Consider the following 55,388-nt stretch of genomic DNA (forward strand, 5'->3'; position numbering starts at 1 on the left):
GCGACGCCACCAAACGTGTGCTCGAACGGCGCCGTGACCTTGGCCACTTGCTTGCCCTTGTGCAAGATGCGTACTTGCAGCGGGTCGTGCAGTTTTACCTGCAATTCATCGAGCAGGGATTTCGGGATATTCGTCCATACATTCCCGTATTTCACATCCAGCACGGGCACGATGCCGCGAATCGTGTTGCCATCGCGTACAGGCTTTTGATACGCGATCTTCACCACGGATTCGCTCGGCAATTGAGGACCCACCTGTTCATAGCTGATGGCGCCCGACGCCAGGCGCGCACCCACGTACGCGTACACGTCGCGGCCATGGAAGGTGTACGACTCGCTTGATCCCGCCAGGCGGTTGACCTTTTCATCGATTTCGCGCAGTTCGGCCACGCCGTCGCGCTCGGCGATCAGGGTGAACAGGCCATTGTCCGGCCCCACGAAGTAGCGCCCGCCCTTGGTTTTCAGCACTACCGACTTGCGCGCCGTGCCCACGCCCGGATCGATGACGGAAACGAATACCGTGCCTTGCGGCCAGTAATTGGCCGTCTGGTACAAGCGGTAGGCGCCCAGCCAGATGTCGTAGTCGGGAATCTGGTGCGTCAGGTCCGAAATGGTCAGCTGCGGATCGACGCCATAGGCCACGCCATGCATGGCCGACACGGCGCCATCGGCCGTGCCGAAGTCCGTCATCAGCACCAGCGGCGCGCCGGCCTGGGCGGACGACAGCAGGAGGGCGCTCAGGCAGGTGCCGGCGACGAGGTGGGAGAGGCGTTTGATGATCATGATTTCCTTTGTATCCAGTGTCAGAACGTGTAGCTTAATTTAGCGTAAAAGTACGCGCCATTGACGCCAATGGGGTTGATGAAATTGTAGGGCAGGGCGCCGCCATACGTGGCGTTATTCGTTTCCCGCACGCGCTGCGGATAGCGGTCGAGGATGTTGTTGCCGCCTACGCTCAAGGTCAGTTGCTTGCTCAGTTTCAATTGGCCTTCCAGGTCCAGCGACCAGACGGCGCCGAAGCGCTGGGCGGGGATGCCGTCGATCAAGGGGGCATCGCTGTCGTACGAAAAATCTTTCAGCTCGCCAAAGCGCGTGGCGCGCGCCTGCACGCCCCAGCCGGCTGCCTGCCAGTCGGCGCCGAGGATTAATTTGCTGGACGGTGACGCATGTTTGATGCGGAACAAACTCGTCTCCGTCAGCAGGGTCAGACTGGGATCGATGTTGGCCAGCGCAGCGGAACTCTGGCGTACCTTGTCAAGGCTGGTCTTGTTCAGGTTCAGCGCCGCATTCAGGTTCAGCTTGCCTGAGGTGAACGCCAGGTCGTGGTTCAGCACCACGTCCAGGCCCTTGGTTCGGGTGTCGAGCAGGTTGGCCAGGTAGGCAACGGACTGGATGTCGCTGCGGTCATTCGCGGCCAGGTAGGCCGTGACGGCGTCGCTTTGCAAGTCGCTCGAACGCGTGATGCGGTCGCGGATGCGGATCACGTAGGCGTCTACCGTCACGCTGGTGGTGGCGGCCGGTTTCCAGGCCAGGCCCAGCGAGACGTTGGTCGATTTTTCAGGTTTCAGCTGTTGCGCGCCGAAGCTGCGTGCCAGCGGGTCGCTGGCCGGCAGCAGGGCCGCCGTTTGCAGGGCCGTGCCATCGGCGTTGAAGTTCAGGGTGGCGAAGCGGAAACCCGTCTGCACGAGGGCCGGCGCGCGGAAACTGTTCGACAGCGAACCGCGCAGGAGGAAGTTGTCCGTCACTTTATAACGCGTCGACAGCTTGCCCGTGCTGGCGCTGCCGAAGTCGCTGTAATCGGAATAGCGGGCGGCGGCGCCTACCAGCAGGCGCGGCGTGAGGTCGCTTTCCACGTCCGCATACACGGAGCGGATTTGCCGGCTGCCGTCGTAGGCGTCCGATGGGCGCAAGCCTGGCCCCGCCTGCGCGCCCGGCGGCGCATCGGTAAAGCTGCCGGCCGCATACGAGGCAGGGTCGCCAGCCGAGCTGGTGTAGGTTTCGCGCATCCATTCGGCGCCCACCGCCAGGTTCAAGGGGGCGGGCAAGCCGATGTCGATGCTGCGCGTGGCATCGAGATTCAAGGCCTTCTGGCGGAAGTCGAAGCCGGCCAGGTTGAAACGCGTGGGGCTGGCAGCGCCCAGCGAAGCGTTGACGGAGTGGTTCACGCCGTAGTCAAAGCGGTCGCTGCCGTGGCGCGCGCTGGCGTCCCAGTTCCACTCGCCCCAGCTGCCGCGCACGCCGGCCACGATGCTGAGGTCGCGCTTGTCGCCGTTGGTGACGGGGCGGTAGCCGTTCGGATACAGGGCCAGTACATTCGACGGGTCGCCCGGATAGCGGAAGTAGGCGCTGCCATCTGATGTGCGCTCGTTGAGGGTGGCAAACGAATACAGGTCCAGGCCGTTATCCAGGGTGAGCTGGGTGTTGTAGAACAGATAGTGGTTGCGCTGGCGCGAGTCGCCCGACTTGAACACCACCTTGCCGTCGAGGGCCTGGTCGGCTGGCGTGAAGTTGTAGGAAGTCCAGCCCGCGTCGCTGGGGCCGGCACGTTCCGTGGGCGAGCGGCGCCGCGTTTCCGCGCCGAAGCGGAAGAATCCCGCCTCGCCCAGCGGTACGCCATAGTCGGCGTTGACGATGACGGTCTGGCCATCCGTCAGGGTTTGATCGGTCGGGTCGAAATGCGTGTGGTTGGCGCCATAGCTGATGGACGCGGCGCCGCCCGTACGGGCTTTTTTTAGCACGATGTTGATCACGCCCGCCACGGCATCGCTGCCGTACTGGGCGCCGGCGCCGTCGCGCAGGATTTCGATATGGTCGATGGCGTTCGGCGGAATGGCGTTGATGTCCACCGGCACGGTGCCGGCAAAGCTGCTTTCCGTGTCGAGCACGGCGCTCGTGTGGCGGCGCTTGCCGTTGATCAGCACCAGCACCTGGTCCGGGGCCAGTCCCCGCAACTGGATGCCGCGCACGGAGTCCGACGCGCCGCTCGACTCGATGCGGGGGAAGTTGATCGAGGGCGACAGGTTTTGCAGGGCCGCGCCCACGTCGCCCGTCGCCAGCGCATTGCTCACTTCGCGCGCGCCGAAACGGTCGATGGGCACGCTGCTGTCGAACACCGTGCGGTTGCGCGCGCGCGAGCCGACGACAGTGACCTGGTCGATGCCGGCGCCCGCCGTTTCAGCGGTGGTGCCTGTGCCGGCGGTGGCTTGCGCGTCCTGGGCCCAGGCGGACGGTGCGGCCAGCATGGCGCAGGCCAGCACGATGGCGCGCAGCGGCGTGGCGGGAAGGGAGGCGGGGGCGGATGAATGGCGCGGATGCAAGGCGGTGTCCTTTGGGCTCGATTAGTGTCGGTGTGGAAACAGTTGCCATGAGCTTAAGGGAGGCGCCCGCCGGCGCTAACGATTCTTTCTGGATATGCTTATGCTGTTGTTTTTATGCCGTTATGACCTCGCGCTCAGGGTTTCGGCGCGGCCGGCATGTCGGGCTGGGTCGTGACTTGTGTGCCGGTCGCCTCCAGCGGTCGAGGATGCCGAACTCTTTTCACGCAGGCGCTCGTCGGCTACCACGCAGGGGAGGCTGTCCGCACTGATGCGCGCCAGCACGGCTTGTGCTGTCCGCCGGGCCCGCATGTAGGGCGAGTACAGCACGACGGTTGCCTGTTGTTCAGGGGGGAGGGTGGCGAACCAGTCACCCAGGGCTTGCGCCTGGCGCGCACCCAGTTTGGCGAGGGGGACGTCGGCATCGCGCGCCACGTTGCCGGTACTTTGGCTGTGACGCACGATGCAGATGTGCTGCGGCCATTTCTGTTTCATCGCCTTGCGCCTTCCTCCATGTTTATTGTCAATCAATACAGAGGGAGGTGGCAAGGCGCGGCGCGCCGCGCCGCTGGTGTGGCTGGACGCGCTTAAGAACGCCTAACAAAACCGTAGCGAGCGGAAGCGAGGCTCGGCGCCCCCGTTGGCTTGAGAAGCGGAACTGTGCGAATGTACGGGGGCGCAGAGCCAGTGAGCATCGGAAACCGCGACCCGCGACGCGCAGTAGGTTTGGTTATGCGTTCTAGGCGGCGTGTTCCGCTTCGTCCAGGTCGGGCGCGTCGTCGCTGTTGTAGACGGCCAGGTCGGTTTGTCCCATGACCCGGCTGGTGACGGTGCCGGCCGTGATCGAACCGCTCACGTTCAGGGCCGTGCGGCCCATGTCGATCAGCGGCTCGACGGAGATCAGCAAGCCGGCCAGCGCGACGGGCAAGTCCATCGCCGACAGCACGATCAGGGCGGCAAACGTGGCGCCGCCGCCCACGCCGGCCACGCCGACGGAACCGATGGTGATGATGGCCAGCAATGGCAGCAGGAAGCTGATCGTGAATGGATCGACGCCGACGGTGGGGGCGATCATGACGGCCAGCATGGCGGGATAGATGCCGGCGCAGCCGTTCTGGCCGATGGTCGAACCGAACGAGGCGGCGAAATTGGCGATGCCTTCCGGCGTGCCCAGACGCTGGGTTTGCGTCTGCACGCTCATCGGGATCGAACCGGCGCTGGTGCGCGAGGTGAACGCGAAGGCCAGCACGGGGAAGACTTTTTTCACGAAGCGCAGCGGGTTCAGGCCCACGCCGGCGATGATGGCCAGGTGCACGAGGAACATCAAGATCAGCGCGCTGTACGAGGCGACGACGAAGTTGATCAATTTCAAGATGTCCGTGTAGCTCGACGAGGCCACCACTTCAAACATCAGCGCGAACACGCCGTACGGCGTCAGGCGCAACACCAGGGTGACCATGCGCATGACGATGGCGTGCGCCACTTTCATGAAGCTTTCGAAGGATGCGAAAATTTCCGGCTTCTTGGCGGCGATGCCCGTGGCCGAGATGCCGATGAAGATGGAAAACACGACCACGGCGATGGTCGACGTCTTGCGTGCGCCCGTCATGTCGAGGAAGGGGTTGGTCGGCACGAAGCTGACCAGCAGTTTCGGCAGCGACAGGGCCTTCGCCGTTTCCAGCGAGCCTTGCAGCTGCACGCCGCGCGCCACTTCGGCGGCGCTCGACGTCAGGCCGACAGCCGTCAGGCCGAACAGCTTGGCCATCAAAATGCCCAACGCGGCAGCGACCGTGGTGGTGATGAGCAGGGTGCCGATGGTCAGCGCGCTGATCTTGCCCAGGGAACTCGCGTCCTTGAGTTTCAATATGGCGGAGATGATGGACACCATGATCAACGGCATGATGATCATTTGCAGCAATTTCACATAGCCGCTGCCGACGATGTCGATGTATTCATTGGTGCCTGCGATGATGGGCGAGCCGGCGCCGTACAGCCACTGCACGGCTGCACCGAGCAGCACGCCCAGACCTAGGCCCGTGAAGACGCGCACGGTAAACGTCGCGTGTTTGCGTTGCTGGTGGAACATGAAGGCGAAGACGATCAGCGCAACGAGCAGGTTCAGAATGATGTTAATTGCCATAAGTGGGCCTTATCTTGGTTTTATTCGAGACTGCGGAGAGCACGTGGAACTTTGCTACCAGTAACTTTCGCTCTTGCCCCGGGCGAAAGGGCAAGCACTGTACAGTACTATGGTGGCGTTTTGCGCAATACCGCTGCGAATATTACGCTATATGAATATGCTCCACAGGCATAAGTCTTCCGGCGGATTGTGAAAAACACGATTTCATGCCAGCATGTTTTGCCTATTTATTAATATCGTGCCAATTATTTCAAGGAAAAAGATGAATGCTTTAACGGAAGTGCAGGTACTCGATGCGGAAGAACGCTTGCGCCTGGCCATGATGGCCTCCGACGTGGCGGTACTGAAAGATTTGCTGGCCGATGACTTGTTGTTTACCAATCACCTGGGGCATTTGCTGAGCAAGCATGCGGACCTGGCCGCGCACGAGCAGCGCTTGCTGACCATCACGGACTTGCGTGCCTCCGAGCGCCATGTGCGCGTCAACGGCCACGTGGCCGTGGTTTCCGTGCGCATGCAACTGACGGGCAGCTATCACGACGTGGAAACGCATGGCGACTTCCGTTTTACGCGCGTCTGGGCGCAGGATGCGGCCGGCTCGCTGCAAGTGATCGCCGCCCATTCCGGCGTCGTGGCTTGAGGAGCAAGAGTTAGTGGATCATCGTTCCAAAGGGCAGCTGTTGGAAGCTGTCATCGCCGCCGGCCCGGCCACCCTGGCCATCACGGCCGGCTATCCCGTGCTGCTGTACAACCTGGTGCGCACCTGGTCCGACGCCCCCGGCGCCAATGCGCTGGCCGCGTTGCTGCTGACGGGCGGCCTGTGGGCCTTGCTGGAATTCTGGCGCATCGCCCTGGCGACGGTGGCGCGCAAGGCATACGCGTTCAACTGGCGCTTCTGGCTGGCCATCGCCAGTTTTCTCGCCTGCTTCGTGCGTTTCGTGCCGGATATGCCGGCCGGATTGATGTTGTTGTTGATGGTGCTGCCGGCGCTGGCGTGGACGCATTTCATCTTGTTGCAGATCAAGCGTCCGCGCAAGGCTTGATTGCTGGAAGTGCCGTAGCGGGAGCGATATAGCATGAGTGAAATCCAAAAACTGGGCGAGCAATTCCACGCGATAGCGTCGAAATCCGACTCTTTCATGGCGACGTATGTGGATGCCGTCAAACTGCGCGTGGCGCGAACGCAGATCAGCAAAGGGCCGTTATGTAACGTCAGGCCATTCGATGCCCAAAGGGCCGGCGTCAAGCCGGGAAAAGAGCTGAAGTCGCTGCCCGCGGCGCTGAAAGATACCCATGTCTACCATTTCGATGGGGAAGGCAGGGTCATCCTGGTGGAAAACTATGGCGGATCTGCTGCCATCATCAACAGGAGTTTCTATTTTCATGAGCGCGGCGAACTGAAAAGCGTGCATTTCAATGCGGGAGGGAGCTTGAGGAATGTCATGCTCAGTTTTCTTGACGGGGCACGCATCGCGCAGGACCTCAATTTCGGAAAATTTGGCGAAGGGAGTTACGATTATCTGTATGAGGATGATCGCCTCCATTCCATCATGGTCCGGCAAAGAGAGCATGGCCAGGAAAACCATACCGGATATCAGATTCTGTTCGGCTATGTGGACGGACAGATGGAGAATATTTCCCATGTGTTTACGAATGGATATCAGGAGCAGCGCTATCCATGACGATGGTGGTTTTCAAGGCAAGGCCATGAAAAAACACAGGTGGCATCTGTATTATTCTGGGACAGATGTGGTGGACGCCAATGCAGCGTGGGCGAGCGGGCATGCCGGTGCGGGCATCTGTACAGACTGCGGAAATTACATGCCCGGGAATGAAGGCGATTTCGCCGTGGTGGTGGATCAGCGTATTCCGGCAAAAGCGGATATGTCTTCCATGGGGCGCTTATCACCGTCCATCATGTCCGCCAGGCTGCACCAGTTGATTATGGCTGATCCTCGCCATCCTGCGCGTCCAGCCACTGTATCCGTCCATTCCCCGCCTCCAGCAGGTGGGCGAGCAGGGCGGTGGCCGCCGTTTCAGGCAGGCTGAAGTCGAACAGTACGTCTGCGCCATGTTCCACGTTCAGCAGGGTGGCACCGGCGCCGTCGAGCTCGCGGCGCAGCATGCCTTCCATCGCATACGGCACCGTGCAGCGCAGGGACCTTTGACGCACGATGGCCGTCTTTTCCGCCTGCAACAACGCTTGCGCCACGCTGTCCGTGTAGGCGCGCACGAGGCCGCCTGCACCCAGCTTGATCCCGCCAAAGTAGCGCACGACGGTCGCCAGCACGCCTTCCAGGTCCTGGTGGCGCAGCACGTCGAGCATGGGCCGCCCGGCCGTGCCGCTCGGCTCGCCATCGTCGACGGCCGCCGATTGCCCGCCCGCCAGCAGCGCCCAGCACACATGGCAGGCGCCCGGATGCTGGGCCTTCAAATCGTTGACCACCTGCTGCGCGCTGGCGCGGTCCGTCATCGGTTGCACGCAACCGATGAAACGGCTTTTCTTGATGATCAGTTCGCTGTGGACGGGGGCGGCAATGGTAAACGGCATGGCGAGTGCGGAGGCGGGCAAAGCAGCATGATAGAGGAAATGCGCGCCCGCGACGAGCCAGTGCCGCCTACGTGGCCGATGGCGATACCAGTTCGCGCAGCGCAGCATCGCGCACTTGCACGATGTCGAACAGCCCCAGCGCGTGCAGGGCGGGGAGGGCGTCGCGGATGTCGCGTTCGGCGATGGCTTTTTCGGCGCTGCTGCTCGTGTCGTCCAGCCATAGCCGGGCATTCGCGAGGAAGGCGCCCACCGTGCCCTTGCGCACGGTGATGCCATTGAACTGGCCCTCGTTTTGTTGATCCGGTAACACGTCTTCTGCACGCATGCTGCACTCCTGAATGTCGAAAGACTCCACTGTATGATGGTGGAATTGTCTTGCCTGCGTTGTTTATGACTATCGATACGTCAAATCCGCCAATCTTGCCGCCGACGCTGCTGGCGCCGCTGCGCGCCATGCGCATGTCCCAGCCGCAGGAACGGGTGACGGCGGCGCACCGCCATGCCAGCGGCCAGCTGTTCGGCGCCGAGCGGGGCCTGCTCTCCGTGGCTGCCGACCGCGGGCAGTGGGTGGTGCCGGCCAGCCATTGCGTGTGGATGCCGCCCCATCACGTCCATGCGCTGCGTTCGCATGGACCGTTTGCGGGCTGGAGCGTGTATGTGGACGAGGCCAGTTGCGACGGTCTGCCCGCCGCACCGTGCGTGATGCGCGTCTCGGGCTTGCTGCGCGAAGCGGTGGATCGCGCCAGCAGCTGGGGCGATGGCGTACTCGATGCGCGGCAGGCCCGGGTGGCAGGCGTGATCCTCGACGAGATCGCCGCGGCGCCGCACGAGCCGTTCGGTTTGCCGCTACCCACGGACCCGCGCCTGGTGCGCGTGGCGCGCGCCGTGCTCGATGACCTGGCCGACGAACGGGGCGTGGAAGCGCTGGCCGCCTGGGCCGGCGTCTCGCCGCGCACCCTGGCGCGCCGTTTTACGCTGGAGACGGGTTTTACGCCAACAGCCTGGCGCCAGCGCGCCCGCATCCTGCGCGCCCTGGAACTGCTGGCCGCCGGCCAGCCCGTCACGACGATTGCGCTGGACCTGGGCTACGACACCGTCAGCGCCTTTATCGCCATGTTCAGGCGTTTGATGGGGGTGACGCCGGGCAGGTATGGGGCCATGGCCAGGTGAAGGGCGGCGCGCCAGCGTGTTGAAGACTGCAAGCATGCAATCGGCGTAAAATCGCTGAATTCATTCTCTCGATTCCATAATATATGCACAACGACGACCGCTTCGATGGCATCAACGATTTCGTCATGACCGTCAAGCTGGGCAGTTTTGCCGCCGCTGCCGCCGCACAAGGTGTGACGGCGTCGGGCGTGGGCAAGAGCGTGTCGCGGCTGGAAGCGCGCCTGGGCACCAAGCTGCTGCACCGTACCACGCGCCGCCTGACCTTGACGCCGGAAGGGCGCACGTATTACGACATGTGCGTGCAGATGCTGGAAGACCTGGAGGCGACGGAGCATGGCCTGATCGTCGGCCAGCAAGTGCCCACGGGACGCCTGCGCGTCGATGTGCCGGCCGCGTTCGGCCGCCGCCACATCCTGCCCACCTTGCTGGCACTGGCCGAACAGCACACAGGCATCGAACTGGCCGTGACCTTCACGGACCGCACCGTCAACCTGGTCGAGGAGGGCATCGACCTGGCCGTGCGCATCGGCGCATTGAACAACGATGCGGACCTGGTGGCGCGCCAGCTGGGCACGCAGCGGCTGCTGATCTGCGCCGCCCCGTCCTACCTGGCGCGCCACGGTACGCCGCAGGTGCGCGATGACCTGGCCCGCCACGATTGCATCGTGGGCTGGCGCCGGCAAGGGCCGGCAGTCTGGCTGCTGCGCGAGGCCGACGGCAGCTCCACCGAGCAGGCCATCCGCGTGCGGCATGCCTTGCGCGACGGCGAAGCGATGCTGGCGGCGACTCTGGCGGGCGCCGGCCTGTGCCAGCTGCCCACCTGGCTGATCGATGCGGACCTGGCGTCGGGCCGGCTGGTGCCCGTGCTGGAGCAGCATGCGGGCGGCGAAATGCCGATTCACGCCGTGTGGCCGGCCACGCGCTATGTGAAGCCGCGCCTGCGCGCAGCCATCGATGCGCTGGTGGCGCTGGCGGCCGCACCGAATCCCGTGTTTCACCCCGCCGCTTGAGCGGCCTCAGTCCGCGTGAAACAGGGGCAGTACATGCTCGGCCATCTCCGCGATGACGTCCTCGGCGGGGCGTTGCGACGGCTTCATGTTGAGCGCCACGTGGCGCACGCCCAGTTCGCGCTGCGCCTGCCAGTGTTCGATCAGGGCATGGCGGCCGATGCGCACCACATTGTAGTAGCGCCGGGGCGGCGCGTCCTGGTCCTTGTCCAGGTCGAAGAAGGTGGCGTAGCCATACGCGGGCGGCGGCTGCTCGCCCGCATGGTGGCGCAGGCTGGCCAGGATGTCCTGGATCGCTTGATCATCGTCGACGGACCAGATCCACGCATCGACATTGCGCGCCAGCCAGTCGATGGGCTGGCGCGAGCGGCCGATCGCCAGCATGGGCAGGTGCCGGCGCACGGGCTTGGGCAGCAGGTCCAAGGTGCCGTCCAGGGTGCCGTAATGCTGCGTCGTGGCGGCGGGGAAGTCTTGTTCGCCCAGCTGGCGCAGCAGCGCGAAGGCTTCGCGGTAGCGTTCGTCGCGATTGTCGAAATCGGCGCCGAAGGCCGGATATTCGGCCGGGCGGTCGCCCGTCGACAGGCCAAGCAGGAAGCGTCCGCCGCTCAATTGATCCACCGAGGCCGCCTGCTTGGCGACGATGACGGGATCGCGCAAGGGCAGCACGATGCCGGCCGTGCCAATGCTGATGCGTTTGGTGACCGAGGCCAGGAAGCCTGCATACACGAAGGGATCGAATACCTGCCCCGCGTCGCCGAAGGCCGGGTCGAGGAAGGGTACGTCGCGCAGCCAGATGCTGGCAAAGCCCGCATCGTCGACCAGCCTGGCCATGCGTTCATGGTCCTGCAGCGTGGGCACGGGCGTGCCGGGATACGCTTCCAGCGGCGCGATCAGGCCGAAGCTCAGCTTGCCCGGACTGAACACGCGCCGGAATGGGGCGTGCTGCGCCAGGTCCATGTTCGTTCCAGCCGCCGTCATGCGCCCTCCCGTGCGGGCAGTTCCAGATCGTCGCCGGGATGGCCGCCGCCGCCATTGCGCGCGGGCCAGAAGATGTCGAGCTGCGAGCGGCTGATCTGCCAGCGGCCGTCGATGCGGCGGTATTCGTCCGCATACGCACCCAGCAAAATCCACGGGTCGCGCTGCTCCGGCTGGCGCGTGTGCAGGTCGATCAGGTAGCAGCGCCCCTGCGCCGTGTCGGCGTCGAGCAGTTCCACCCAGTGGTTCGTCACGGCGTGCAGGAAAGGGTAGCTGCCGTGGCGCTCCTTGTCGTAGTCGTCGAAGGCCCGCTGCAGGCCGGCGCGGATGGCGTCGCGGCCCCGCCATGCGCCCAGTCCCGCGTTGCAGACGGCGTCCGGCGCGAACAGTTCGGCCGCCTGTGCGATGCGGTTGCCGTCCAATAAATGGCTGTAGCGGATGCGCAGGTTTTTGATGGCTTCCAGGTCCAGCAGTGTTTGCACGTTCATCGTGTGTCCTTTTATTTATTGCGCCGCAAAGGCGGGGTAGTCCGTATAGCCGTTCGCGCCGTGCGGGCCGTAGAAGGTGGCGCGCTCGGCCTGCGCCAGCGGCCAGCCATGGCGCAGGCGCTCGACCAGGTCGGGGTTGGCGATGAACGGGCGGCCAAAGGCGGCCAGGTCGATGCGGCCCTCCTGCAATGCCGCTTCCGCGCTGTCGCCGTCGAAGCCGCCCGCCGAGATCAGCGTGCCTCGGTAGGCGCGGCGGAAGTCGGCCGCGAAGCCAGCGGGAATCGGCGTCTGCCCCAGGGTCAGCTGGTCGCTCGTGTGCACGTAGGCGAGGCCGCGCGCGTTGAGCGCTTCGGCCAGGGCCAGCCAGGTGGCCGCCTCGTCGTCGAACGGCTGCATGTCGTACAGGCGGCCGAATGGCGAGATGCGCACGCCGACGCGCTGCGCGCCCACTTCCGCACTCAGGGCGTCGATGGTGTCGAGGATCAAACGCAGGCGCTTGGAAATCGTGCCGCCATACGCGTCGTCGCGCGTGTTGAGGGCGCCGTTGATGAATTGTTCGAACAGGTAGCCGTTCGCGCCATGCAGTTCGATGCCATCGAAACCGGCGGCCATGGCGCGCCGCGCGGCCAGCACGAAATCGTTGACGATGCGGGGGATGTCGGCGGCGTCCAGGGCGCGCGGCGCGCTGGCGGGGACTTGTCCAGCCACGCCAGGCGACGCCCAGGCAAACGCGGGCGAGTTGTCCGCGCGGCGCGCAACGGACGACACGGGCGCCGCGCCACCGGCTTGCAGCGACGTATGCGACAGGCGGCCCACATGCCACAGCTGGGCGAAGATGCGCCCGCCCCGTGCGTGCACGGCGTCGCACACCTGGCGCCAGCCGGCTTCCTGGGCATCCGTGTACAGGCCGGGCACGAACAGAAAGCCCGTGCCTTCGCGGCTGACGGGGATGCCTTCGCTGATGATCAGGCCAGCCGACGCGCGCTGGGCGTAGTACAGCGCCGTTTGTTCATCGGGCACGCCATCCCTGGCGCGCGAGCGCGTCATGGGCGCCATGACGATGCGGTTGGGCAGGGGTAATCCTGCGAGGTCATACGGAGTGAAGAGTTTTTTCATGGCCAGTCCTTTCGGTCAAATACGATGCGGTGATACGGGCGCAGGCATTGCCTGTGCCGCCATGCCGTCCATTGTATTTATGAACTGGAAAAAGATAATCTTGGTTTGATTCCATGGACTCGATCCTGTTAGGATTGAATCAGGGAGCGATGGGAGGGGAGGGCTGGAAAACAAAAAAGCCAACCGCGAACGGTTGGCTTCTCTGAAGTATTTGGTAGGCCGTGCGGGATTCGAACCTGCGACCAACGGATTAAAAGTCCGCTGCTCTACCAGCTGAGCTAACGACCCAAAAACTTTGACTACTTACTGCGGTAACGCTGTGCCGTATCAACATGCTTGCCATGCTGACGACTGAATCTTGGTAGGCCGTGCGGGATTCGAACCTGCGACCAACGGATTAAAAGTCCGCTGCTCTACCAGCTGAGCTAACGACCCAAGGGCGGCTATTATGACGGCCAACGGCGGTTTTGGGAAGGGCGGGGGTGGAAAAAACCTTGCGCAGCGCTCGAGGGCGGACTAATATGAGTAGATAGCCTACCTACTTATATATTTCCATGTCCACTACCGAAGACCTTCCTATCCCCGAACGCGCGCTGGTGCTGTCCGATGAATTGCGCACGGCGTTCAAGCGCCTGCTGCGCTCCATGCAGCGCGAAGGGGGCGAGCTGGAAGGCGGCGTGTCGATGATGCAGTACATGCTGCTGGCGCTGATCCACGAGCAGCCCGGCATCGGCGTGGCGGCGCTGGCGCGCCTGCAGAACGTGCGCGGGCCGACCGTCAGCGCGCAGGTCAAGTCGCTGGAAGAGGCGGGTCTCGTCGAGCGCAGCGCGCCCGATCCGCAGGACCGGCGCCGTTCGGGTCTGCACGTGTCCGCGCATGGCCTGGCCATCCTCGAGACCCTGCGCGCGCGACGCCGCGATGCGCTGGCGCGGCGTATCGCCCGCCTGACGCCGCAGCAGGTCGATGCGCTGGCCGCCGCCATGCAGCCTCTTCTTGAGATTGGCCAGGCATGAGCGGCCTTGGCATACCCGCAGGCGCAGAGGCGCCATTGACGGAGCGCGAAGTACGCGCCACCTACCTGGGCCTGATGGCCGTGCTGGGCCTGGGCGCGCTGGACCAGAGCATCGTCGCGACGGCCTTGCCGCGCATCGTCGATGACCTGGGCGGCATGGCGCACCTGTCGTGGGTGGTGACGGCGTACGTGCTGGCCTCGACGGCCACCATGCCCCTGTACGGCAAGCTGGCCGACCAGTACGGCCGCCGCCCCATGATTTTCACGGCCTTGCTGACTTTCCTGCTCGGTTCCGTGCTGTGCGGGCTGGCGCAGAACATGACGGAACTGATCATCTTCCGCGCCATCCAGGGCCTGGGCGCGGGCGGCTTCATGCCGCTGGCGCAGATCATCATCGGCGACATCGTGCCGCCCGCCGAGCGGGGCAAGCGGCAAGGCATGGTGCCCATCGTGTTTGCCGTCACCAGCGTGCTGGGCCCCGTGCTGGGCGGCGTGATCACGGATGCCTTGTCGTGGCACTGGATTTTCTTTGTCAACCTGCCCGTCGGCGCGGCCGCCTTCGTCATCATCGCGCGCGCCATGCGCAAACCCGCGCCCGCGCATGCGCACCGGATCGATTATCTGGGCTCTGCCTTGCTGACGGGCGCCGTCACGGCGGCGCTGCTGGTGCTGGCGCTGGGCGGCACCGAGTGGCCATGGGATGCGCTGGCCATCAAGGTGTGCGGCGGCGTGGCCGTGCTGCTGGGGATCTGGCTGGCCTTCCACGTGGGACGGGTGGATGAACCCGTGCTGCCGCCCGACCTGTTCGAGAACCGCACCTTCAATATCGCCAGCCTGGTGATGGCCATGACGTTCATGGGCCTGATGGGCGCCAGCGTCTTCTTTCCCCTGTTCTTCCAGTTGGTGATGGGCACCAGTCCCGCCGAATCGGGCGTCATGACGGTGGCGATGATGGTGGGGCTGGTGGCGTCGTCGATGTTCAACGGCCGGGTGCTGTCGCGTTCGGGCAAGTACAAGATGGTGCAGGTGGCGGGGCTGGCCGTGGCGGTCGTGGCGTTTGCCGTGCTGGCTTGGGCCATGGAAACGTCGCGCGGTTACTGGATCATCGAGCCGGCCATCTTCTTCCTCGGCACGGGGCTGGGACTGGTGATGCCGAACATGACGATCGCCGTGCAAAATGCCTTGCCGCTGGCACGCCGCGGCGTGGGTACGGCCATGCTGGCCTTTTTCCGCTCGCTGGGCGGCTTGCTGGGCGTGACGGCGTCCGGCGCCATCCTTGCGCGCCAGCTGCACCAGCATGGCGTGGAAGCCGTTTCGGCGCTGGGCGCGCAGGCGGCCGTGCAGACGGTGGAGGTGTACCGCCATGCGATTGCCAGCGTGTTCGGCGCCGGCGCCGTGCTGCTGCTGGTGGGACTGGTCTTCCTGCTGTTCCTGCCGGAACTGCCCCTGGAGGGGCATCCGGCGACGGTCAAGGATGATCAGTAGCGTTCCAGCCAGTGCGCGTAGGGCGCCGGCAGGGTCCACGAGGCGCGTTCCACGCCGAGTTCCTTGGCGGCAAAATATGCCCAGTGCGGATTGGCCAGGTGCGCCTTGCCCACCATCACCACGTCCAGCTGTTCTTCCTTGACGACGCGCTCGGCGATGGCCGGCGTGCCGAAGCCCCAGGCGGACGAGACGGGCACGCCTGCTTCGCGGCGCACGCGCTCGGCGATCGGGCCCATGAAGGCCGGACCCCACGGAATCGACACGTCGGGAATCGTGAAGCCCATGCTGACACTGATCATATCCATGCCGGCATCCTTGAACTGGCGCACGAGGGCTATCGATTCGAGCAGGGTTTGCTCGTCGCGGCCGTCGAATTCCAGCACGCCGAAGCGGATGGTCAGCGGCAGGTGCTCGGGCCACACTTCACGCACGGCTTTCAATGTTTCCAGCAGGAAGCGGCTGCGGTTTTCCAGGCTGCCGCCATAGATATCGTCGCGCCGGTTCGAGTGGGCGGAAAAGAAGCTTTGCGCCAGGTAGCCGTGGGCGAAGTGCAGCTCCAGCCATTCGAAGCCCACTTCGCGGGCGCGCACGGCCGCGTCGACGAAGTTCTGTTTCACTCGGGCAATATCGTCGAGGTCCATGGCGCGCGGCACTTTCGGCAGGCCGCCGCCAAAGGCGATGGCGGACGGGGCGATGGTTTGCCAGCCGCGCGCGTCGCCTTGCGCGATATGGTCGTCGCCTTCCCATGGGCGGTTGGCGCTGGCCTTGCGGCCCGCGTGGGCGATCTGGATGCCGGGAACGGAGCCGGCCGCCTTGATGGCCTTTACCACCGGCACGAAGGCTTGCGCCAAATCATCGTTCCAGATGCCCGTGCAGCCTGGCGTGATGCGGCCTTCGGGCGCCACGGCCGTCGCTTCGACGATCACCAGGCCCGCGCCGCCGCGCGCCATGCCCGCGTAGTGCGACAGATGCCAGTCGTTGGCCTGGCCATCGACGGCCATGTACTGGCACATGGGCGGCACGGCGATGCGGTTGCGCAGGGTGATGCCTTTGAGGGTGTAGGGCTGGAAGAGGGCGGACATGGTGGCCTTTGTGTTTGTTGGTGGAAATGTCGGACAATACTGATTCGGTAGTTCGTAAATATTCGAATAATGGAATTAGTATAGCGCATGCTGTATGATTCTGCTCATGCGCCCACACAAACATCCTCCCGCCAGCGAATTCGTCCTCGAGCGCGTGCTGTACGCCTTGAGTGATTCCATCCGCCTCGACATCGTGCGCCACCTGGCCCGCGTCGATGCGGCCGCTTGCGGCGACCTCGACGGCGGGCGGCCGAAATCGACCGTTTCCCACCATTTCAAGGTCTTGCGCGAAGCGGGCCTCGTCTACACGGAAAACGCGGGCACGACGCACATGAACACCTTGCGTCGCGCCGATATCGAGAGTCGCTTCCCCGGCTTGCTGGACGCGATTCTGGCGCAGCAGCCCTTGGCGCCCGAGCCGCCGCAGGCGGAAAAGCCGACAGTTTAGCCGCCTGCCGTGCCCCGCCATTTTTCAGGCTCGGCTATCATATCGGCCTTTCGGTAAATCCTCAGCCGCGCGCCTGTTGCGCGATGGGCTGGCGACACTGCCTGGCATGGCAAGGGATGGGAATGACGGCAGCAGCAGTGGTATCACAGGCGGACCTGGCATATCGTCCGCAGTTTGGCTGGATCAATGGTTTGAAGGCAGGCGCGGCGCAGTTGATCGTGTTGCATCACCTGGCGTTTTACGGCCCCATGTCCGACTACGTGCAACCCCTGTGGCCCGAGCTGCTAGGCTGGCTGGGCGGCAGCGCGCGTATCGCCGTGCAAGTGTTTCTCGTCATCGGCGGCTTTCTCGTCGCCAAATCCCTGTCACCCGCCGGCCGCCCCGGCATTGCCGCGCCGCTGCAGGCGATCTGGCGCCGCTACGCCAAGCTGGCGCCGCCTTTCCTGGCCGCCACCTTGCTCGCGGCCATCATCACGCCCGTGGCCGGCATCTGGATGCTGCACGATTCCATGTCGGCCGCCGTCACCCTGGGTCAGCTGAGCGCCCATGCCTTGCTGCTGCACGGCGTGCTCGGCTACGAGTCGCTGTCGGCCGGCGCCTGGTACGTGGCCATCGATTTCCAGCTGTACTTGCTGACGGTAGCGTTGCTGTGGCTGGGCGGCCGCCTGGCGGGCCTGCGGCGCGGGCATTGGCTGATGCCGCTGGCCGTCACCGCGGGCATCACCTTTTCCTTGCTGTATTTCAATCTTGACGCAGGCTGGGACAATTGGGCGCCGTATTTCTTCGGCAGCTACGGTCTCGGCATGCTGGCCTGGTGGGCCAGCGATCCGGCCCGCAAACCCTCCGCCATGACCGTGCTCATGGCCATGGCCGCCGTGCCCGTCCTGCTGGCCCTGACCGTCGACTACCGCAGCCGCATCGCCCTGGCGCTGATCGTCGCCTGCGCCCTGTTCCTGTTCGGCCGCGCCCGCACGCCGTCCCAGGGCGGCGCCTGGAATGTCATCAACACCCTCGGACGCATTTCGTATGCCGTGTTTCTCGTCCACTTTCCCGTCAGCCTGCTGGTCAATGCGCTGTTTATCAGCTATGTCCCGCTTGAGCCGGAGTGGCAGGCGCTGGGCATGCTGACGGCCTGGGGCGCCAGCCTGGCGGCCGGTGCCGCGTTTTACCGCTGGGTGGAGGTGCCGCTGGGGCGGGCGATGGGCAGCGTGGTGGCGCATCTGGCCGGGAGGCCGGCGCTGGTGTCGCGTTAAGGGCGATGTAGCCGTCCCGATGGCGCCCTTGTTCGCGAAACAGGGCTGGCTGTTTCTATTATTTGTTACTACAATAAATAATGAGAATCACTTTTGATGCTGTCAAGCGTGAAAAGACGCTCAGGGACCGTGGTCTCGACTTTGCGCGTGCGCATGTAGTGTTTGGCGGCCTCACCATTACGCTGCCGGACCAGCGCCAGGACTACGGCGAACCCCGCTTCATCACTGCAAGTTGGCTCGACGAGCGCCTGGTCGTATTGGTCTGGACGCCGCGTGGCCGGGCGCGCAGAATCATCAGCATGAGGAAGGCAAATGAACGCGAAATCGACAAATACAAGCAAAGCCTGGATTGATCCCGACGATGCGCCTGAATTGACGGACGGTTTTTTCGAGCAGGGTGTCTGGCAAGTGGGCGATAAGCCCGTTTCCCGTCCCGAGGCGCAGCAGGAGGCGGTACGCCGCCGCGGCAGACCCGCTGGCACTGGTGGCAAGGTCAGCACGACCATACGCTTCGATGCCGACATCCTCGAAGCCTTCAAGGCCACCGGAGATGGGTGGCAAACGCGCATGAATGATGCGTTGAAGGAGTGGCTGCGATCCAGGCAAGCCTAGAAAACAAAAAAGCCAACCGCGAACGGTTGGCTTCTTCATAGTATTTGGTAGGCCGTGCGGGATTCGAACCTGCGACCAACGGATTAAAAGTCCGCTGCTCTACCAGCTGAGCTAACGACCCAAAAACTTTTTACAACAACTTCGGTAACACTGTGCCGTAAAAAAATGCTTGCTATAACAACTCGCAAGCAGATCAGTACTGCGTATTCGTGGTAGGCCGTGCGGGATTCGAACCTGCGACCAACGGATTAAAAGTCCGCTGCTCTACCAGCTGAGCTAACGACCCGAAGAAGAAAGATTATAGGGGGTGCCCGGGATTCTGTCAAACCTAACGGGCAACTTTTTCCCCGCTTTTACTTTTTGCCGCCCCGTTCCTTGGCCGCCTGGGCCGCGCTGGAGTCCGGGTAGCGCGAGATCAGGGCGTTCAGCGTCTTGGTCGCGTTCGGCTTGTCTTTCAGCTCCGTGTAGCAGCTGGCGATGTTGAGCATGGCGTCGGGCGCTTTCGGGCTGTCCGGGTAGTGTTTCAGCACGGCCTGCTGGGCCGTGATGGCGCTCTTGCAGTCGCGCTGGGCGTAATAGGCGTTGCCCAGCCAGTATTGCGCGTTGGCCGCGTAGGCCGATTCCGGATAGCGTTTCACGAAGCCGTCCAGGGCCGTCACGGCGCCCTTGTAGTCGCCCGACTTGAACAGGCCGAACGCGGATTCGTATGCGCTTTGCTCGGACACGCCCACGGCCGCTTCCTGGCCGTCGATGGTGACCTGGCGCGGTTCGAGCTTGCGCAGGCGCGCATCGATATCGGTGTAGAAATCCTTCTGGCGCTTTTGCGTGTTTGCCAGGTCGTTGCCCAGTACTTCGATCTGGCCGCGCAGGCGGGCGATCTCTTGCATGGTCTGGTCGTGCTGGTTGAGCAGGCTCAAGGTGCTGGTCTTGTCCGCCTTGGCGTCGATGCGGCTGTTCAGGTCGCGCGCCATGGCGTCGACCTTGGCGCGCAGCTCGAGGATGGCCTTGCGTGCTTCGTCGTCATCGAACAGGGCGGCGTTGGCGTGCAGGGGCAGGTAGGCAAACGCGGCCATCAAGGCGGCGGCGACGCCGGCTTTCGAGAATGTCATCATGAGTCGGGCTTTCAAAAGTTACGCAAACATGCAAACGGGGCGCCGGGCGGTGAATCACCGCGCTGCGCCCCATTATTATGCCTATGACTGGCCAGTTAGGTAAGCGTCAATGCTGCCGCGCTCACCCCTGAACATCAATAAACGATGTCAGCGCGGCGGTTTTCTGCCCATGCTGCTTCGTTGCTGCCTTGAGCTTTAGGCTTTTCTTTGCCCAGCGACACGGCTTCCATTTGGCCTTCTGGCACGCCCAGGGCTGCCATCGACTTGCGCACGGCTTCAGCACGTTTCTGGCCCAGGGCCAGGTTGTACTCAGCGCCACCGCGTTCATCGGTGTTACCTTGGATCAGGATCTTGCGGCTAGGCGTTTTCACCAGGTAGCCAGCGTGGTTTTGCACAACTGGGGTGTCCGCTTCGCGCACGACGTATTTGTCGAAGTCGAAGTAGATGCTGCGGTTAGCCAGCACGCCTTTTGGATCGTCCAGTGGATCGACCGATGCGGTCGTTACTGGCTGAACTTGACGGGTGTCAACTGGAGCGACGACTTTTTCAGGAGCGCGCTCAACCACTGGGGTCTCTGCTACTTTGACTGGGGTGCTGCAGGCGGACAGCAGGGCTGCGGTAGCGGCGATGAAAGCCAAACTTTTAAAGTTACTCATTTTTATTCTCCGGGTCATGGTTAAAGGTGAAACTGTACAGCATTTACTTCATAAAAGGACCCCAGGTGGGCTCCTTGATATTGCCAGCTTGCGTAGTCAAACGCTGTTTGACGCGGCCATCCACCGATACCACTGCCAGCGACTTGCGTCGTCCGGATTCGGTCGCGTACATGATATATTTCCCGTTGGGCGAAAAGCTCGGTGATTCGTCGTTGGCGGTGTCCGACAGGCGCAGTTCCTGGCCACTAGCCAGGTCGAGCGCGTAGAGCTGGAAATTGCCGTCGCGACGGGAAATATAAGCGAGTGTCTTCCCGTCGGACGAAATCCGCGGGCTGATGTTGTAGGAGCCGCCAAACGTCACGCGCTTGGCTTCGCCACCGCTGGTCGACATGCGGTAGATTTGTGGTCCGCCGCTGCGATCGCTGGTGAAATAAATGCTTTGGCCATCGGCCGAGAATTGGGGTTCCGTATCGATGCCGCTGCTGGTGCTGACGCGGCGCAAGCCGCTGCCGTCGGCATTGACGGTGTAGACCTGGGTATGGCCGTCGCGCGACAGGGCCACGGCCAGGCGCGAGCCGTCCGGGCTCCAGCTCGGCGCCGAGTTGCTGCCTTTTTCATTCGATACGATGGTGCGCTGGCGCGTCACCAGGTTTTGCACGTAGACGATGGGCTTTTTCTTTTCAAACGACACATACGCGACCTTGGTGCCGTCCGGCGACCACGACGGCGAAATGATAGGCTCGTTCGAACGCAGGGCGACCTGGATGCCTTCGCCATCGGCGTCGGCCACTTCCAGGCGGTATTCGCGGCCCGATTGCGTGACGTAGGCGATGCGCGTGGCGAACGCGCCTTTGACGCCCGTCAACTTTTCATAGATGTCGTCGGCGATCTTGTGCGCCAGCAAGCGGTTGAATTGCGGCGCGGCCGCATTGTTCATGCTGGAGATCTGGGCGCCCTTGATGGTATCGAACAGCTTGTAGCGCACGTCCAGGCGGCCATCGGCCATGCTTTGCACGGTGCCGGCCGCCAGGGCGTCGGCGCCGCGCGATTTCCACTGCTCGTAGCTGACGGGCGCCGTTTCCGATACGGGCGCATCGGCGTCGATCAGCTTGAACACGCCGCTGCGCGCCAGGTCGGCCTTGATAATGCCCGACAGCGACTGCGGCGCCGCCGATTCATTGACGAAGCTGGCGACAGCCACCGGGATCTGGTTGCTGCCGATCCCCGTAATCTCCACGCGCAGCTGCGCCTGGGCGCCGGAGGCTCCCAGCATCAGGCCGGCGCAGAGCACGACATAGCTCATTTTTTTCATGGTCATCATTTAGGCAAATCCTTCATCTCGAATATGAGTTCAATCTCGCGTTCCACGGTGCCGTCTTTTTTCTTCGGCAGTGGCGACGATTTATTAATGGCGTTTTCCACCGAGCTGTCATACGCCGGCAGGCCGCTACTTTTAATCTTTCGGACCGAAATAATTTCCCCAGTTGGCAGTTGCTCGATCTTGAACACGGCGCGCGGGTTGCCCGGCACGTCCGTGCTACCGCTGTACGCGATATTGCTCTTGATCTTGCTCGTCAGGGCAGCGACATAGCCGCTGTCCTTGCGTGGCGCGGTCGCTTTCGCGGCCGTACCTGTTGTGCCATTGCCTGCCTGCGCCATCATCCGCTTCATGTCATCGGCACGCAATTTGTCGGCGGCCGCTTTTTCAGCCGCCGCTTTTTTCGCCTTGGCCGCTTTTTCGGCCGCCGCTTTTTTATCGGACAGTTCTTTCTCGGCTTTTTCTTCCGCCGCTTTTTCTTTCTCTTTCGCTTGCTTGGCTTTCTCCAGCTTGTCGGCCTTTTCTTTTTCCAGCTTTTCAGCCTTGTCTTTTTCTTTTTGCTTCTGTTTTTCCAGTTCGCGCTTTTCTTCCTCGCGTTCCTTCAATTCCTGCTTGCGGCGTTCTTCCGCTGCCGCTTTGTCTTTTTCTTCCTTCAGCTTGGCCTTCTTGCGCTCGAGGGCGATCTCCGCCTCGCGCAGGTCGACCTTCGGCTCGGGCGCGGCCACGGGCGGCGGTGGCGGCGGGGCCGGCTGTTCCACTTGCGGTTCCGGCGGCGGCGCCGGTGTCGGTTCCGGTTCCGTCGCCACTTCGGGCGGCGGCGCGGCCGTCTGCACTTTCAGGTCCCATACTTCCGCTTCGACGGCGACAGGTTCCGTATTTTGCCAGTGTACGCCCACCCACAGGAAAAACAGCAGGCCAAGGTGCATCGCCAGCGCCAGGCCCAGCGAGGGCCAGCGGCTGCGTTCGCGCGGCACGCTGTAGGGCTTGCCGAGTACATGGTCGATTTGTTTGGTCTGCAAAGTCTAGTCTATCTAAAAACGGTCAAGTCTGGAAACAGGGTGCTGCGCTTACTTGGTGGCCAGGCCGACGCGGGTAATGCCCATTTTTTTTGCTTCCGAAATGAGCTGGATCACATCGTCGTACTTGCTTTCCTTGTCGCCCGCGATCATCACGGGATAGTCGGGATTGCTTTCGTGCAAACCGCGCAGCTTGCGCAGCAGGGCGTCGCGGTTCGGTTCCGTTTCCGGCGACAGCTGTTCCTTGCCGATGACGCCGATCGACAGCGAACCATTCGGCTTCAGCACGATCTGAATATAGTCATCGGGCGGTTTCGCCGACTTTTCCGCGTTGGGCAAGTTCACCACGCTGGGATTGTTCGACGACGGCATCACCATGAAAATGATCAGCAGCACCAGCATCACGTCGATATACGGCACGACGTTGATCTCGGACTTGAATTTGCGGCCACGGCCACCGCGCATGCCGCCACTATTAAAGGAGGAACCCATGGACCTTGCCCCCTCTTAGCGCGACTGGCGCTGCAAGATGTTGGAGAATTCCTCGACGAAGCTCTCGAAGCGGATCGCCAGGCGGTCGATGTCATGCGAAAAACGGTTGTAGGCGACGACGGCGGGAATGGCCGCGAACAGGCCGATGGCGGTGGCGATCAGCGCTTCGGCAATGCCGGGCGCGACGGCGGCCAGCGTGGCTTGCTGCACGTTGGCCAAGCCGCGGAAGGCGTTCATGATGCCCCAGACGGTACCGAGCAGGCCGATGTACGGCGAGACGGAGCCGACGGACGCGAGGAAGGCCAGGTGCGATTCGAGCACGTCCATTTCACGCTGGAAGGCGGCGCGCATGGCGCGGCGTGCGCCGTCGAGCACGGCGCCGACGTCCAGCGCTTCGCGCGAACCGTAGGAAGCCTTGCCCTTGATGAATTCGCCCATGCCGGCGTCGAAGATGCGGGCCAGCGCGCCGCTCTGGTCGCGGTTGCCGCTGGCGTTCTGGTGCAGCGCATGCAGATTGCCGCCGGCCCAGAAGCTGCGTTCGAATTCGATGGTTTGCTTGCGCGCCTGGCGCACGGCAAACATCTTGCGGAAAATGTAGGTCCAGCTGGTCAGGGAAATCAGCAGCAGCAGGGCCATGATCAGTTGCACGATCAAATGGGCATTGGAGATGAGCGCGAGGAAAGAAAGATCTTGTGTAACGTTCATTGGCTGGCAGTCTGTTGGGTGAATTGTCCGGGGGTGGCGGGTAGGGCTCAGGCGGCGCGCATGCGGGCCGCGACTGCATCAGGCACGGCGCGCGGGCGCAGTGCCGAATCGACGCAGCCGATCTTGACGCGGGCCGTGTTGAGCAGGCGGTCGCCGCACCAGGCTTGTTGCAGGAAAACGATGGAGGCACGCCCCATTTTTTCTATGCTTAAGGTTAATCTTACCGTGTCATCGAGCCTGGCTGGCGCATGATAGTCGGCGTTGACGCTTTTGACAACGAACATCGCGTCATGCTGTTCCAGCAATTCCTGCTGGCCCACGTCGATGGCGCGCAGCCATTCGGTGCGCGCGCGCTCGAAGAATTTCAGGTAGTTAGCGTAATAGACGATGCCGCCGGCGTCGGTGTCTTCATAGTAGACACGTACGTTCCAGGTAAAGACTGAAGGCATGTTTATTGCGCCAGTAGTGAGATTGAGCAACATTTTACGCGATTTTTCTTCTTGTGACTGTGGGCGCTTGCTGGAAAGCCATGCAAAAGCTGCATATAAGTTGCACCGCAGCATTGTAAATCCGGCGTGTGCAATGGCAAGCTTCGTAACATACGCTTACATGCCATGGCCAGGTTTAAGCCCAGCTTAAAAGCGGCGGCCATCCCCGGGGCGGCCTGTGGCCGCGCCCGGGCTGCGATGGCGCGCGGCGATTATAGCCGCACGGTTGCATTCCTTGCTCAATTTGGGTACTTAACTTACAATTTGACTTCCATTACGTCTCACGTGACTGGCGAAAAGTCGGGCGATCTCCATGAATGGCGGTCGGCAAACCGGCGAAAGGTGGGCACCCACCGGGAAACGTGAGATTTTTCATCAGCCGTTCGCCTGGGTAGCCACTATGGAAAAGCACGAAGAGGCTGCCTGTCCAATGTTGTTATTCACTTAACGCCGGCTCCCCTCATTCGATCCAACCTGCCAGTACAAGCACCCTCATACTTGGAGTTTTTACATGTTTGCAAAAGATCACAACCTCGCCAACGTCGATCCTGAATTGTTCGCCGTCATTCAAAAAGAGAACACGCGCCAGCACGACCACATCGAACTGATCGCGTCGGAAAACTACACGTCGCCAGCCGTAATGGAAGCGCAAGGCTCGCAGCTGACGAACAAGTACGCCGAAGGCTACCCGGGCAAGCGCTACTACGGCGGCTGCGAATACGTCGACGTGGCCGAGCAACTGGCCATCGACCGCGTGAAACAGCTGTTCGGCGCCGAATGCGCGAACGTGCAGCCGAACTCCGGCTCGCAGGCGAACCAGGGCGTGTTCTTCGCCATGTTGAAACCGGGCGACCTGATCATGGGTATGTCGCTGGCCGAAGGCGGCCACCTGACCCACGGCATGCCGCTGAACATGTCCGGCAAATGGTTTGACGTCGTTTCCTACGGCTTGACGGCGGAAGAAGACATCGACTACGAGGCAATGGAGCGCCTGGCCCGCGAACGCAAGCCAAAGCTGATCATCGCCGGCGCGTCGGCATTCTCGAAAAAGATCGACTTCGAACGCTTCAGCAAGATCGCCAAGGAAGTGGGCGCCTACTTCATGGTCGACATGGCCCACTACGCGGGCTTGATCGCCGCCGGCCTGTACCCGAACCCGGTGCCGTTCGCCGACTTCGTCACCTCGACCACGCACAAATCGTTGCGCGGCCCGCGCGGCGGCATCATCCTGATGAAGGCCGAACACGAAAAAGCCATCAACTCGGCCATCTTCCCTGGTATCCAGGGCGGCCCGCTGATGCACGTGATCGCCGGCAAGGCCGTCGCCTTCAAGGAAGCGCTGAGCCCTGAATTCGTCGAATACCAGAAGCAAGTGATCAAGAACGCCGACGTGCTGGCGAAAACCCTGATCAAGCGCGGCCTGCGCATCGTGTCCGGCGGCACCGAATCGCACGTCATGCTGGTCGACCTGCGCGCCAAGAACCTGACGGGCAAGGAAGCCGAAGCCATCCTCGGTTCCGCGCACATCACCTGCAACAAGAACGGCATCCCGAACGACCCGCAAAAACCTTTCGTCACCTCGGGCATCCGCCTGGGCAGCCCGGCGATGACGACGCGCGGTTTCAAGGAAGCGCAAGCGGAAGAAGTGGGCAACCTGATCGCCGACGTGCTGGACAATCCGCATGACGCCGCCACCATCGAGCGCGTGAAAGCGGCCGTGAAAGTACTGGCCGACGCGCACCCTGTGTACGCAGCATAATTATTTGTCCAGAATGTGTCATACGGAGTAAGATTCTGTATGACACATTCCAGTCGTGCCCAAGGGCGCCCGGAGTGATTCGGGCGCCCTTTGTACAAGGGCGGCGATTTCCCGTAATTATTACTATAAAGTTGTAGCCAGCCCATGAAATGTCCATTTTGCCAGCACGGCGACACCCAGGTTCTCGATACGCGCGTATCGGAGGAAGGGGATGCCATTCGGCGCCGCCGCCGCTGCGGCAAATGCGACAAGCGTTTTACCACGTACGAACGCATTGAACTTATCATGCCGGCCGTCGTCAAAAAGAATGGCAGCCGGACGGAGTTCGCTGCGGATAAGTTGCGCGGCAGTTTGATGCTGGCCTTGCGTAAGCGTCCCGTCGCGGCCGCCTCTGTGGATACGGCCATCGCGTCCATCCAAGAGAAGCTGCTTACCAGCGGCTTGCGTGAAGTCGAATCCGGCTATATCGGCGAACTCGTCATGCAGGAACTCAAGCGCCTGGACAAGATCGCCTACATCCGCTTTGCCTCCGTCTACAAGAATTTCGAAGACCTGGCCGAGTTCCAGGACGCGATCGCCGAAGTGGGCCAGGCGCGCAAGCCCTGACGCTTACCCGGACATTCACTTTGCCGGCAATGGGGCCGCTCCTGCGCCCCGTGCTCACCATGCCAGCGCTTGCCTGGCAAGCGGTCTGATCAATCCCACCGCCGTTCTTCTCGACTTATCATCGTCCTGTTTGCGCTAGCGCAGACGCGGGTTTTTGCGCGCGCCTATCTTGTAGCTGGGCCGCCTGTTCCTGCGGCTCTTTCTGCGGAAGGGAGTAGCGCATGCGCAAGGGCGGTCGCACTATGTTTCCTGCGGGTGGCAGCAGCCTCGTCGAAGTGCTGGTGTCGCTGCTGCTGTTGGCGCTGGGCCTGCTGGGTGCCAGCATCCTGCAATTGAACGCCCTGCGCGCGCGCCACGAGTCGGCGCTGCTGTCGGCGGGCGTGCAACTGGCCGCCGGCATGGCCGAGCGCATGCGCGCGAACAACGTGCTCATGAATGGCCCCGATGCGGGTAATCCCTACCTGAACGTGGCATATGCGGCGGCGGACGGCGCCGAAGCTGGCGGTGGCGCGCCGGACTGTCTTGGCGCTGCCGCCTGCAGCGCGGCCGAGCTGGCGCAATTCGACATCGCCGAATGGAAGCAGGGGCTGCATGCGGCCTTGCCCGGCGCGCGCCTGCGCATCTGCCGCGACCTTGCCGCGTGGGATGCCGCCGCTCAGGGCTTGCAGTGGGCGTGCAGCGGCGGCAAGGGGGCGCCCATCGTCATCAAGCTGGGCTGGCGCGGCCGCCTGCCCGATGGCTCGCCCGCCGTGAATGCGGCAGGCGAGTCGCTGCCCAGGCTGGCATTCCAGCTGGGCGGGGGCGGCGCATGAGCGGCGGACATCGTGGCATGAGCCTGATCGAATTGCTGGTGGCCCTGTCGCTCGGTGCGCTGTTGATGCTGGCCGCCAGTAGCGTGCTGCTGGCGGCCAGCGGCAGCTATGGCGACCAGTCCGCCAGCGCTCGCCTGGATGACAACGCCCGCTATGCGCTCGACGCCATCGCCCGCGCCGTGCGCCAGACGGCGTATGTGAATTGGGATAGCAGCGCCGCACCCGTCGCCCATGCGGATTACGACAGCGCGAATATCGCCGGTCTCGACGCGCGCAGCCTGGGCAAGAATAGCGACGGCATCAGCGGCGCGCTGCCCGGCGCCCTGCATGGCAGCGACGTGCTGGCCCTGCGCTATTACGGCGCCGGCAAGGAAGAGGGCGGCGACGGTTCCGTCCTCAATTGCGCCGGCTTCGGCGTGGGCGCCGCGCAAACGGAGGCGCAGCGGGGCTGGAGCATTTTCTACGTGGCGCAGGGCGCCGATGGCGAAGGCGAGCTGCGCTGCAAATACCGGGGCACGAACGGCTGGGGCGCGGACGCCGTCATCCGTGGCGTCGATGCTTTCCAGGTGCTGTATGGCCTCGACACGGATACGCCGCCTGACGGCGTGGCGAACCGCTATGTCAATGCCAGCGCGCTCGACGCCTACGATGCGGCGCTGCTGCTGGAGGGGGCGGATGCGGCTGCGCGCCAGCGCGATTTTCAACGGCGCACGCACTGGAAACGCGTGGCCAGCGTGCGCGTGGCGCTGTTGCTGCATGACGAGGCGGGACAGGCCGACAAGATGGCGGAACTGGGGCCGGCGCAGTTCGACCTGTTCGGCAAGGCGTATGCCGAGGCGCATGGCGCCGGCGACACGGGCGTGCGCATCGCGCGCGCATCCTTGCCTGCCGCGACGCGTTCGCGGCTGCGGCAACTGGTGCAGACGAGCATCATGCTGCGCAACGGGCCGGCCTAGGCGGGCGGCGCGATGGCTGGCGCGGGCGTCCGCTGTTGCGTGCCTTGGCGCCCACCTCGTGCGCGATGCGGCGGCGCCACCCTCGTGTATGTGCTGTGCCTGCTGGTGATCATCTTGTTGCTGGGCATTTCGGCGGCGCAGATGGCCTTGCAGGGGGAGAAGGCGGCGCGCGGCGAGCGCGACCGGCAGATCGCGTTTCAGGCGGCGGAGGAGGCACTGGTGGATGCGCAAAACGATATCGAAGGCTTGCCCGGCGCGCCGGGACGCAGCAGCCTCTTCGCGCCAGGCAGTGCGGCAGGGTTTGCGGAGGGTTGTGGTGAGGGCGGCGCACTGGGCCTGTGCCTGCCCGCGGCCCCGGAGGCGCCGGCGCTCTGGTTGAGTACGGACCTCGATGGCGCCGAAGGCAGCAGCCGCGCCGTGCCGTATGGCCAGTTTACGGGTGCCGTCATGCAGACGGGGCAGGGCTTCCTGCCGTCGCGCCGGCCCCGCTACCTTATCGAACTGCTGCCGTTTCACCCGCCCGGCGCGCAGGCCACGGCAGTGGCTGGCGGCCTGGCCACGGAAAGCTATGTGTACCGCATCACGGCCATCGGTTTTGGCGCGCAGGAAAGCACGCAAGTCGTGCTGCAAACTTATTACCGCAAACAGGCGGCGGGAGCGGGGCCATGAGGGCGCCGCGGTTCATCTTGCCACCCACTTTGCCGTCCACTTTGTGGCCTGCTTTGCGGTCTACCCGGCGGCATGCCGGCTGCGTCTGGCTGATGCTGTTGGCCTGTCTGGCCAGCCTCTGTTGCGGCGGCGCCCTTGCCGCCGCCGTCCCGCCGGTGACGCTGGCGCGGGCCGACGCGGGCTTGCACGGCGCCAGGGTGCCGCCGAATCTGCTGCTCAACCTGTCCCTCACGCATGCGGCGGCCGCTGCCGCATATGGCGGCGAGTATGCGCCGCAGCGCGAGTACGCAGGGTATTTTCATGCGCGCATGTGCTACAGCTATCCGTATCGCAGCAAGGATGGCGTCATGCTGCCGGACTTGCGCGTAGCGACCGCTTACTTCTCCGTGCTGAAGCCGGCCGATGCGCTGCACGGTTGCGGCGGCGATAGTTTCAGCGGCAACTTTCTCAACTGGGCCAGCACCAGCATGCTCGACCTTGTCCGCTATGCGCTGACGGGCGGCGACCGCGTCATCGACGAAGTGCGCAAGACGGTGCTGCAGCGCGCCTATCTGCCTGACGCCGACAGCCCCATCGACTTTTTTGCCCACCCCGTCTTTTTCCCGCGCAAGGTCTTGCAGGCGGGCGTGGCGGCAGCGACGCCATTTGCGCTGGCGCAACTGGCCATCGTTTCTTGCCGCAACCGCCTGCTGTTCGGCGACGCCAGCCTTGGCCAGTCTGCGGGCAGCACTTGCGATGCGCCTGGCCTTGCTGCCACGCACGGGGTGTTCCTCGCGCGCGTGCGCGTGTGCGACGCTGACGAGGGGCCGCTGCGCGACGACTTGTGCCTGGCGTATGGCAAGAACTACAAGCCGGTGGGGGTCGTGCAGCGCCATGGCGGCCGGGTGCGCGTGGGCGTGTTTGGTCATTTGAACGGCATGCCCGCCAGCGCCGGCCCCGTGTATGGCGGCGTGCTGCGCGCGCCGCTGGCCCATGTGGGCAGGCAGCGCTGGACGGCGCCCGACTATTTGCCGCAAGACAATGCCGGCGCCGAGTGGCATCCCGCCACCGGCGTGTATGTGGCCGAAGCTGCGGCCCAGGGCGCGGGCCTTGGCGGCGGGGTGACCGCTTACATCAATGGCCTGGGCCGCGGCAATGCAGGGCATCCTGGCGCGTACGCCAGGGCGGCGCCGCTGGCCGAATTGCTGTACGAATCGCTGCGCTACCTGCAGGGACGGCAAGCGAGCGCCCCAGTGCCGCCTGCCACGGCCCCGCCTGCCATCGACGACGGCTTGCCGGTCGTGACCCAATGGAGCGACCCGCAAACGGCCAGTTGCCAGCGCCACATCGTCGTCAGCCTCGGCGATGCGGGCATGGCGGGCGACCGTTACGTGCCCGGCAATGTCCCGGTCCCTCCTGCCGCATCCGGCGACCGCGCCCGCGCGCCGGACAGTTTTGCGCCGCCGCCGTTCGATGCGATGGCCTGGACGCATGCGGTGGGCAGCCTGGAAAGCGGCGGCACGCCCGGCAATCCCGCGCCGCGGCCGGAACTGGCGGCGCTGGAATTGCTGGCCGATGGGGCGGGCGGCGCCAGCTACCATGCGGCGGGCCTGGCCTACTGGTCGCACGTGCAGGCCCTGCGTCCCGGCGGCAAGAACGACGGTGTCGCAAAGGTCGAGCACTATGCGGGCGACTTGCGCCAGGGCGACCCGGCCACCACTCCCGCCTCTACACCCTTGCTGCTGGCATCCAAGTATGGCGGCTTTCTCGATGCGAATGGCGATGCCAACCCCTTCAAGAGCGCGACGGGCGGCGCGCTGGATGAATGGAGCTTGGACGGCCGCTGGCCTGGTCATTACTTGCCCGGCAGCGATCCGGCCGCCCTGATCGCGGGATTGCGCGCAGCCTTCGCGGCAGCCGATAAGGGCACCTTGCCGGCGGCGCTCGCAGGACCGGCCCTGATGGCGCTGGCCAGCGGCACGGAAGAGGCATACTGGTTCCAGACGCAGCTGCACCTGGCCGATGGCGGCATGACCTTGTCGCGCACCACGTTTGCCGTGGGGGCCGATGGCGCACTGCTTCCCGGCAAGCCATGGTGGATTGCCGGCGGACAGGACAAGCCCGTGCCGGATGGCGCGCCTGCGTCCTTGCGTCCCGTCTACACGCTCGACGCCCAGGGCAGCCTGATGCCGCTGGCCTGGAACCGCCTTGACGCAGCGCAGCGCGGCGCATTCGACAGTGGCGATGGCCGGGGCGAGGCGCGCCTGGCGTACCTGCTGGGCCAGCGCACGCACGAGGTGGGCCAGCCAGGCGGCTTCCTGCGGCGCAGGTCAGGCAGCCTGGGCGCAGCACCCTATGGCAATCTCGTGTACGTGGGTGCGCCCGGGCTGGGCATGCCGGGTACCGGCTATGGCTTGCACCGCCAGGCGCTGCTGCAGCGGCGCAGAATGCTGTACCTGGGCGCCAGCGACGGTTTGCTGCATGCCTTCGATGCGCGCACGGGCAGCGAATTGTTTGCCTATCTGCCGCAAGCGCTGCTGCACCTTGCGCCAGCCGCTGCAAGCACTCACTACAGCTCCGGCCCGCTGCTCGACGGTGCGGCGGCCACGGCGGAAGTGCTGGCGCTGGGACATTGGAAGACGGTGCTGGTGTCGGGCATGGGCGGCGGGGCGCAGGGCGTGTTTGCGCTCGACATCACGGACCCGGCCCGCTTCGGGCAAGACGGGGCGCTGTGGGAATTTACGGACCGCGACGACAGGCTGATGGGCAATGTGCGTGCGTCGCCCGCCTTCGCCCGCATCAATATGGGCGGCAAGGAGGGCGCGCCGGCCTACCGCGACTTTGCCATCGTCGCCAGCGGCTACAACAACCATGTGAACGATGGCAAGGACACGACGGCGCCCGCATCGGCCGCCGCCATCTTCCTGCTGGCGCTGGACAAGGCGCCTGGCACGCCATGGGTGTTGGGAAGTAATTACTTCCGCCTCAAGGTGCCCGTGGCCAGCGGCGGCGGCCATGACGCTGATGCGGGCGCGAACGAGGATGTGGATGCCATGCCCCAGGCGCTGGGTCCGCCCGCCGTGGTGCCGGGCAGCGACGGCGCGCTGGCGTATATGTATGCTGGCGATTTGCAGGGCAATATCTGGCGCCTCGACATGGCTGGCGGGCCGCCTTGGAAGGAGGGGCAGGGACGCAAGCTCGTCTTTGTCGCGCGCGATGCGCAGGGCCGGCGCCAGCCCGTGACGCAGCAACTGAGCGTAGCCTACGCGCCCGGCGGCGGCTATGTGCTGCTGTTCGGCACGGGCAAGCTGGTCGAAGCGGCCGATACCTGGCCTTCCGCCTTCCTGTCGCAGTCGTTTTATGCCGTGCACGACGATGTGCGCGAGTCATCTTCCACGCGCAGCCGGGCCGACCTGGAGCAGCGCAGCTTGGGCGAGGCGGCGGGCGGCGTGCGCGTCGACGGCGCCGAGTTGCGCTACACGGGCAGCGACGCCATGCGCGGCTGGTACCTCGATTTCCTCAATACCGGGCAAACGGGCGAACGCAGCGTCAGCAGTCCCGTGCTGGCCGCTGGCAAGGTGTTGTTTAACACCGTCTTGCCGGGGCGCGACCCTTGCGCCAAGCCCGCCACGCGCCTGTACGTGCTCGATGTGCTGAGCGGTTTTGCCGCCGATGGCGCCGGTGTCGTGCAGGCGGGTGCGCAGACGGGGCGCTTGTTCGATGGCTTGGCGCGCGCACCGCCAGTAGCGCTCGAACTGAACAGCACGGTGGGCGCCGCGACGGCGGCAGGGCGGGCCGAGGGGCGCAAGGAACTGGCGGTGCTGCAACCGGGCTTGCCCGGCGCAGCCAGCGGGGCGGTGCTCAAGGTCGTCAGCGCACCGCTGTCGGCCCGGCGCCTCAGCTGGCGCGAAGTGGCGAACTGGCGCGAATTGCACGAGGCGGCCAAGAAAAAATAGGCATGGGCTAGGCCGGCGCAGCGTATCGGCTGGCGCTTTTTGGAAAGGGGGGAAATCGCATGGGGACGTTGGCAAGGCGGCATTGGTGCACTGCAAACGGAGGCGCTTTTGCTGCCAACCCGCCGGGCTTCAGCCTGATCGAACTGCTGGCCGTGCTGGCGATCGTGAGCCTGCTGCTGGCGCTGGCCGCGCCCGCTTACCACGGCCATGTCGTGCGCGCCAAGCGGGTGCAGGGGCAGGCGGCCCTGCTGCGCCTGATGCAGCAGCAGGAGCGCTATTATTCGCAAAACAATCACTATCTGGCCTTTTCCTCGGCGTCGCCCGCGCCGCTGGCGCAGCAGTTTCCCTGGTGGTCCGGCGAAGGACCGGCTGCCGGCAGCGCGTATGAAATCGAGGCGCTGGCCTGCCCCGGCGCGACTATCGGGCAATGCGTGCTGTTGCGGGCCATGCCGGGCACGGCCAAGGTCGATGCGCAATTCCAGGATACCGATTGCGGCATCCTGTCCCTGAACAGCACGGGCCAGCGCGGCAGCAGCGGCCCCGCCAGCCATTGCTGGCCCTAGGCCATGGTTGCGCTGGCGCGGGCACGAGGCAGGGGGGATTTACTGTCATGCCGCCTTTCGCCTTCCTGCGGCCGGCCCTGGTTTGCCCGTTCGCGCAAGCAGCCACGCCGGGCGGGACACACCCTGCTCGAATTGCTGGCCGTGCTGGCGATTGCCGCGCTGCTGGCGGCCGCCGCCATGCCCAGTCTGCAGCAGGTGCTGGCGCGTCAGCAGGTGCGGGCGGCGGCCACGGACTTGTTCTCGGCCATCGAATTGACGCGGGCGCAGGCGATGGCGCGGGGGCAGCGCGTGCTGCTGATGCCGGCCGGGCCCGGTGGCGTGGATTGGCGCACGGGCTGGTTGGCATTCATCGACCGCAATGCCAACCTGGCGTTCGATGGCGATGACGAATTGCTGTTCCGCCAGGGGCCGCTGCCGGAGGGCATCACGGCCCAGTTCGCGTTTTCGTCGGCCACGGCGCCGTTTTATATCGCCTACAATGGCGCAGGCCGCAGTTGCAGCGCGACCAATAGCCTGGCGGCGCGCTGGGGTACCCTGTCCCTGGCTTTGGGAAAGCAGGTGCGCCATATTAAAATCAATATGCTGGGCAGGGTGCGCGTGTGCGACCCGCAGCAGCAAGCGGCCAATTGCAGCGGTGTGGCCGACAGTTCGTAATTCGACTCACCTATCACTCACTATCAAAGAAGCCCGTGGAAATACTCAACGATATCGATGGCATGCGCCTGGCGCTGGAATGGGCGGCGCGCGGTTTGTACACGACCTCGCCCAATCCCCGCATCGGCTGCGTGATCGTCAAGGATGGCCAGGTGATCGGCGCCGGCGTGACGCAGGCGGCCGGGCAGGATCATGCCGAGGTGCAAGCCTTGGCCAATGCGGCGGCGCGTGGCAACGACGTGCGCGGCGCCACGGCTTATGTCACCCTGGAACCGTGCAACCATCATGGCCGCACGCCGCCATGCTCCGATGCGCTCGTGCGCGCGGGGCTGGGCCGCGTCGTGGCTGCCATGACGGACCCGAATCCGCTGGTGGCGGGGCAGGGGCTGGCCAAGCTGGAAGCGGCCGGCATCGCCGTCACCACGGATGTGCTGGCCGACGAGGCGCATGAAATGAATATCGGCTTCTTTTCGCGCATGCAGCGCGGCAAGCCGTGGGTGCGCCTGAAAACGGCGGCCAGCCTGGACGGCATGACGGCCTTGCACAATGGTCAGAGCCAGTGGATCACGGGGCCGGCAGCGCGCGCCGACGGCCACGCCTGGCGCGCGCGCGCCTGCGCCATCCTGACGGGCATCGGCACGGTCAAGGCGGACGACCCGCAACTGAACGTGCGCGCCGTCGAGACGCCGCGCCAGCCGCGCCGCATCGTCGTCGACAGCCGGCTCGACATCAGCCTCGACGCACGCATCCTGCAGGGCGGCGGCACGTGGATCGTGGCGGCCGTCGCCAATCCGGAGAAACAGGCGCAACTGCAGGCGCTGGGTGCCGAAGTCATCCTGTTGCCGAACGCGGCCGGCAAGGTCGACCTGGCCGCGCTGATGCTGGAACTGGGACGCCGGCAAATCAATGAAGTCCACGTCGAGGCAGGCGCCAAACTGAACGGTTCGCTGATCCTCGAAGGTTGCGTCGACGAGTTGCTGGTCTACCTGGCGCCCACCTTGCTGGGCGATGCGCAAGGCATGTTTGCCTTGCCCACCTTGACGGATATCAAGCAGCAGCGCACTTTGCAATTTCACCAGGTTCAGCAAGTGGGCGAAGATGTGCGTATCCTTGCAAGATTCGCCCAGCGTACTTAATAGATTTACACTTTTTATAAGGTTAGCTCCATGTTTACAGGAATTGTTGCCGCCATCGGCAAAATTGAAACCGTGCAACCGCTCGACGGCGGCCTCGATGCAGGCGTGCGCCTGAATATTCACGCGGGCGGTTTGTCGCTGGCCGATGTGGCCCTGGGCGATTCGATCGCCATCAATGGCGCCTGCATGACGGTGGTGGAAAAGTCGGATACGGGTTTTGCCGTCGATGTCTCGCGTGAAAGCCTCAATTGCACCGTGGGCCTCGATACCACCACGGAAGTGAACCTGGAAAAAGCCCTGACCCTGGCCGAGCGCTTGGGTGGCCACCTGGTGTCCGGCCACGTCGACGGCCTGGGCATCGTGCGCAAGTTCGAAGCCGTGGGCGAATCGTGGGAGCTGGTGATCGAAGCGCCGCACGAACTGGCGAAATACCTGGCCTTCAAGGGTTCCGTCGTCGTCAATGGCGTGTCGTTGACCGTCAACCGCGTGGAAGACCTGGGCGCGGGCGCCGTCAACGGCTGCCGCTTCTCGATCAACCTGATCCCGCACACGATCGCCATGACGACCTTGAAACACTTGACGGTCGATGGCAAGGTCAACCTGGAAATCGACCTGATCGCCCGCTATGTCGAGCGCATGCTGTCGCTGGACAAGGCTGCCGCCTGATAAGAGCTGAACACGGCAACACAGCCGCCTTGCCAGGCGTGTGTTGCTTTTCTTGCAGACGCGCATACTATGAAGCTTTCCGCAGTGGAGGCTAGCCATGGACCCGATTTCGCGCGCAACCGTGCCCAACACCATCCCGGCCACGTCCCGCGTGGGCGCAACGGCACCTCTGGCGCCGGCGCAGCCCGTGCCGGCATCCGGCGCGGCGGCGGCCCTTGCAATACTTTCCTCGACACAGGTAGACATCTCCCCGCTGGGCCAGTTCCTGTCCGGCGTGGCCTTGTCGCGCCGGCAACTGCTGGCCTTGCAGGGCGCCACGGAAGAGGCCAGGGCGGCCAATACCCCTGTGAATGTCAATGACGACTTGCTGGCGCTGGCGCGGCAACTGACGGAATCGTTTGCCCAGCTGCAAACGAGCGGCATCGACGCCAGCCAGCTGGCGACGGCTGGCGACACGCCGGGCAGCCTGGCGCAGCGCTACGATTTATTGTCGGGCGACGGCACGACGGATGCGGCCACGGCGCTGGCGCAGGACGGCAGCTTGCTTACGCAAGCACAACTGGCCCGCATCGGCATCGACTTGCGCAATGAAGATGTCGATGCGGCAACGTTGCAAGCCGCGTATGCGGCCGACAGCAATGCCACCCTGGACGCCTTGCAACAGGGAACGGAGGTGCTGGCGCAAGTGGGCGCCGTGCTGGCCCGGCAGCAGGGCGCGCCGCTGGCGGCCGGTGTCGAAGCGGATTTGACGGGAGAAACACTGCCGTCCGGCGCCGTACAGGCGTCGCAGGCCGCGCAGCAGCCCGTCGACGTGGCGCCGCCGCAGACGGCTGCCATTGCGCAGCGGCAACTGGAACTGCAGCAGCAACTGGAAGCGGAAGAACTGAACCTGGACTTGCAGGAGCTGCGGCCCCAGCCGCCAGCGCAACAGGCCGACAATGCCGCGGACTTGCTGCAGACGCAGCGCACGAACAACCTGCGCGTCGATGCCCAGCGCCTGGATGCCGAACGCATGAATGCCGATCAGCAGGCGCAGCAGCAGGACGCTGCGCGCGTGGACGAGCTGCGCCAGGGGCAAGTACGGCAGCAGGGTTTGCAGCAGCAGGCGCAAGCGGCGGCGGACGATGCGGTACGGGCGCAGCTGGCCGCCAGCGACGCGCAGATGGCGGCCCAGGCGGCATCTGACCGGGCGCAGTCGCTGGCGCGCGCAACGCAGGGGCAAGCCGATGCGGGCCTGGCGACGGCGCAAGCCCAGCTGGCCCAGCAAAATGCGCAGGCGCAAGAGCTGGCAGCGCAAGCCGCGGGCATGGCCGTGCCGCCGCCGTCTTCGCAAGACCCGTCCGTGGCGGCGGCCATCGCCGCGTATAACCTGAACAATGCAGCCATGAATCCCGGCTTGATGAACCGGCCATTGCCGGCCAGCGACTCGCGCCTGCCGCTGGTGGCGCCCGTCGCTGCCGTGGAGCCCGTCAAGCCCGTGCCGAAAATCTAGGGCTGCAGGGTAGCGTCCAGCGTGATAGTGGCTTTGAGCAGCTTCGACACGGGGCAGCCGGCTTTGGCCTTGGCCGTCAATTCCTCGAATTGAGCCTGGCTGGCGCCGGGGATTTTTGCTTTCAGGATCAAATGGACGGCCGTAATGGCAAAGCCGTCGTCCACCTTGTCGAGGGTCACTTCGGCCGTCGTTTCCATCTTTTCCGCCGTCAGGCCCGCTTCGCCAAGGATCAGCGACAGGGCCATGGTGAAGCAACCCGCGTGGGCGGCGCCGATCAGTTCCTCGGGATTCGTGCCCGGCTTGCCTTCGAAGCGGCTGGCAAAGCCGTAGGGGTATTCCTGCAAGGCGCCGCTGCGCGTGCTGATGGCGCCCTTGCCATCCTTGATGCCGCCTGACCAGATGGCCGATCCGTTGGTTTTCATAGTGCCGCTCCTGTGTGGGGTGTCGCTGTGAATGGGGCGTCAGCGCCGTGGCGGTGACGGGTTGATCTTATGCTCTTTGCAAGGCCGGCGGCGCGCGTCTTGCTGCCGCCGTGTGCGCTGGATCAGGGAATTGGCGCTTTGCGGGGCAGGCGGTGGCATCCGTGCCGCAAAGCTGTCTTATTTCAGGTCTGCAAGCGCTAAATCCTTTAAAATAGCAGGTTATAAGAAAATTCCCGGAAATTCGCGGAAGATTCGCACTCGATGTTTCAGTTCGGTTTCAGTTTTTAGTTTCGTTTTTAGTTTCACTAACAACGCCTGGCAAAATCGACGCGCAGCAGGTTTTGCCAGGCGTCATACGAGGATGAACAATGTCTATATCCAGCACCGAAGAGATCGTCGCTGAATTGCGCGCCGGCCGCATGGTGATACTGGTCGATGAAGAAGACCGGGAAAATGAAGGCGATCTGGTGCTTGCCGCCGATTTCGTGACGCCTGAAGCCATCAATTTCATGATCACGCATGCGCGTGGCCTGGTCTGCCTGACCCTGACGGAAGAGCGTTGCGACGAGCTGAACCTGTCGATGATGACATCGCGCAACGGCACCGCATACGGCACCAATTTTACCGTGTCCATCGAAGCGGCCGAAGGCGTGACGACGGGCATTTCCGCCGCCGACCGCGCCAAGACCATCCAGGTCGCGGTTGCCAAGGGCACGCAGCCCAGCGATATCGTCCAGCCTGGCCATATCTTCCCGCTGAAAGCGCAAAAAGGCGGCGTTCTGATGCGCGCAGGCCATACGGAAGCCGGTTGCGACCTGACGGCCATGGCCGGCTTGACGCCCGCGTCCGTGATTTGCGAAATCATGAAGGACGACGGCACCATGGCGCGCCTGCCGGACTTGCTGTTGTTTGCCGAGCAACATGGCTTGAAAATCGGCACGATTGCCGACCTGATCCATTACCGCAGCCAGACGGAGTCCCTGGTCGAGCGCGTTGCCGAGCGCACCCTGCATACGGCGCATGGCGAATTCCGTTTGATCGCCTTCCGCGACAAACCGAGCGCATCGGCCCACCTGGCCCTCGTGCATGGCGACCTGGCACCGGGCCTGGAAGCGCTGGTGCGCGTGCACCAGCCCGTTTCCCTGCTGGACGTGCTGGAAAGCGAAGCGACTACCCACTCGTGGACGGTGGCCGCCTCGATGGCCGCCATCAAGCAGGCCGAGCGGGGCGTGATGGTCTTGCTGAACTGCGGCGAGACGTCGGGCGAGCTGTTTGCCCAGTTCGCCGCGCTCGATACGCCGCAAGCCAAGCCGAAAGGCCGCGCCGCCAGCATGGACTTGCGCAGCTACGGCATCGGCGCGCAAATCCTGCGTGACCTGGGCGTGAGCAAGATGCAATTGCTGGCCAGCCCACGCAAGATGCCGTCGATGGTCGGTTTCGACCTGGAAGTAACAGGTTTTCAGTGCCACCCAGGCCAGGACGCCTGACTAAATCTACTGCGCGTCGCGATTTGCGGCCTGTGATGCTCACTGTACCTTCGTACAGTTGCGCTTCTCGACCACAACTCGCTGCCGCTCGCTACGATTTTGTCAGGCGTCGATGTAGAGTAAACGATGGCGACATGTGCATGTCGCCCTGAACCACCAGATTAAAGAGGCATATGATGACCGTAGGAGCATACGAAACTAATTTTGCCGGCGAAGGTTTGCGCGTCGGTATCGTCCAGGCACGATTCAATGAAATCGTCGGTGGTGGCTTGCTGTCGGCATGCCTGGAAGAGTTGAGCAAGCTGGGCGTGGCCGATGAAGATATCCTGCACGTGACCGTGCCGGGCGCCCTGGAAATCCCACTGATTCTGCAAAAAATGGCGGAAACCGAGCAATTCGACGCCCTGATCGCACTGGGCGCCGTGATTCGCGGTGAAACCTACCACTTCGAGCTGGTATCGAACGAATCGGGCGCGGGCATCACGCGCGTCGGTCTCGATTACGGCATCCCCATCGCCAACGCAGTGTTGACGACCGAAAACGACGAGCAAGCGGAAGTGCGCATGCTGGTCAAGGGAGCAGAAGCGGCACGCGTGGCAGTGGAAATGGCCAATCTGGCGCAAGCGCTGGAAGAGTTGCAGGACACCGACGAAGACTAAGCGCGTGTGACAAGAATGCCATGGCTGCGTTGCAAGGCCTCGCCGTACTTTCGTACTGTCTTCGGCCTCGCGCCTTGCCCTGACATCCTTCTCACGCACGCTTGAGCCGCGGCTGCGCTGCCTAAAAGCGCGCCGTAGTGTCTCGCCGGAATTTGTAGTGAACACGTACTTAAGAACAGGTAACAATCATGACTGAGAAAAATTTGCTCGCCAATCCCAGCAAAAACCGCACGCCGCGTCACCGCGCGCGCGAGTTTGCGCTGCAGGGCTTGTACCAGTGGCTGCTGAACAATGAAGACGCGACTACCGTCGTGAACAATATTCGCGCCGCGCATGGTTTCGACAAGGCCGATGGCGATCATTTCACGGTGTTGCTGTACGGCGCCATCAAGGATTCGCTGGCGCTGCGCGAAAGCATGGCACCCTTGATCGACCGCAATATCGCGGAACTGTCGCCCATCGAACACGGCATCCTGCTGATCGGCGCTTTCGAGCTGAAGAACAACATGGAAATCCCGTACCGCGTCGTCATCAACGAAGCGGTCGAGCTGGCCAAGTCGTTTGGCGGTATCGATGGCCACAAGTATGTGAACGGCGTGCTGGATAAATTGGCAGTGAAATTCCGCGAGGAAGAAGTCAACGCCAACAAGCGCAAGTAATATAGAGAGCAGTCCCTGCGGCCAGTGCCGCAGGGCAATAAAAAAGCCACCGGCACTTGCGTGCGGTGGCTTTTTTACTGGGTGCTGCTTTTTGGATGCCCCTGTGAGGGCTTTTAAAGGGTCACAGGCCGGCGATCTCGTTGTGGGGCAGTACTTTGATGGTGATGCCGCTTTCCGCCGCCGGCGCCTTGGCTGGCGCTGGCGTGTTCGATGCCATCACCGGCGTCGTGGTCGGCACGCGCTGGCCGGCCGACACTTGTTTCAGGCGGCGGTATTCGGCCAGTACGCGCGAGCCGTAGCCCGAGTCGGTGGCGAAGTTGGCGGCGCCCACGTAGGTTTTGAGGCCCGCTTCGACGGAACCGCCACGCGTGACGTAATCCTTCAGGATCAGCGAACCGACGCGGATATTGGCGACCGGGTTCAGCGCTGCTTGCACGCCGCCCATTTCCTGGAAGCGCTCGTGGTGCACTTTCGACATGACTTGCATCAAGCCTTGCGCGCCGACGGGGCTTTCCGCGAACGGGTTCAAGCCCGATTCGATGGCCATCACGGCCAGGATCAGCAGCGGGTCCAGCTTGATTTCGCGGGCCGTCAGGTACGCCGTCGAGACGAGCATATTGGTCGCGTCGTTGGCCACGCGGTAGCGCTTGGAGAGCCAGTTGGTAACCCATTGCTGCTGCTTTTGCGTGCCCAGCAAGGCTTTTTCTTCCTTGGTCAGCGGGGTATCGCTGGCGGCGGCCGTCTGCACGGAAGCAGGCGCTTCCATCAGTGCGGACAGGGCCGGTGCTTCAACGGCTTGCGCCTCTGCCATCGGCAGCGGGAACAGGCTGTGCGTCAGTTGCTTGCCCAGGTCAGGGCGGAACATCAGCAGGGCGATCAGTGCCAGGGCGGAAATGCCGAAGACTGTCAGTGTGTGTTGTGCCGTGGTCAAAACGCCACGTGCCGAAATGGCCTGTGCGCGGGCGCGCAAACGCGCCAACGCTGGCTGGCCAGCCACGGTTGAAGCAGGCAATGCTGCTTCAGTGCTACGATGAGTCATAGAGTTCCCCGAAATGTCGCGTCAACAGGCAGTCCCTCCGCGGTCTCGCGGTGTTGTGGGTACTGCCAATGCCGTGCATCAGAAATATCATCGTTTCCGCCGCGTATGGATGCGTGCGAGAAACGCCGTCATTGCTTGCTTGAGCTGATCGGTCCCGTTTTTGGTATTGGATCAGTCGCAATACAACTTTTACCGAGGGTAAGGCAGACGCCTTTTGAAAACACTCCTTAAAATGTCATGTGGAGCCCCGACTCCGTGAATGAAAGAGAAACGCTAAAATCAAGCTCTGGGCCGGCGTGCTCTTTCAAGTTGGGCGAATTGTAGAAGCCGTTTTATATCAAGTCAATACTAACGAATCGTTTCTTTATTACTTTTATGTCTTACTTTTTGACTTGCATTGTGCCAAAAGCCAATAAAATCAATTACTTGGCATAGATCCTTCAGCAACGGCGTCCGACGTCAAAAAAAATTAAAAACACATGAAATATTCAGATTTGCGAGATTTTATTTCTCAACTGCAACAAATGGGTGAACTTAAGCCCATTTCGACCCCCATTTCACCGATTTTGGAGATGACGGAAGTTTGCGACCGCACCTTGCGCGCAGGCGGACCGGCCTTGCTGTTCAATAACCCGACGGGATACGACATGCCGGTGCTGGGCAATCTGTTCGGCACCACGCGTCGCGTGGCGCTGGGCATGGGCGCGGAAGACGTCAGCGAGTTGCGCAAGATCGGCCATGTGCTGGCGCGGCTGAAGGAACCGGAGCCGCCGAAGGATTTCAAGGACTTGCTGGGCCTCGGTTCCCTGGTGAAATCCGTGTGGGACATGTCGCCGAAGGAGTTGCGCGGCGCGAAGTGCCAGGAAATCGTCTGGGAAGGCAACGATGTCGACCTGGCGCGCCTGCCCATCCAGCATTGCTGGCCCGGCGACGTCGCTCCCCTGATCACGTGGGGCCTGGTGATCACCAAGGGCCCGAACAAGAAGCGGCAAAACCTGGGCATTTATCGCCAGCAAGTGCTGGGGCGTAATAAAGTCATCATGCGCTGGCTGGCGCACCGGGGCGGGGCGCTGGACTTCCGCGAGCACGCGATCCAGAGCAAGGGCAAGCCGTATCCGATCGCCGTCGCGCTGGGCGCCGATCCCGCTACTATATTAGGGGCCGTCACGCCGGTGCCGGACAGCCTGTCCGAATACCAGTTCGCCGGCTTGCTGCGCGGCAGCCGCACGGAGCTGGTGAAAGCCATCGGCAGCGAGCTGCGCGTGCCCGCTTCCGCCGAAATCGTGCTCGAAGGCCATATCTACCCGGACGAAAACCATCCGAGCGGCTACGAGCACGCGCTGGAAGGGCCGTATGGCGACCACACGGGCTACTATAATGAGCAGGACAGTTTCCCCGTGTTTACCATCGACCGCATCACCATGCGCCGCGACCCGATCTACCACTCCACGTATACAGGCAAACCGCCGGACGAGCCGGCCGTGCTGGGCCTGGCCCTGAATGAAGTGTTCGTGCCCCTGCTGCAAAAGCAGTTCAGCGAAATCACGGATTTTTATCTGCCGCCCGAAGGCTGCAGCTACCGCATGGCCGTGGTGCAGATCAAGAAACAGTACGCGGGCCACGCCAAGCGCGTGATGTTCGGCGTGTGGAGCTTCCTGCGCCAGTTCATGTATACCAAGTTCATCGTGGTGGTCGATGAAGACGTGAATATCCGCGACTGGAAAGAGGTCATCTGGGCCATCACGACGCGGGTCGACCCCATCCGCGACACGACCCTGGTCGACAACACGCCCATCGATTACCTGGACTTCGCCTCGCCGGTCAGCGGCCTGGGCAGCAAGATGGGCATCGATGCGACGAATAAATGGCCGGGTGAAACGACCCGCGAATGGGGCACGACGATCGCCATGACGCCGGAAGTGAAGGCGAAAGTGGATGGCATCTGGCAAGAGCTGGGGCTGTAAGACGCTCAGCCGCTTGCTTGCGGGGAAGGGCGGTTTGTGCCTCAACTTCCCCATTCCCCGCAGACCGGTTATAATTGTCCCCGGCGGGCCCCTGCGCATCGTGGCATGGCTAACCTGGTCAGGTCGGGAACGAAGCAGCCACGGCTATTAACCATGAGTGCCGCAGATCAGGCTCGCCTCCTTCGGGAATGTTTTATCAGGATCGACAATCAAGCTGCCATGGGCAGCTTTTTTGCTTTTACTGCCCCATTTTCTTGCCGACCCGCAGCATTGCCGGGCTTGCCGTGTTTTCCATATTTCCAGCTGGCCATGTTATACAATTGCTGCTTTGCCGCGTTTGCCATTTTGAATGGCCCGGCCATGAGGCTTGCGCCCGCCGCGCAGGATCACCCGCAAAATCGCATGGTAAAATCTCAGCATGTCCTATCAAGTCCTCGCCCGTAAATACCGCCCCAAGAATTTCGAGACGCTCGTCGGCCAGGAGCACGTCGTGCGCGCGCTCACGCATGCCTTGCACAGCGGCCGATTGCATCACGCCTACCTGTTCACGGGCACGCGCGGCGTCGGCAAGACGACCCTGTCGCGTATCCTGGCCAAGTCGCTCAATTGCATCGGCCCCGATGGCACGGGCGGCATCACGGCCCAGCCGTGCGGCGTGTGCGAAGCGTGCACGGCGATCGACGCGGGACGCTTTGTCGACTATATAGAGATGGATGCGGCGTCGAACCGCGGCGTCGATGAAATGGCGCAGCTGCTGGAGCAAGCCGTGTATGCGCCAAGCAATGCCCGCTTCAAGGTCTATATGATCGATGAGGTGCACATGCTGACGAACCACGCGTTCAATTCCATGCTGAAGACGCTGGAAGAGCCGCCCGAGCACGTCAAGTTCATCCTGGCCACGACGGACCCGCAAAAGATACCCGTGACCGTGCTGTCGCGTTGCCTGCAGTTCAACCTCAAGCAGATGCCGCCCGGCCACATCATCAGCCACCTGGACAATATCCTCGGGCAGGAAGGCATCGCCTTCGAACAGCCGGCCTTGCGCCTGCTGGCCCAGGGCGCCCACGGTTCCATGCGCGACGCGCTGTCGCTGACGGACCAGGCCATCGCCTATGCGGCCGGCGAAGTCACGTTAGATGCCGTGCAAGGCATGCTGGGCGCGCTCGACCAATCGTACCTCGTGCGCCTGCTCGACGCGCTGGCGCAGCAGGATGGCGCCGATTTGCTGGCCGTGGCCGACGAGATGGCCTCGCGCAGCCTGTCCTACAACGGCGCCCTGCAGGATTTGGGCACTTTATTGCACCGCATTGCGCTGGCGCAAACCGTGCCGGCCGCCTTGCCGCAGGATTTGCCTGAATACGCGGATATCGTGCGTCTGGCTGGCGCGTTTGACGCGGAAGAAGTGCAGCTGTTTTACCAGATCGCCGTGCATGGCCGCAATGAACTGGGCCTGGCGCCCGATGAATATGCGGGCTTTACCATGACCCTGCTGCGCATGCTGGCCTTTCGGCCCGGCATAGGCGGCGCCGATGGCGTGCCGGCCGCCGCACCAGCGGCCGCGCCGGGTAACCGTCCCGCCGCCGTCGCGGCCGCGCGCGCCGCCGCTGGCGCATCCGCCCCGGCAGCCCGCGCCGCCACGAACAGCGTGGCCAGCCATGCCGCCGTGACCCCGCCCGCCGTCGTGGCCGCCGCTGCCGCCAGCATGGCGCGCAGCGAAGCGCCGCCGCCGCGCGCGGCTGCTCCGGCACCGGCGCCTGTCGCCGCCCCGGCGCCGCCACCAGCGGCTGCTCCTGCCGCAGCCGCCCCGGCCGCATCGGGCGCCCCGATCAGTTCCGCCCGCGCCGCCATCAATGCGGCGCTGGAAGCGGCCCGCGCCGCCTCGAAAGGCCGTCCCGGCAGCGCGCCGTCGGCTCCATCGTCGGCGCCCAAGCCGGCTGCACCCGCACCGGAGCCGGTCGCCGCGGCGCCAGCCCCGGCCGCACCCGTCCAGGCCGCGCCACCGCCCGCCGCCGCGAAAGCGCCTGCGCCGTGGGACGATGCGCCCCCAGTTGCCGTGATGGAAGCACCGGCGGCCGCTGCGGCGCCCGTGCAGCAGGCACGTCCTGCCGCGCCGCCGCCAGCGCAGCCGGATGACGACTTGCCGCCGTGGGTCACCGAATTTTCCGACGACAGCGCGTCCGCCGCCGTGTCGGCGCCCGCCGCGCCAAGCAGCGAGCAGCCGGCCGTCGTCATGCCGCAGCGTGCCGCCAAGCAAGCCGCGCCCAGCGGGCCGTACGTGATCACGCCCGTGCCGGGCCTGGACTGGGACGGCAACTGGCCGGCCGTCGCCGCCGTGCTGCCCCTGCGCGGCGTGGCCCAGCAGCTGGCCGTGCAGGCCGAGCTGATCGAATGCCTGCACGATGGCCACAGCACCACGTTCCGCCTGCGCGTGCCCATCGACACGTGGCGCAGTCCTGCCAACGTGGAAAAACTGGCGGCCGCGCTCACCGAACGCTTCGGCCGCAAGGTCGCGGTCGACACTGAACTGGGCGCCGTCTGGTACACGGCCAGCGCGGAAGCGCAGGCCCATCGCGAGGCGTGCCAGCTGCAAGCGGAAGCGACCATCGCCAGCGATCCCTTCGTGCTCGACATGAAGCGTGTATTCGACGCTTTTGTTGTGCCGGGAACGATTACCCCTGCACCGGCCGGCTCCGCCGCGCCGACCCTGCATTGATGATTAACACACTCACAAACTGAATTGAACGGAGCATTCTCATGATGAAAAATCAACTGGCTGGCCTGATGAAGCAGGCGCAAGCAATGCAAGACAACATGAAAAAGGCCCAGGAACAACTGGCGCTGGTGGAAGTGGAAGGCCAGTCCGGCGCGGGACTCGTGAAAATCGTCATGACGTGCAAGAACGACGTCAAGCGCGTGTCCATCGACCCGTCGCTGCTGGCCGACGACAAGGACATGCTGGAAGACCTGGTGGCCGCCGCCTTCAACGACGCCGTGCGCAAGGCAGAAGCGACGTCCGCGGAAAAAATGGCAGGCTTGACTGGCGGCATGAACTTGCCAGCCGGCTTCAAAATGCCATTCTGATGCACTGCCGCATGCGCTCGATCCATGGCGCGGGGCAAGGTTGATCCATGTCCAAGTCGCTTGAATTCCTGACCGAGGCGCTGCGGCGCCTGCCCGGCGTCGGCCCCAAGTCGGCGCAGCGGATGGCATTTCATTTGTTGCAGCACGATAGGGAAGGCGCGGCCATGCTGTCGCGCGCCCTGTTCCAGGCCGTCGATGCCGTGCATCACTGCGGCCTGTGCAACACCTTTACCGAACACGAAGTGTGCGAGACCTGTCTCGACGAAGAGCGCGACAAGCGCTTGCTGTGCGTGGTGGAAACGCCCGCCGACCAGCTGATGATCGAGCAGACGCTCACCTACAAGGGCCTGTATTTCGTCCTCATGGGGAGATTGTCTCCGCTGGATGGCATCGGCCCGAAAGATATCCACCTGGAAAAATTGCTGAACCGCGCCAACGATGGCGTGGTCGGCGAAGTGGTGCTGGCCACCAATTTCACGAATGAAGGCGAAGCGACGGCCCACTACATCAGCGAAATGCTGAAGGCGCGGGGCTTGCGCGTGAGCCGCCTGGCCCGCGGCGTGCCCGTGGGCGGCGAACTGGAATACGTCGACGCGGGCACGATTGCCCGCGCGATGCTCGACCGCAGGGCAACCTGAGCACAACATGACAACATCCTCCGCGACCACTGGTCCATTGCAAGGCATTAAAGTGCTGGAACTGGGCACCCTGATCGCGGGGCCCTTCTGCGCCCGCATGCTGGCCGAATTCGGCGCCGACGTGATCAAGATCGAGTCGCCCGATGGCGGCGACCCCATCCGTACCTGGCGAGTGCTGAAAGACGGTACCTCGCTGTGGTGGTCGGTGCAGGCGCGCAACAAGAAAAGTTTAACGCTGAACCTGAAAACGCCCGAGGGCCGCGCCATCGCGCGCCAGCTGGCCCTGGAAGCGGACATCATCATCGAGAATTACCGCCCCGGCGTGCTGGAAAAGTGGGATCTCGGCTACGAGCAGCTCAAGAAAGAGAAACCGTCCCTCATCATGGTGCGCCTGTCCGGCTTTGGCCAGACGGGGCCGATGAAGGACTTGCCCGGCTTCGGCGCCATCGGCGAATCGATGGGCGGCTTGCGCTATGTATCCGGCTTTGCCGACCGTCCGCCCGTGCGCGTGGGCGTGTCCATCGGCGACTCCGTGGCGGCCCTGCACGGCGTGATCGGCGCCATGATGGCCTTGCGCCACCGCGACGTGACGGGTGGCCGGGATGGCGGCGAAGGGCAGATGGTCGACGTGGCCCTGTACGAATCCGTGTTCAACCTGATGGAGTCGCTGGTGCCCGAATACGACCAGGCGGGCGTGGTGCGCGAGCGCACGGGCGGTTCCTTGCCCGGCATCGTGCCCTCGAATACCTACACGACGGGCGACGGCGAAAACATCGTCATCGCGGGCAACGGCGACGCCATCTTCAAGCGGCTGATGCTGGCCATGGGCCGCATCGACATGGCGGGCGACCCGCAACTGGCGCGCAACGACGGCAGGGTGGCGCGCACGCAGGAAATCGACGACGCCATCGGCGCCTGGTGCGCCACGCACACGATAGACAGCGCGCTGGCCGTGTTGAAGGCGGCCGACGTGCCCGCCGGGAAGATTTACTCCGTGCGCGACATGCTGAGCGACCCGCAATTCCTCGCCCGCGACATGTTCGAACAGCACCATTTCGCCGACGGCACGCCCGTGAAATTGCCCGCCATCAGCCCGAAACTGTCCGCCACGCCGGGCAAGACGCAGTGGCTGGGGCCCACCCTGGGCCAGCACAACGACGAGGTGCTGGCGTCGCTCGGCTATGATGCGACCGCCATCGCGCGGCTCAAGACCGATGGCGTGGTGTAAGCCACGCTCCCGCTGACTCCTTTGATACCGATCATGCCTCAATTGTTCCGCAGCGCGCGCACCGTGCTTGCCCTGGCGTCCGCCGCTGTTCTTCTCTCCGCTTGCGCCAGCTTCTCCCACGACGCACCGATCGCGGGCTTGCGCCTGATCGGCGAACAGCGCATCGCCTTGAAATACCCGTTTGAGGGCACGACGGTGGGCGGCCTGTCCGGCATCGATTACGATGCGGCCAACAACAGCTGGGTGATGGAAAGCGATGACCGCTCGGAAATCAATCCGGCCCGCTTCTACCGCGCCGCGCTCGATTACGACAGCCGCGCATTTGCCGGCGTGACCTTCAACAGCGTGCATTTCTTCACGCAGCCCGACGGCAGCCGCTATCCGAACCTGGCCCATGCCAGGCTGGAGCAGGGCGACCAGGTGCCCGACATCGAAACCATCCGCGTCGACCCCCAGGACGGCAGCCTGTGGTACGGCAGCGAAGGCAACCGCAAGGTGGGTTTGCACCCGTTCGTGCGCCACGCCGATAGCGGCGGCCACTACCTGGCCACCTTGCCCACGCCCGCCATGTTCAAGGTGGCGAAGGATGAAACGGGATCGCGCAACAACATGAGCTTTGAAGCGCTGTCGTTTGCCAGCGATGGCAAGAGCCTGTGGCTGGGCATGGAAGCGGCGCTGTACCAGGATGGCCCGCTGGCCACGCCCGATAACGGCTCCGTGGTGCGCATCACGCGCCTGGACCGCGCGGGCACCGTGCTGGGCCAGTACGCGTATCCGATCGAGCCGGTGGCATCGCGGCCTGCGCCAGGGAAGGAAGCGGACAATGGCGTGTCGGAAATCCTCGCCGTCAACGATCACCAGGTGCTGGTGGTGGAGCGGGCCGGCGTGGAACACGCTGACGGCATCTACACGAATCACGTGCGCATCTACGAAATGGATACGCAGGGCGCCACCGATATCCAGGCCATCCCGGCCCTGGCGGGTGCAAGCTATGTGCCGGCGCGCAAGCGATTGCTGCTGGACCTGGAAAAGATCGGTTTGCCGCGGGTCGACAATATCGAAGGCATCAGCTGGGGCCCGCGCCTGGAAAACGGCCGCCGCAGCCTGGTGATGATTTCCGACGATAATTTCAATGCCCAGCAAGTCACGCAAATCCTTGCCTTCGAAGTGCTCTAGTTTCCACGCTGGCCAGCTGGCCCCGTTGCCTGGCCAGCATGGCCGTGATCGTGTCGTGCGGCGACGGGTGGCCTAAAAAATATCCCTGCGCCATGTCGCAGCCGTATTCTTCCAGCATCAGCAGCTGCTCGTCCGTTTCCACGCCCTCGGCCACCACCACCATTTTCAAGCCATGCGCCATGGCGATGATGGCGCGCGTGATGGCCGCGTTTTCCGTATCCTGCGGCAAGCCGGCGATAAAGCTCTTGTCGATTTTCAAGGCCCGCACGTCGAAGCGTTTCAAATAATTCATGGACGAATAGCCCGTGCCGAAGTCGTCGATGGACAGGTACACGCCGATGCCGCGCAATTGCTCCAGTGTCACCATGGTGGCGCGCGCATCGTCCATCAACGTTCCCTCCGTCAATTCCAGCTCCAGCAGGCGCGCATCGAGGCCCGTGTCGGCCAGGACCGACAGCACGATCTGCATCAGGTTTTCATCCTTGAATTGCTTGGCCGACAGGTTGACGGCCATGCGGATGGCGCGCCCGCCGTCGCTTTGCCACGCCTTGGCCTGGTTGCACGCCGTGCGCAGCACCCATTCGCCGATGGGCACGATCAACCCCGTCTCTTCGGCCAGCGGGATGAATTCCGTGGGCGAGATGATGCCCCGTTCGGGATGGCGCCAGCGCACCAGCGCTTCCACGCCGACGATCTGCGTGCTGGGCACGTCGATCTGCGGCTGGTACAGCAGGTACAGCTCGTTGTTTTGCAAGGCCTTGCGCAGCCCCACTTCCATCTTGACGTGGCTCATGATTTCCATCGTCAGCGAAGAGCTGTACAGCTTGGCGTTGTTCTTGCCGCAGTTCTTCGCGTGGTACATGGCCGTGTCCGCATATTTCAATAGCGAGTTGCAATCCTCGCCATCTTCCGGATACAGCGAGATGCCGATGCTGGCCGTGACGAAAATCTCGTGTCCTTCGATCATGAAGGGCCGGCGCATGGCTTCCTTGACGCGGTGCGCCACGTTGAGCGCGTCTTCCACCCGTTCCAGGTCGGGAATCAGGATGGTGAATTCATCGCCGCCCAGGCGCGCCAGGTTGCTGCCGCCGAAGGTGGTTTCAAACTCGTGTTCGGCGCGCAGCACCAGGTCGCTGGGGCGGATGGTTTCGCGCAGGCGCTCGGACACCACCTTGAGCAAATGGTCGCCCACGTCGTGGCCCAGGGTGTCGTTGATGCGCTTGAAGGCGTCCAGGTCCATGAACAGCACGGCGAATTTCTTGTCGTGCTCTTTCGAGCGCAGCAGTTCGCGCTCCAGGGTTTCCAGGAACGCTTGCCGGTTGGGGATGCCCGTCAGGCTGTCGCAATACGCGAGGCGGCGGATCTGCTCTTCCGTGCGCTTGCGTTCGCTGATGTCGCGCACCAGGCCCAATACCTCGTCGGCGCCCGTCGCCACCAGGCGCGCCTCGAAATGGCGCGTGCTGTCTTCGTGCGTGAGCGTGTAGTCGACCGAGCCGATATGCTGCGTGGCCAGCACGGCGTGCGCCTTGTCGAGCAGGCGCGCGGCGATTTCGGGCGGCAGCACGTCGCGGATATGGCTGCCCACGCAGTCGCTGAGGGAAAATCCCGCGCTGGCGTCGTGGCCCTGTTCGTAGTCGAGATAAAAGCCTTCGCGGTTCAGGCGAAAGAAGGTGTCGGGGATGGCGGCCAGCACGGCGCGGTTGTGCGCGTCGGCGATGCGCAGGCGGGCGATGGCGTCGCTGGCGCGCAGCACGTACAGCACGCGGTGGCCGAGGATGGGCCAGTTGATGGGCTTGGAAATGAAGTCGGTGGCGCCCACCTCGTAGGCGCGCGTGACGGCTTCCAGCTCGTCGCCGCCCGTGACCATGATGATGGGCACCGTGCCGCCCACTTCCTGGTGGCGGATTTCGCGGCACACGGCAAAGCCGTCCATGGCGGGCATGTCGACGTCGAGCATGACCAGGTCCGGCCCGCTGTGCTTGTAGCTGGCCAGCGCCTGCACGCCGTCCTCGGCCTCGATCACGTCCAGGCCCACCTGCGTGAGCATTTGCCGCATCAGCAAGCGCATCACGGGATCGTCGTCGGCCACCAGCACCAGGCCGCGGGGAGGGGAGAGGGGCGCTGTCATGTCAGTGTTCCTTCACGAGGATGGCGTTCAGCGATTCGCGTACGGCCAGGAAGGCTTGCTGCATTTGCTGCAGAAGGGGAGCCGCGCCCTCGGTGCTGCCGGCGCGGCCCAGTTTTTCCATTTCCTTGCACAGCTGCGCCAGGCCGTCGGCGCCCACGTTGGCGCTGCCCGACTTGAGGCTGTGCGCCACCTTGCGCAACGCTTCCGCATCCGCTTTCGCGATGGCTTCGCGCATGGCGCCCAGCTGGCGCGGCGTCTCGCCGGTAAACGCGAGGATGACCCGTTCGAGCAGCGCATCGCCATCCGTGCCGGACAGCGCGCGGATGTTTTCCAGCGCCTGCCGGTTCAGCGGCGGGGCCGATGCCGGGGATGCAGGCGCCGGCGGCGTTGCCACGGGCGGCGGCTCGGGCGGCGCCTCCTGCTGCGCTTCGCTGTGGTGCACGGTGGCCGCGCGCGGCAGGGTGATCCAGCGGGCGATCGTGTGGCCCAGGTCTTGCTGCGTAAAAGGTTTGCTCAGGTAATCGTCCATGCCGGCCGCCAGGCACGCTTCGCGGTCGCCCTGCAGCGCATTGGCCGTGATGGCGACGATGGGCAGCACGCGCGCGTGGCCGCAGTGCTGCTCATGGCGGCGGATTTCGGCCGTGGCGGCAAAGCCATCCATCACGGGCATCTGGCAATCCATCAGGATCAGATCGAAATCCTCGGCTTGCGCCGCCTGCAAGGCTTCTTCGCCGTTGCGCGCGCAGACGACATCGAGGCCCAGGCTGTCGAGCATGGCCAGCGCCACTTCCACGTTGACGGGATTGTCCTCGGCCAGCAGCACGCGGCGGCGCTGGCGCCGGCCCACCTGGCGCGCCGTGTGAGGCGGATGGATGCGCAGGCTGTCGCTGGCGCGCGGCGGCGTGACGATGCAGTCGAACAGGTCGCATTCGCGGGCCGGCTTGATCAGCTGGTAGGCCACGCCCGCCTCGCGCCGCTGCACGGGGTCGGCCGCCGCCTGTTCCGTGCTCAGCAGCAAAAGCTTGAGGTCGGCCAGCAGCGGGTCGCTCTTGATGTTGGCGGCCAGGGCCAGGCCGCTGGTGCGCGGCAATTCCATGTCGAGCAGGGCCACGGCATACGGCGTGCCCGCCTGGGCGGCCGCGCGCAGCTTGCCCAGGCAATCGCTGGCCGTGCCGGCGCTGTCGCTGACGATGTGCCAGCTGGCCAGTTGCCGCTCCAGCACGGCGCGCGTGGCGGGTGTGTGGTCGACGATCAAGGCGCGTAACCCTCGCGTGGTTTTCAGGTTGAAGGACGGGTCGTCGCTGTCGACCCGCCGCTTATCGAAATTTACTTCGAACCAGAAGATCGAGCCTTGCGTTAAAGCATTATCAACGCCGATAGTGCCGCCCATCAGCTCCACCAGCTGTTTCGAGATCGTCAGCCCCAGGCCCGTGCCGCCGTGCTTGCGCGTGGTCGAGCCGTCCGCCTGCGAAAACGATTCGAAGATGCGCGTCTGCGCCTCGTTCGAGACGCCGATGCCCGTGTCGTGCACCTCGAAGCGCAAGCCCACGCTGGGCGCGTCTTCGCTGCACACGGTCACTTTCACGGTGACCTTGCCCGTTTCCGTGAACTTGATGGCGTTGCCCAGCAGGTTGACGATGATCTGGCGCAAACGGTTCGGGTCGCCGCAAATGGCGATCGGGATGTCGTAGGCGATGTCGAATTCCAGGCTGATGTTTTTCGCTTCCGCCTGCGGCGCGAACACGTGTTCTATATCGTCGAGCAATTCGCGGAAATTGAAGCGGATGTATTCGACACTCAGTTTGCCCGCCTCGATCTTGGAAAAGTCGAGGATGTCGTTGATGATCACCAGCAAATTCTGTCCCGAGCGCTGCACCATGCTCGTGTAGTGGCGCTGTTGCGGACTCAAAGGGCTGGCCAGCAGCAGTTCCGTCATGCCCAGCACGCCATTCATCGGCGTGCGGATTTCATGGCTCATGGTGGCGAGGAAGGCGCTCTTCGCCTGGCTGGCCGCCTCGGCCGCATCCTTGGCCTTTTCCAGCTGCGCCGTGCGCACGCCCACCTGGCGTTCCAGCTGGTCGCGGTAATTGGCCAGGGTGCTGTCGCGGCTGTCGATCTGCGCCAGCATGTCGTTGAAACTGTCGATCAGCACGCCCAGCTCGTCGCTGCGCTGGTGCGCGATGCGGTGGCTGTAGGTCTGGCTGCTCGACACTTTCTGCGCTGTATCGATCAGCTTGGTGATCGGTTCGGCGATCACGCTCTTGAAGCGCCGCGCGAGGAATACGGCGACCAGGAAGGACAGCACGGTGGCGCCGCCGATGGCGCTCACGTGGCGGCCGATGTCGCGCCACATGTGGTTCAGGTCCGCCTCGATCAGCACGGCGCCGATGATCTGTTGCGGCTCGCCCGGCCGGTAGACGGGGCGGTACAGGCGCATGGCGGGCGCCAGGGTCGTGCCCGAGCCTTGCGTGACGGGCTGCACGGCCATGTCGGCCAGCAAGGCCGGGTCCATGTCTTCCGGCGCCGGCAGGCCGTCCGCATGCTGCGGCGCGCGGTACAGGGCGAACAGGCGCCCGCCCTTGTCGAACAGGGCCGCCTGGGCCACCTCGTTGCGCGCGGACAAGGCCGCCAGCACCTGTTCCGCCTGCCCCTGCGCCGATTTTCCCGCCAGCAAAGGCACGGCGCCGGCCGCACCGATCACGCCCGCCAGCGACAGCAGTTGCTTGCCTTCATCGTTTTTGTGGCTGAGCACGGACGTCAGCGCAAACGCCACGAACACCAGCAGCAGCGCGCAGCCCGACGACAGTACCGAGATCATGGTCAGCTTCTGGCTGATGCTGGAGCGTTGGAAATTGAACATGCGTCGCTGCTTCCCCGGTCGCCCGTTGGCTGTTATTTAATTCCTATTGGAAAAATATAGACGCGAAGACACACCCTGATATTGATGTGGGTCTAATGGAAGAAAGGGGAGGGGAACTTATAAGAGAGGAAATGAAAAGGGCGGTCTCACAAGACCGCCCTCAAATTATTGCTTAGCAACAACACCTGACTCAGCCGTAGCGAGCGGAAGGGAGAGGTGGCCGAGAAGCGCAACCGTACTTTGTACGGGGCCGCCGAGGCGGTGAGCATCGCAAGCCGCCTATGCCGACGCGCAGTAGGCTGGGTCAGGTGTCCGCTAACAGCAACCGCCACGCTTGCCGGCGCCGCCGTAACGCGCTTC

At 63.9% G+C, this 55,388-nt stretch carries 54 protein-coding genes, 4 tRNA genes, 1 other RNA gene and 1 riboswitch (2 of these 60 running past the window's edge); of the genes, 32 read left to right on the forward strand and 27 right to left on the reverse strand.

The genetic code is table 11. The features are described 5' to 3' along the window. From O0879_RS22825 to O0879_RS22840, 4 genes are all read right to left on the reverse strand, one after another. Nucleotides 1–782, reverse strand: the 5' portion of a protein-coding gene (locus O0879_RS22825) for an S-adenosyl-l-methionine hydroxide adenosyltransferase family protein (protein ID WP_289912182.1). The gene continues 142 nt to the left of window position 1, outside the view; 782 of the gene's 924 nt are visible here — the first part of the coding sequence; it begins with the start codon at nt 780–782; its stop codon lies beyond the left edge, outside the window. Nucleotides 783–802: 20 nt separating this feature from the next. Further along, on the reverse strand, nt 803–3,316 hold the full coding sequence (locus O0879_RS22830) for a TonB-dependent receptor (protein WP_289918906.1): 2,514 nt from the start codon (nt 3,314–3,316) through the stop codon (nt 803–805). 120 nt (nt 3,317–3,436) lie between these two features. Then, entirely contained in the window at nt 3,437–3,808 is a 372-nt protein-coding gene (locus O0879_RS22835) for a phosphoglycerate mutase family protein (RefSeq protein WP_289918907.1), read from the reverse strand. Nucleotides 3,809–4,052: 244 nt separating this feature from the next. Next, nucleotides 4,053–5,453 (reverse strand): cation:dicarboxylase symporter family transporter, encoded by a 1,401-nt coding sequence (locus O0879_RS22840; RefSeq protein WP_289918909.1) that lies wholly within the window; start codon nt 5,451–5,453, stop codon nt 4,053–4,055. A 262-nt stretch (nt 5,454–5,715) separates the two neighbouring features. On the opposite strand from O0879_RS22840, the gene O0879_RS22845 reads away from it, so the two are divergent. The 3 genes from O0879_RS22845 to O0879_RS22855 are packed head-to-tail and all read left to right on the forward strand — an operon-like array spanning nt 5,716 to nt 7,135. Further along, on the forward strand, nt 5,716–6,093 hold the full coding sequence (locus O0879_RS22845) for a nuclear transport factor 2 family protein (protein WP_289918910.1): 378 nt from the start codon (nt 5,716–5,718) through the stop codon (nt 6,091–6,093). Nucleotides 6,094–6,106: 13 nt separating this feature from the next. Further along, nucleotides 6,107–6,496 carry a hypothetical protein gene (locus tag O0879_RS22850; protein ID WP_289899322.1) on the forward strand — a complete coding sequence of 130 codons (390 nt, stop codon included), beginning with the start codon at nt 6,107–6,109 and terminating at the stop codon, nt 6,494–6,496. Nucleotides 6,497–6,529: 33 nt separating this feature from the next. Beyond that, a complete protein-coding gene (locus tag O0879_RS22855) occupies nt 6,530–7,135 on the forward strand; it encodes a hypothetical protein (protein WP_289918913.1) in 606 nt (201 codons plus the stop codon). 260 nt (nt 7,136–7,395) lie between these two features. On the opposite strand, the gene O0879_RS22860 is transcribed toward O0879_RS22855, so the two are convergent. Together O0879_RS22860 and O0879_RS22865 are read right to left on the reverse strand one after the other, a co-directional pair. Further along, on the reverse strand, nt 7,396–8,004 hold the full coding sequence (locus O0879_RS22860) for a YigZ family protein (protein ID WP_289918915.1): 609 nt from the start codon (nt 8,002–8,004) through the stop codon (nt 7,396–7,398). A gap of 67 nt (nt 8,005–8,071) precedes the next feature. After that, nucleotides 8,072–8,329 carry a hypothetical protein gene (locus tag O0879_RS22865; protein WP_289918917.1) on the reverse strand — a complete coding sequence of 86 codons (258 nt, stop codon included), beginning with the start codon at nt 8,327–8,329 and terminating at the stop codon, nt 8,072–8,074. Nucleotides 8,330–8,457: 128 nt separating this feature from the next. Between O0879_RS22865 and O0879_RS22870 the strand changes: the two genes are divergently transcribed. Next, a complete protein-coding gene (locus tag O0879_RS22870) occupies nt 8,458–9,174 on the forward strand; it encodes a helix-turn-helix transcriptional regulator (RefSeq protein WP_289919213.1) in 717 nt (238 codons plus the stop codon). An 83-nt stretch (nt 9,175–9,257) separates the two neighbouring features. Then, nucleotides 9,258–10,184, forward strand: coding sequence for a LysR family transcriptional regulator (locus O0879_RS22875; RefSeq protein WP_289918919.1), 927 nt, complete (start codon nt 9,258–9,260; stop codon nt 10,182–10,184). A gap of 6 nt (nt 10,185–10,190) precedes the next feature. Here the strand turns inward: O0879_RS22875 and O0879_RS22880 are convergent, their stop codons facing one another. The 5 genes from O0879_RS22880 to O0879_RS22900 form a co-directional block, all read right to left on the reverse strand. Further along, nucleotides 10,191–11,159, reverse strand: a complete 969-nt coding sequence (locus tag O0879_RS22880) for an LLM class oxidoreductase (protein WP_289918921.1) — start codon at nt 11,157–11,159, stop codon at nt 10,191–10,193. Then, nucleotides 11,156–11,644, reverse strand: a complete 489-nt coding sequence (locus tag O0879_RS22885) for a nuclear transport factor 2 family protein (protein WP_289918923.1) — start codon at nt 11,642–11,644, stop codon at nt 11,156–11,158. The genes O0879_RS22880 and O0879_RS22885 overlap by 4 nt, the downstream gene beginning before the upstream one ends. Nucleotides 11,645–11,659: 15 nt before the next feature. After that, entirely contained in the window at nt 11,660–12,760 is a 1,101-nt protein-coding gene (locus tag O0879_RS22890) for an alkene reductase (RefSeq protein ID WP_289918925.1), read from the reverse strand. A 212-nt stretch (nt 12,761–12,972) separates the two neighbouring features. Beyond that, nucleotides 12,973–13,048: transfer RNA gene (locus O0879_RS22895), tRNA-Lys, on the reverse strand. A gap of 71 nt (nt 13,049–13,119) precedes the next feature. Next, nucleotides 13,120–13,195: transfer RNA gene (locus tag O0879_RS22900), tRNA-Lys, on the reverse strand. A 119-nt stretch (nt 13,196–13,314) separates the two neighbouring features. Between O0879_RS22900 and O0879_RS22905 the strand changes: the two genes are divergently transcribed. Both O0879_RS22905 and O0879_RS22910 read left to right on the forward strand, forming a co-directional pair. After that, on the forward strand, nt 13,315–13,773 hold the full coding sequence (locus tag O0879_RS22905) for a MarR family transcriptional regulator (protein ID WP_289918926.1): 459 nt from the start codon (nt 13,315–13,317) through the stop codon (nt 13,771–13,773). Beyond that, nucleotides 13,770–15,257: an MDR family MFS transporter gene (locus tag O0879_RS22910; protein ID WP_289918929.1), complete on the forward strand. Its 1,488-nt coding sequence runs from the start codon at nt 13,770–13,772 to the stop codon at nt 15,255–15,257. The genes O0879_RS22905 and O0879_RS22910 overlap by 4 nt, the downstream gene beginning before the upstream one ends. Here the strand turns inward: O0879_RS22910 and O0879_RS22915 are convergent. Continuing rightward, a complete protein-coding gene (locus tag O0879_RS22915; RefSeq protein WP_289918931.1) occupies nt 15,251–16,339 on the reverse strand; it encodes an NADH:flavin oxidoreductase/NADH oxidase in 1,089 nt (362 codons plus the stop codon). The two genes, O0879_RS22910 and O0879_RS22915, sit on opposite strands and share 7 nt — an antisense overlap. Before the next feature lie 106 nt (nt 16,340–16,445). On the opposite strand from O0879_RS22915, the gene O0879_RS22920 reads away from it, so the two are divergent. From O0879_RS22920 to O0879_RS22935, 4 genes are all read left to right on the forward strand, one after another. Further along, nucleotides 16,446–16,787 (forward strand): helix-turn-helix domain-containing protein, encoded by a 342-nt coding sequence (locus tag O0879_RS22920; protein WP_099668182.1) that lies wholly within the window; start codon nt 16,446–16,448, stop codon nt 16,785–16,787. Between the two features lie 122 nt (nt 16,788–16,909). After that, the gene (locus tag O0879_RS22925; RefSeq protein WP_289918933.1) at nt 16,910–18,040 is read left to right on the forward strand and encodes an acyltransferase; all 1,131 of its coding nucleotides are present in this window, start codon (nt 16,910–16,912) and stop codon (nt 18,038–18,040) included. Between the two features lie 80 nt (nt 18,041–18,120). Then, nucleotides 18,121–18,393, forward strand: coding sequence for a BrnT family toxin (locus O0879_RS22930; RefSeq protein ID WP_289918934.1), 273 nt, complete (start codon nt 18,121–18,123; stop codon nt 18,391–18,393). Next, on the forward strand, nt 18,353–18,652 hold the full coding sequence (locus tag O0879_RS22935) for a BrnA antitoxin family protein (RefSeq protein ID WP_289918936.1): 300 nt from the start codon (nt 18,353–18,355) through the stop codon (nt 18,650–18,652). Before O0879_RS22930 ends, O0879_RS22935 begins: the two co-directional genes overlap by 41 nt. Nucleotides 18,653–18,697: 45 nt before the next feature. Here O0879_RS22935 and O0879_RS22940 read toward each other — a convergent pair. The 9 genes from O0879_RS22940 to ybgC all read right to left on the reverse strand — a co-directional run bounded on the left by O0879_RS22940 (nt 18,698) and on the right by ybgC (nt 24,400). Beyond that, nucleotides 18,698–18,773 (reverse strand) — tRNA-Lys (locus tag O0879_RS22940). Nucleotides 18,774–18,862: 89 nt separating this feature from the next. Beyond that, nucleotides 18,863–18,938: transfer RNA gene (locus O0879_RS22945), tRNA-Lys, on the reverse strand. A gap of 67 nt (nt 18,939–19,005) precedes the next feature. Beyond that, nucleotides 19,006–19,764, reverse strand: a complete 759-nt coding sequence (gene ybgF / locus O0879_RS22950; protein WP_099664974.1) for a tol-pal system protein YbgF — start codon at nt 19,762–19,764, stop codon at nt 19,006–19,008. Between the two features lie 134 nt (nt 19,765–19,898). Continuing rightward, the gene (gene pal, locus O0879_RS22955) at nt 19,899–20,420 is read right to left on the reverse strand and encodes a peptidoglycan-associated lipoprotein Pal (protein WP_034786578.1); all 522 of its coding nucleotides are present in this window, start codon (nt 20,418–20,420) and stop codon (nt 19,899–19,901) included. A gap of 43 nt (nt 20,421–20,463) precedes the next feature. Next, complete coding sequence (tolB, locus tag O0879_RS22960; protein WP_099664973.1) at nt 20,464–21,741, reverse strand: Tol-Pal system beta propeller repeat protein TolB; 1,278 nt, start codon at nt 21,739–21,741, stop codon at nt 20,464–20,466. Further along, nucleotides 21,738–22,757 carry a cell envelope integrity protein TolA gene (tolA, locus tag O0879_RS22965; RefSeq protein WP_289918937.1) on the reverse strand — a complete coding sequence of 340 codons (1,020 nt, stop codon included), beginning with the start codon at nt 22,755–22,757 and terminating at the stop codon, nt 21,738–21,740. Before tolA ends, tolB begins: the two co-directional genes overlap by 4 nt. Nucleotides 22,758–22,805: 48 nt before the next feature. Beyond that, nucleotides 22,806–23,246: an ExbD/TolR family protein gene (locus O0879_RS22970; protein WP_223278896.1), complete on the reverse strand. Its 441-nt coding sequence runs from the start codon at nt 23,244–23,246 to the stop codon at nt 22,806–22,808. A gap of 15 nt (nt 23,247–23,261) precedes the next feature. Then, a complete protein-coding gene (gene tolQ / locus O0879_RS22975) occupies nt 23,262–23,951 on the reverse strand; it encodes a protein TolQ (protein WP_034759183.1) in 690 nt (229 codons plus the stop codon). 47 nt (nt 23,952–23,998) lie between these two features. Beyond that, nucleotides 23,999–24,400: a tol-pal system-associated acyl-CoA thioesterase gene (ybgC, locus tag O0879_RS22980; RefSeq protein ID WP_046682324.1), complete on the reverse strand. Its 402-nt coding sequence runs from the start codon at nt 24,398–24,400 to the stop codon at nt 23,999–24,001. 314 nt (nt 24,401–24,714) lie between these two features. Then, a riboswitch (ZMP/ZTP riboswitch) is annotated at nt 24,715–24,839 on the forward strand. Between the two features lie 111 nt (nt 24,840–24,950). Between ybgC and glyA the strand changes: the two genes are divergently transcribed. The 11 genes from glyA (at nt 24,951) to O0879_RS23035 (ending at nt 37,687) form a co-directional block, all read left to right on the forward strand. Continuing rightward, nucleotides 24,951–26,198 carry a serine hydroxymethyltransferase gene (gene glyA / locus O0879_RS22985; RefSeq protein ID WP_034786580.1) on the forward strand — a complete coding sequence of 416 codons (1,248 nt, stop codon included), beginning with the start codon at nt 24,951–24,953 and terminating at the stop codon, nt 26,196–26,198. 144 nt (nt 26,199–26,342) lie between these two features. Beyond that, nucleotides 26,343–26,804, forward strand: a complete 462-nt coding sequence (gene nrdR / locus O0879_RS22990; RefSeq protein ID WP_077401309.1) for a transcriptional regulator NrdR — start codon at nt 26,343–26,345, stop codon at nt 26,802–26,804. 242 nt (nt 26,805–27,046) lie between these two features. Next, nucleotides 27,047–27,616, forward strand: coding sequence for a type IV pilus modification protein PilV (pilV, locus tag O0879_RS22995; RefSeq protein ID WP_289899309.1), 570 nt, complete (start codon nt 27,047–27,049; stop codon nt 27,614–27,616). Beyond that, on the forward strand, nt 27,613–28,572 hold the full coding sequence (locus tag O0879_RS23000) for a PilW family protein (RefSeq protein WP_289918938.1): 960 nt from the start codon (nt 27,613–27,615) through the stop codon (nt 28,570–28,572). Before pilV ends, O0879_RS23000 begins: the two co-directional genes overlap by 4 nt. Nucleotides 28,573–28,611: 39 nt before the next feature. Continuing rightward, nucleotides 28,612–29,241 (forward strand): PilX N-terminal domain-containing pilus assembly protein, encoded by a 630-nt coding sequence (locus O0879_RS23005; RefSeq protein ID WP_289918940.1) that lies wholly within the window; start codon nt 28,612–28,614, stop codon nt 29,239–29,241. Between the two features lie 92 nt (nt 29,242–29,333). Next, a complete protein-coding gene (locus O0879_RS23010; protein ID WP_289918942.1) occupies nt 29,334–33,176 on the forward strand; it encodes a PilC/PilY family type IV pilus protein in 3,843 nt (1,280 codons plus the stop codon). Between the two features lie 59 nt (nt 33,177–33,235). After that, the gene (locus tag O0879_RS23015) at nt 33,236–33,739 is read left to right on the forward strand and encodes a type IV pilin protein (RefSeq protein ID WP_289918943.1); all 504 of its coding nucleotides are present in this window, start codon (nt 33,236–33,238) and stop codon (nt 33,737–33,739) included. Nucleotides 33,740–33,781: 42 nt separating this feature from the next. After that, nucleotides 33,782–34,393, forward strand: coding sequence for a GspH/FimT family protein (locus tag O0879_RS23020; RefSeq protein WP_289919214.1), 612 nt, complete (start codon nt 33,782–33,784; stop codon nt 34,391–34,393). Between the two features lie 35 nt (nt 34,394–34,428). Continuing rightward, nucleotides 34,429–35,529, forward strand: coding sequence for a bifunctional diaminohydroxyphosphoribosylaminopyrimidine deaminase/5-amino-6-(5-phosphoribosylamino)uracil reductase RibD (ribD, locus tag O0879_RS23025; RefSeq protein ID WP_289918946.1), 1,101 nt, complete (start codon nt 34,429–34,431; stop codon nt 35,527–35,529). A 30-nt stretch (nt 35,530–35,559) separates the two neighbouring features. Continuing rightward, the gene (locus O0879_RS23030) at nt 35,560–36,195 is read left to right on the forward strand and encodes a riboflavin synthase (RefSeq protein ID WP_289918948.1); all 636 of its coding nucleotides are present in this window, start codon (nt 35,560–35,562) and stop codon (nt 36,193–36,195) included. A gap of 97 nt (nt 36,196–36,292) precedes the next feature. Then, entirely contained in the window at nt 36,293–37,687 is a 1,395-nt protein-coding gene (locus tag O0879_RS23035; protein WP_289918951.1) for a hypothetical protein, read from the forward strand. Here the strand turns inward: O0879_RS23035 and O0879_RS23040 are convergent. Then, on the reverse strand, nt 37,684–38,109 hold the full coding sequence (locus O0879_RS23040) for an OsmC family protein (RefSeq protein ID WP_289918954.1): 426 nt from the start codon (nt 38,107–38,109) through the stop codon (nt 37,684–37,686). The two genes, O0879_RS23035 and O0879_RS23040, sit on opposite strands and share 4 nt — an antisense overlap. A 368-nt stretch (nt 38,110–38,477) precedes the next feature. Between O0879_RS23040 and ribBA the strand changes: the two genes are divergently transcribed. The 3 genes from ribBA (at nt 38,478) to nusB (ending at nt 40,914) form a co-directional block, all read left to right on the forward strand. Continuing rightward, nucleotides 38,478–39,596, forward strand: a complete 1,119-nt coding sequence (ribBA, locus tag O0879_RS23045) for a bifunctional 3,4-dihydroxy-2-butanone-4-phosphate synthase/GTP cyclohydrolase II (RefSeq protein ID WP_289918956.1) — start codon at nt 38,478–38,480, stop codon at nt 39,594–39,596. 176 nt (nt 39,597–39,772) lie between these two features. Next, on the forward strand, nt 39,773–40,255 hold the full coding sequence (gene ribH, locus O0879_RS23050) for a 6,7-dimethyl-8-ribityllumazine synthase (protein WP_034759563.1): 483 nt from the start codon (nt 39,773–39,775) through the stop codon (nt 40,253–40,255). Between the two features lie 188 nt (nt 40,256–40,443). Beyond that, nucleotides 40,444–40,914, forward strand: coding sequence for a transcription antitermination factor NusB (gene nusB, locus O0879_RS23055; protein ID WP_034759129.1), 471 nt, complete (start codon nt 40,444–40,446; stop codon nt 40,912–40,914). A gap of 121 nt (nt 40,915–41,035) precedes the next feature. Here nusB and O0879_RS23060 read toward each other — a convergent pair whose 3' ends face one another. Continuing rightward, nucleotides 41,036–41,845, reverse strand: coding sequence for a lytic transglycosylase domain-containing protein (locus tag O0879_RS23060; protein WP_251350887.1), 810 nt, complete (start codon nt 41,843–41,845; stop codon nt 41,036–41,038). Nucleotides 41,846–42,432: 587 nt separating this feature from the next. On the opposite strand from O0879_RS23060, the gene ubiD reads away from it, so the two are divergent. Together ubiD and ffs are read left to right on the forward strand one after the other, a co-directional pair. Continuing rightward, entirely contained in the window at nt 42,433–43,917 is a 1,485-nt protein-coding gene (gene ubiD, locus O0879_RS23065) for a 4-hydroxy-3-polyprenylbenzoate decarboxylase (protein WP_071650179.1), read from the forward strand. Between the two features lie 82 nt (nt 43,918–43,999). Next, an RNA gene (ffs, locus tag O0879_RS23070) (signal recognition particle sRNA small type) lies at nt 44,000–44,098 on the forward strand. A gap of 28 nt (nt 44,099–44,126) precedes the next feature. Here the strand turns inward: ffs and O0879_RS23075 are convergent. Next, on the reverse strand, nt 44,127–44,279 hold the full coding sequence (locus O0879_RS23075) for a hypothetical protein (protein ID WP_161789605.1): 153 nt from the start codon (nt 44,277–44,279) through the stop codon (nt 44,127–44,129). Nucleotides 44,280–44,335: 56 nt separating this feature from the next. On the opposite strand from O0879_RS23075, the gene O0879_RS23080 reads away from it, so the two are divergent. Genes O0879_RS23080 through O0879_RS23100 form a run of 5 tightly spaced genes read left to right on the forward strand, consistent with a single transcriptional unit; the run spans nt 44,336 to nt 50,040 of the window. Further along, nucleotides 44,336–46,630: a DNA polymerase III subunit gamma/tau gene (locus tag O0879_RS23080; RefSeq protein ID WP_289918959.1), complete on the forward strand. Its 2,295-nt coding sequence runs from the start codon at nt 44,336–44,338 to the stop codon at nt 46,628–46,630. A gap of 41 nt (nt 46,631–46,671) precedes the next feature. Further along, nucleotides 46,672–46,998 (forward strand): YbaB/EbfC family nucleoid-associated protein, encoded by a 327-nt coding sequence (locus O0879_RS23085; RefSeq protein WP_034759121.1) that lies wholly within the window; start codon nt 46,672–46,674, stop codon nt 46,996–46,998. Between the two features lie 47 nt (nt 46,999–47,045). Continuing rightward, nucleotides 47,046–47,636: a recombination mediator RecR gene (gene recR, locus O0879_RS23090; RefSeq protein ID WP_034786598.1), complete on the forward strand. Its 591-nt coding sequence runs from the start codon at nt 47,046–47,048 to the stop codon at nt 47,634–47,636. 7 nt (nt 47,637–47,643) lie between these two features. Beyond that, on the forward strand, nt 47,644–48,864 hold the full coding sequence (locus O0879_RS23095; RefSeq protein ID WP_289918961.1) for a CaiB/BaiF CoA-transferase family protein: 1,221 nt from the start codon (nt 47,644–47,646) through the stop codon (nt 48,862–48,864). A gap of 33 nt (nt 48,865–48,897) precedes the next feature. After that, the gene (locus tag O0879_RS23100) at nt 48,898–50,040 is read left to right on the forward strand and encodes an esterase-like activity of phytase family protein (protein ID WP_289918965.1); all 1,143 of its coding nucleotides are present in this window, start codon (nt 48,898–48,900) and stop codon (nt 50,038–50,040) included. Here O0879_RS23100 and O0879_RS23105 read toward each other — a convergent pair. The 3 genes from O0879_RS23105 to O0879_RS23115 all read right to left on the reverse strand — a co-directional run. Beyond that, a complete protein-coding gene (locus O0879_RS23105) occupies nt 50,009–52,168 on the reverse strand; it encodes an EAL domain-containing protein (RefSeq protein WP_099664956.1) in 2,160 nt (719 codons plus the stop codon). The two genes, O0879_RS23100 and O0879_RS23105, sit on opposite strands and share 32 nt — an antisense overlap. A 1-nt stretch (nt 52,169) precedes the next feature. Further along, on the reverse strand, nt 52,170–55,028 hold the full coding sequence (locus O0879_RS23110; RefSeq protein WP_289918967.1) for a response regulator: 2,859 nt from the start codon (nt 55,026–55,028) through the stop codon (nt 52,170–52,172). A 315-nt stretch (nt 55,029–55,343) separates the two neighbouring features. Continuing rightward, nucleotides 55,344–55,388 carry the final stretch of a YbdD/YjiX family protein gene (locus tag O0879_RS23115; RefSeq protein ID WP_010396213.1) on the reverse strand. The gene runs 156 nt beyond the window's last position, so 45 of the gene's 201 nt are visible here — the last part of the coding sequence; the start codon falls outside the window, past its right edge — the gene reads right to left on this strand; it ends in the stop codon at nt 55,344–55,346.

It is taken from the genome of Janthinobacterium sp. SUN120 (assembly GCF_030397735.1).
Taxonomy (GTDB): domain Bacteria; phylum Pseudomonadota; class Gammaproteobacteria; order Burkholderiales; family Burkholderiaceae_D; genus Janthinobacterium; species Janthinobacterium kumbetense.

Excerpts from the sequence above, each read along its gene's own strand:
- O0879_RS22885 (WP_289918923.1), bottom strand. The coding sequence starts at position 11,644 with ATGAACGTGCAAACACTGCTGGACCTGGAAGCCATCAAAAACCTGCGC.
- O0879_RS23075 (WP_161789605.1), bottom strand. The coding sequence starts at position 44,279 with ATGGCCGGGCCATTCAAAATGGCAAACGCGGCAAAGCAGCAATTGTAT.
- O0879_RS23110 (WP_289918967.1), bottom strand. The coding sequence starts at position 55,028 with ATGTTCAATTTCCAACGCTCCAGCATCAGCCAGAAGCTGACCATGATC.
- ybgC (WP_046682324.1), bottom strand. The coding sequence starts at position 24,400 with ATGCCTTCAGTCTTTACCTGGAACGTACGTGTCTACTATGAAGACACC.
- O0879_RS23040 (WP_289918954.1), bottom strand. The coding sequence starts at position 38,109 with ATGAAAACCAACGGATCGGCCATCTGGTCAGGCGGCATCAAGGATGGC.
- ribH (WP_034759563.1), top strand. The coding sequence starts at position 39,773 with ATGACCGTAGGAGCATACGAAACTAATTTTGCCGGCGAAGGTTTGCGC.
- O0879_RS23000 (WP_289918938.1), top strand. The coding sequence starts at position 27,613 with ATGAGCGGCGGACATCGTGGCATGAGCCTGATCGAATTGCTGGTGGCC.
- O0879_RS23095 (WP_289918961.1), top strand. The coding sequence starts at position 47,644 with ATGACAACATCCTCCGCGACCACTGGTCCATTGCAAGGCATTAAAGTG.
- glyA (WP_034786580.1), top strand. The coding sequence starts at position 24,951 with ATGTTTGCAAAAGATCACAACCTCGCCAACGTCGATCCTGAATTGTTC.
- O0879_RS22870 (WP_289919213.1), top strand. The coding sequence starts at position 8,458 with ATGCGCATGTCCCAGCCGCAGGAACGGGTGACGGCGGCGCACCGCCAT.
- ribBA (WP_289918956.1), top strand. The coding sequence starts at position 38,478 with ATGTCTATATCCAGCACCGAAGAGATCGTCGCTGAATTGCGCGCCGGC.
- O0879_RS23030 (WP_289918948.1), top strand. The coding sequence starts at position 35,560 with ATGTTTACAGGAATTGTTGCCGCCATCGGCAAAATTGAAACCGTGCAA.
- O0879_RS22890 (WP_289918925.1), bottom strand. The coding sequence starts at position 12,760 with ATGAAAAAACTCTTCACTCCGTATGACCTCGCAGGATTACCCCTGCCC.
- O0879_RS22970 (WP_223278896.1), bottom strand. The coding sequence starts at position 23,246 with ATGGGTTCCTCCTTTAATAGTGGCGGCATGCGCGGTGGCCGTGGCCGC.
- O0879_RS23015 (WP_289918943.1), top strand. The coding sequence starts at position 33,236 with ATGGGGACGTTGGCAAGGCGGCATTGGTGCACTGCAAACGGAGGCGCT.
- O0879_RS22860 (WP_289918915.1), bottom strand. The coding sequence starts at position 8,004 with ATGCCGTTTACCATTGCCGCCCCCGTCCACAGCGAACTGATCATCAAG.
- O0879_RS23085 (WP_034759121.1), top strand. The coding sequence starts at position 46,672 with ATGATGAAAAATCAACTGGCTGGCCTGATGAAGCAGGCGCAAGCAATG.
- O0879_RS22915 (WP_289918931.1), bottom strand. The coding sequence starts at position 16,339 with ATGTCCGCCCTCTTCCAGCCCTACACCCTCAAAGGCATCACCCTGCGC.
- O0879_RS22840 (WP_289918909.1), bottom strand. The coding sequence starts at position 5,453 with ATGGCAATTAACATCATTCTGAACCTGCTCGTTGCGCTGATCGTCTTC.
- O0879_RS23080 (WP_289918959.1), top strand. The coding sequence starts at position 44,336 with ATGTCCTATCAAGTCCTCGCCCGTAAATACCGCCCCAAGAATTTCGAG.
- O0879_RS23105 (WP_099664956.1), bottom strand. The coding sequence starts at position 52,168 with ATGACAGCGCCCCTCTCCCCTCCCCGCGGCCTGGTGCTGGTGGCCGAC.
- ybgF (WP_099664974.1), bottom strand. The coding sequence starts at position 19,764 with ATGATGACATTCTCGAAAGCCGGCGTCGCCGCCGCCTTGATGGCCGCG.
- O0879_RS22910 (WP_289918929.1), top strand. The coding sequence starts at position 13,770 with ATGAGCGGCCTTGGCATACCCGCAGGCGCAGAGGCGCCATTGACGGAG.
- O0879_RS23100 (WP_289918965.1), top strand. The coding sequence starts at position 48,898 with ATGCCTCAATTGTTCCGCAGCGCGCGCACCGTGCTTGCCCTGGCGTCC.
- tolQ (WP_034759183.1), bottom strand. The coding sequence starts at position 23,951 with ATGAACGTTACACAAGATCTTTCTTTCCTCGCGCTCATCTCCAATGCC.
- nusB (WP_034759129.1), top strand. The coding sequence starts at position 40,444 with ATGACTGAGAAAAATTTGCTCGCCAATCCCAGCAAAAACCGCACGCCG.
- O0879_RS22865 (WP_289918917.1), bottom strand. The coding sequence starts at position 8,329 with ATGCGTGCAGAAGACGTGTTACCGGATCAACAAAACGAGGGCCAGTTC.
- ubiD (WP_071650179.1), top strand. The coding sequence starts at position 42,433 with ATGAAATATTCAGATTTGCGAGATTTTATTTCTCAACTGCAACAAATG.
- O0879_RS22880 (WP_289918921.1), bottom strand. The coding sequence starts at position 11,159 with ATGACGGCGGCTGGAACGAACATGGACCTGGCGCAGCACGCCCCATTC.
- O0879_RS23010 (WP_289918942.1), top strand. The coding sequence starts at position 29,334 with ATGCTGTTGGCCTGTCTGGCCAGCCTCTGTTGCGGCGGCGCCCTTGCC.
- O0879_RS22875 (WP_289918919.1), top strand. The coding sequence starts at position 9,258 with ATGCACAACGACGACCGCTTCGATGGCATCAACGATTTCGTCATGACC.
- O0879_RS22920 (WP_099668182.1), top strand. The coding sequence starts at position 16,446 with ATGCGCCCACACAAACATCCTCCCGCCAGCGAATTCGTCCTCGAGCGC.
- recR (WP_034786598.1), top strand. The coding sequence starts at position 47,046 with ATGTCCAAGTCGCTTGAATTCCTGACCGAGGCGCTGCGGCGCCTGCCC.
- pilV (WP_289899309.1), top strand. The coding sequence starts at position 27,047 with ATGTTTCCTGCGGGTGGCAGCAGCCTCGTCGAAGTGCTGGTGTCGCTG.
- O0879_RS22855 (WP_289918913.1), top strand. The coding sequence starts at position 6,530 with ATGAGTGAAATCCAAAAACTGGGCGAGCAATTCCACGCGATAGCGTCG.
- pal (WP_034786578.1), bottom strand. The coding sequence starts at position 20,420 with ATGAGTAACTTTAAAAGTTTGGCTTTCATCGCCGCTACCGCAGCCCTG.
- O0879_RS22835 (WP_289918907.1), bottom strand. The coding sequence starts at position 3,808 with ATGAAACAGAAATGGCCGCAGCACATCTGCATCGTGCGTCACAGCCAA.
- O0879_RS22845 (WP_289918910.1), top strand. The coding sequence starts at position 5,716 with ATGAATGCTTTAACGGAAGTGCAGGTACTCGATGCGGAAGAACGCTTG.
- O0879_RS23035 (WP_289918951.1), top strand. The coding sequence starts at position 36,293 with ATGGACCCGATTTCGCGCGCAACCGTGCCCAACACCATCCCGGCCACG.
- tolB (WP_099664973.1), bottom strand. The coding sequence starts at position 21,741 with ATGATGACCATGAAAAAAATGAGCTATGTCGTGCTCTGCGCCGGCCTG.
- O0879_RS22905 (WP_289918926.1), top strand. The coding sequence starts at position 13,315 with ATGTCCACTACCGAAGACCTTCCTATCCCCGAACGCGCGCTGGTGCTG.
- O0879_RS22925 (WP_289918933.1), top strand. The coding sequence starts at position 16,910 with ATGACGGCAGCAGCAGTGGTATCACAGGCGGACCTGGCATATCGTCCG.
- O0879_RS22935 (WP_289918936.1), top strand. The coding sequence starts at position 18,353 with ATGAACGCGAAATCGACAAATACAAGCAAAGCCTGGATTGATCCCGAC.
- O0879_RS22930 (WP_289918934.1), top strand. The coding sequence starts at position 18,121 with ATGAGAATCACTTTTGATGCTGTCAAGCGTGAAAAGACGCTCAGGGAC.
- nrdR (WP_077401309.1), top strand. The coding sequence starts at position 26,343 with ATGAAATGTCCATTTTGCCAGCACGGCGACACCCAGGTTCTCGATACG.